Here is a 57,287-nt window from a genome sequence, read left to right on the forward strand (position 1 = left end):
GCACGTCGGGCGCGTCTGATCCGGAGCCCTCCCGCGACACGCTCTCGACGCCGATCCTCCGGTAGTCGCCCAATTATTGTTGGGTTTCAAAATAAAATCATGTATTCGCCGGTGAACGACCGCGGGGACCTCCCCGACGCGCGGCGGTCAGGGGACGGTTCTTTCACCGACCACAACCCTTGTAATCGCTGCCGAAGAATCCCCTCGCGTGCAACTACCGACGGTCGAACGGATCCGGACCTACCCGATCAAGTCGCTGGATGGCGGGGAGCGAGAGCGGGCGGAACTGGTGTCGGGCGGCTGTCTCGCCGGCGACCGCGAGTTCGCTATCGTCGACAACGAGGGGGAGTACGTCAACGGCGTGCGGACGCCCGACGTCCACGGCCTCTCCGTCTCAGTCGACCGCGAGAGCGAGACGGTGGCCATCGGCCGTAGAGGCGAGAACGAGCGCCGCGAGTTCGACCTGAACGACCGTGCGGACCTGAACGCCTGGCTCTCCGACTACTTCGGCTTCGACGTCACCGTGGTGCGCGACGAGACCGGCATGCCGGACCGACCCGACCGGGGACCGACGGTGATCAGCGCGGCGACGCTCCGAGAGGTGGCGTCCTGGTTCGACGGCGTCACCGTCGACGGCACGCGTCGCCGCTTCCGCGCCAACGTCGAGATCGGCGGCGTCCCGCCGTTCTGGGAGGACAGGCTCTACGGTGCGGACGGAACGCGGTCCTTCGAGATCGGAGACGTTCGGTTCGAAGGCGACGGTCCCTGCGGCCGCTGTGCCGTTCCGACCCGCGATCCGGATACGGGTGAACGAACGGAGGGGTTTCAGGAGCGGTTCGTCGAAAAGCGCGAGGAGACGCTTCCCGAGTGGACGCCGTCGGAGCGGTTCGACCACTATTACAAGCTGATGACGAACACGCGCGTTCCCGGACCCGGCCGGGGAGAAACGATCAGCGTTGGCGACTCGGTACGGATGCTGTCGGACTGACGCCGAGGCGGTCCGCCGCCGGGCCGAACTCTCCGTCGAGCAGCGCCGGCACCTCGTCAGGGGTCACGTCGGAGTACCACTCGTTTCGCGGCTGGATCGCTATCGCGGTTCCGTCCTCGCTACAGAGGCCGAGACAGGAGGTCTCGGCGACGTAGACGTGCGACCAGAACACGTCGCGCTCGCGGAGCCACGACTTCACCGCGTCCAGCACTTCGCGGCCGCCGACGTCCGCACAGCAGGCGTACTCGGCGTCGCGGTCGTTCGTGCAGACGAGGACGTGATCGGTAAATCCCTCCTCGCGGACCTCGTCAGTGCGGCGTCTCACGGGGGATCGTCAGTTCCGAGGCGGCGGTGCGGTCGAGAAGCCAGGTGTGTGCGGTCGCCAGCGTCATCCAGAGGAGGACCTGCCCGACGACGACCAGGCCGCGGTACGCCGTCGCCAGCCCGTCCGGGATCGGGCCGGACGAGGAGGCCGTCGACGCGAAAAACGCCGCGGCGACGACGAGGCCGAACGGAAGGAGGGCGGCCGCCGCGCGAGCGACGGTCGCGGTGCCCTCGGCCCGCCGCCAGGCGAGCGCCGACAGCGCACAGGCCAGCGCTCCGAGCGCCATCATCCCCGCGTAGATGACGAGTCTGGCGTCGCTCCCGAGCGCGTACTCCGCGCCGGGTGCCTGCGGCGGTAGCGCCAGCCACGGCGCGCCGGAGACGGTGACGAACCCGGCGGCCGCGAGCAGGTAGTTCCGCGTGTCGGTAGCGCCCGGTAGCGCGGGTTCGAACAGGTAGTACACCACCCCGAAGGCCGCCCCGAGCAACAGGCCGAACAGGCCGCCGCCGACGACGCTCGGTGCGGCCGCGACGAGGTCGATGCCGGACTCGTGGCCGTGGCCCGCCTCGAACGTCTCGGCGAACGCGATCGCCGGCGTCGCCACGAGCGCGACGAACAGGCCGTACGCGACGCCTGCGACCGCTCCCGCGCCGACGCCGCGTTTCAGGGCGTCGTACATCAGTGGCAGGTGACGCCGGCGGCGTGCCGGAAGTTGTGCATCGCGTCGTGGGCCATCGGGTCCTGCAGGAACATGAGTGTGAAGCCGAGCGCGGCCGCGAGGCCGATCGCCAGCGCCGCTCGCGTCGGCGTCAGTTCGGTGCCCGCGCGTTCGATGCGGTCGTGAACGGTGTCTGCGGTCTCCATTGAAACTCTACTTTCAATAGAACAAATGTGATTGTAAAACTTCCGCCTCTCGTCGCGTCCGTCTCGGCCGTCGGTCCCTTCGACCGTCGATCACTCCCGGGTCCGGCGGACACCCGGCTACTCTCGCGCCCGGCCGACCGCCCGCTCGACGCGCTCGGGGGTGAGCGCGGAGAGCGGCACCCGTTCGCCGCCGGTAGCCTCGACAACGTCCCCGGTTAGGCCGGTACGGTCGTCCCCGCCGGCGTCCACGGCGACGACGTGTGCGCCCCGGTCGGCGAGCGCCTCGGCGGCCGCTCGCGTCTCCGCAGTGGGGTTCTCGCTCGCGTTTGCCCGCCCGTCGGTGACGAGCACGACGACGCTCGTCCCGGGGTCGGCCCGCGTCACGACTTCGCTCGTCGTCCGCAGGCCCGCCGGGAGCGGCGTCCGGTCGCCGACGGGCAGTTCCTTCAGGTGCCGCGCCGCCAGCGTCACGCTGTCCGTCGGCGGCAGGAGCACTTCGGCGTCGTCGCCCGCGAACGCCACGACGGCGACGTCGTCGCGCTGCTCGTAGGCGTCCTGCAACAGTTCCAGCGCGACACCCTTCGCCGTCCGCATCGGCCCGCGCATCGACGCGCTCGCGTCCAGCGCGAACACGACTAAGGCGTTGCTCTCGCCCGAGCGCACCGACTGCCGGAGGTCCCGCGACTCGACGCTGTCCGACCCGCGCGCCGCGGCCGCCCTGACGGACGCGGCGGCGTCGACGCTCCCCGATTCAGCTCGTTCGGTGCGGACTCGTGCTCCCTCGTTGTCCGCGCTGGGGGTCAGGTCGGCGCGGGAGCCGGTGCCGCCGGCGCCCGTCGCCGCTGTCGCCGCCTCCGTCTCCACGCCCGGCGCGACGGCGTCGCCGACCTCAGCCCGGGTCTGACCGGGGATCAGCGGCGTGCCGTCCACCCCGTCGTCACCGTCAGGGCGGTTCTCGTCGTTCCCGTTCTCCGGGTCGCCCGCTTCGCCATCGTCAGTATCGCCGCGGCACCCGTCGCGCTCGTCCGGACTGTCGCCGTCGCTCCCGCCGGCTGGTCGCGGTTGGGGCGCGTCGCCTGCGCCGCCGTCCTGGCCACCGGTATCGTCGCTCTCGCCGGGTTCGCCCGATCCGCCGTCCGACCCGTCTCCGTCCTCAGCCGGTTCGTCTCTCTCTCCGTCGGCGTCGCCGGAACCGCCGCCCTCGTCGCCGTCCGCGCCGCTCTCGCCGTCGCCATCGTCACTGTCTCTACCGTCTGCCGTGTCGTCGCCCGCACTCTCCCCTTCGTCGAAGTGGTCGTCCACCACGTCCTCCGGGTCGGGCGCGTCCTCGAACGGTTTCGACTGAAGCCGGTGGGGTAGGGTCAGCTCCGCGGCGCGGCGCACGTCGCCCTCGATGACGCTCGCGCGGCCGGAAAGCGCCGCGATGGTCCGGGCGGCCCGCGCGGTGGCGATGTCGCCGCGGTGGCCGTCGACGCCGGCATCCCGGCAGAGCTCTGCGATCTCCGCCGCGAACTCGCGGGGGAGCGTCACGTCGTCTATCAGGTCGCGGGCGGAAAGCAGCGACTCGCGGTGGTCGGCGGTGGCGTCGTCAGCGGCCGCCCACGAGTCGTTCAGCGCGCGGTCGATGATCTCCACGCGGTCGTCGACGTCCTCGCAGCCGGTCACCGTCGCCTGGAGCGCGAAGCGGTCGCGTAGCTGGGGTCGCAGATCACCCTCCTCCGGGTTCATCGTCCCGACGAGGGTGAACTCCGCGGGGTGGGCGACACTGACGCCGTCACGTTCGACGCGGTTGACGCCGCTCGCCGCGGCGTCGAGCAGAACGTCCACGAGATGGTCGTCGAGTAGATTCACCTCGTCGACGTAGAGGATGCCGCGGTTCGCCCGGGCGAGCAGGCCGGGGTCGAACTCGGGGTCGCCGTCCAGCGCGTCCGCGACCGACAGGGTCCCGACGACGCGCTCTCGCGTCGCGCCCAGTGGAAGGGTAACGAGCGGGACCGACCGACTCTCGACCGGCGGGTCCGCGCGCTCGCGACAGTCCGCGCACTGCCGTTCCGCATCGGCCGGGGGACAGCCGTACGGGCAGTCGGCGACGGCGCGCTGTTCCGGGAGGAGGTCGGCCAGCGCCCGCACCGCGGTGGACTTGGCGGTCCCCTTCTCGCCGCGAACGAGCAGGCCGTCTATCGCGTCGTTCGCGCCGACGACGAGCAGCGCCTCCTTCAGCGCCGCCTGCCCGACGACCGCCCCGAACGGCACGGCCGTCGACAGCTTTTTGCCGCTCGCTAAATCAACCATACTTGTATTAGTCACAATAGAGGTTTAACAACGTTATGCCTACCATCGCCATCTACACCGCGACCGAGAACGAGCTCGGGGCCGTCCAGCGCGCCGCCGAGCGGATAGACGCGGACCTGGTCGTGCGCTCGGAGAGCGACCTGGACGACGAACCCGACGTGAACGAGTTCGTCGAGGCCGCCGCCGACGCCACGGCCGCCGTGTTCTGGCTCCACGGCGCAGAGGACAGCATGCCCGGCTACGACCGCGCCGTTTCCCGTCTGGCGGAGGCCGGTACGCCGCTGGTCGTGAAAGCCACCGGCGACGCGTTCGCGTTCGAAGACACCTCCGCCGCCGCCGAGCAGCGTGAGACGGTCTATGAATACCTCGACCGCGGCGGCGCGGTCAACGTCGAGAACTGCGTGCGCTACCTCGTCGACGAGTTCGCCGACGCGGAGCGGGAGTACGACGACCCCGTCGCGCTTCCGACCGAGGGCGTCTACCACCCGGACCACCCCGGGGCCGAGTACGAAGAACTGCGCGCCTCGCTCGACCCCGACAGTCCCACGGTCGCCGTCTGGTTCTACGAGTCGCACTGGACCCACGAGAACACGCGGTACGTCGACGCGCTGGTCCGCCACGTCGAGGCGCAGGGCGCGGACGCGCTCCCTGTGTTTTGTAACCCGGCGACCGACACGGAAGAGCAGGAAGACGCCGAGTGGGTCACCGACGAGTGGCTCACGGACGACGAGGGCGACCCGGTCGTCGACGCCGTCCTCTCCTCCTTTATGTTCTCGCTGTCGATGGACGAGCGGGGCCGCAGCGCCGGCGACGAGGGCGATTCCGCCGAGGACGTGTTCCTCGACCGCCTCGGCGTCCCCGTCCTGCAGACGGTCACGACGATGCGGTCGCGCTCGCGCTACCAGTCCTCGGACACGGGCGTGATGGGCTTCGAACTCGCGCTGTCGGTCGCGCTGCCGGAGTTCGACGGCAACGTCATCACCCACCCGATCAGCGGGAAGGAGCGCACCGACGACGACGCCGGTATCGGCTCCGCACCGAAACAGCACTTCCCAATCGAGGACCGGGTCGACCACGCCGCCCGCCTCGCCGTGAACTGGGCGCGCCTGCGCCACGTACCCAACGACGAGAAACGGGTCGCCGTCGTCCTGCACAACTACCCGCCGAGCGACGACGGCATCGGCACCGCGTTCGGCCTCGACAGCCCCGAGAGCACGGTGAACCTGCTCGATGAACTGGGCGCGCGAGGGTACGACCTCGGAGGCCGTCGGCCAGAGTCCGGCCAGTCGCTCGTCGAGACGCTCACCTCGCAACTGACGCTGGACGACCGCTGGGTCGCGCCGGAGGACGTCCGCGCGAGCGAAGCGAGTGCGGGCTCGACGGACTCGTCCGTCGGCGTGCGCGAGCGCTCGGTCGACGTGGTGTCGCCGGAGCAGTACGCCGACTGGTTCGCCGAAACCGACGAGCGATTCAGAGAGAACGTGGTCGAGGAGTGGGGCGAAGCCCCCGACCGCCCGTTTGCCATCCCGGGCGTGGAGTTCGGCAACGTCCTCGTGACGGTTCAGCCCCCGCGCGGGTTCGGCATGGACCCGTCGAAGGTGTACCACGACTCGGACCTCCAACCGCCCCACGACTACGTCGCGTTCTACTCGTGGCTCCGGAACGAGTTCGACGCCGACGGCGTCGTCCACCTCGGCACGCACGGCAGTCTGGAGTGGCTCCCGGGCAAGACCGTCGGCCTGAACGGCGAGAGTGCACCCGACCAGCTTATCGACGACCTACCGAACGTCTACCCGTACATCGTCAACAACCCCGGCGAGGGGACGCAGGCCAAGCGCCGCTCCTACGCCGCCGTCGTCGACTACCTGACGCCGGTGATGTCGAACGCTGGGACGTACGACGAGATAGCCGAACTGGAGGAACTCGCCGACCGCTACCGAGAGGCCGGGATGGAGGACGCTCGCACCGACGACGGCGAGCATCTCGAACAGCTGATCCGCGAGACGGTGGACGAACTCGACCTCGCGGTCGAGTTGGGTATCGCCGGTGAGATAGACGAGAAGGCCGACGTGCGCGGGCCGGACGAGGCGGGAACGACGCTGGCGGAGGGCGACGTGGACGGGGACGAGGCGGACATCGACGAACTCGTCGAGCGCGTCCACGAGTACGTAACCGACGTGAAGACGACGCAGATCCGCCTCGGCCTGCACACGATGAGCGAACCGCCCGCTGACGACCGTCTCGTGGAGTATCTCGTCGCGCTCACCCGGCTCGAAAACCCGGGCGCGCCGAGCCTCCGCGAGAGCGTCGCCGGCGTCCTCGGCGTCGACTACCAGACGATGCTCGACGAGCCCGGCGCGTACGACGAGGCCCTCGGGATGACCTACGCCGAGGCCGCCGACGAGGTGTACGAGACGAGCGTCGACCTCGTGGAGACGCTCGCGGAGTACGAGTTCGACCTGCCGGCGAACGAGCAGGAGGCGGGACCGGATGACGAGGTGAACGCCAACCTGCTCGTCGTCGACATCGAACCGCTCGGTGACGGTCGCGCCAAGCGCGGCGCACACGACGACCTACGGGAGGCGCTCACGTACATCTGCGAGGAGGCGCAACCGCGTGTCCAGGGGTCCGAGGACGAGATCCCCCGCACCGCGGACGCGCTGGCCGGCGAGTACGTCCCGCCGGGCGGCAGCGGCGCGCCGACCCGCGGCGGCGTCGACCTCCTGCCGACGGCGCGGAACTTCTACACGCTCGACCCGCGGAAGGTGCCAGCGAAGAGCGCGTGGCAGGTCGGCAGCGAGGTCGCCGACGGCGTCGCCGAGCGCCATCACGCCGAGGAGGGCGAGTACCCCGAGGAGATCGGCGTCGTCGCGTGGGGCACGCCGACCGTCCGCACCCGCGGCGAGACCATCGCGCAGGTGCTCGCGCTGATGGGCGTCGAACCGGTGTGGACAGACGCCGGCCGGGTCGACGACGTGGAACCGATCCCCCTCGACGACCTCGGTCGCCCGCGCATCGACGTGACGACGCGCGTCTCCGGGCTGTTCCGTGACGCCTTCCCCGCCGCGGCGGGCGTCATCCACGACGCGGTGGAGGCGGTGGTCGACCTCGACGAACCGAACGAGATGAACTACGTCAAAAAGCACGTCGAGGAGGAGGCCGAGCGCCTCGAAGCCGAGCGCGGTCTGGACGAGAGCGACGCCCGGGCGGCCGCCACGCACCGCGTGTTCACGACCCGTCCCGGCGGCTACGGCGCGGGGACGAACAAGGCGGTCGACGAGGGCAACTGGGACGACCGCTCCGATCTGGCAGAGGTGTACGTCCAGTGGGGCGGCTACGCCATGGGCTCTCGCGGCAAGGTGTCGGAGGCCCACGACGCCTTCGAGCGTCGCCTCGGCAGCGTCGAGGCGACCGTGAAGATCGAAGACACCGCCGAACAGGACGAGTTCGACTCCTCGGACTGGTACGCCTTTCACGGCGGGTTCATCTCCGCCGTCGCGGAGACGGCGGGCGAGGAACCTGCCTCCTACGTCGGGGACTCCTCGGACCCGGACAACGTCGACGTGTACACCAACGAGGAGAAGGTCCGCAAGGCGATGCGCGCCCGCGTCCTCAACCCGCAGTGGCTCGATTCGATGGAGGAACACGACTACAAGGGTGCGGGCGACCTTTCGACCACCGTCGACGTCGTCCTCGGCTGGGACGCGACGACCGGGGTCGTCAGCGATACGCTGTGGGAGGACGTGGCCGAGAAGTACGCCTTCGACGCCGACCGGCAGGACTGGCTCCGCGACGTGAACCCGTGGGCACTGGAGAGCATCACCGACACCCTGCTGGAGGCGATCGACCGCGACCTGTGGGACGCCGACGACGAGACGGAGGAGCGCCTGCGCGACCTGAACCTGCGGGTCGACGGCGACCTGGAAGCGCGTGCCAGTGGGACGGACTCCACGGAGGTGGCAAGCGATGACGACTGAGGGGGCCGCAGACGCCGGATCCGAGTCCGACGACGGCGACTTCGAGGAGTACGCCGACCTCGGTGCGACGACATCGAACGCGATGGAGATAGCGGAGACGAGCATGGACCGCGTTCGGCGGATCGTGCCGGACGAGACGCTCGCGGACCGGATCCGCCAGAAGTCGGTCCACGCGACCGGCGACCCCGAGTTCCAGCACCTCGTGCGCTTTACCGGGACCGACGACAGCGAACCGGTCCGGGTCGGCGCGCGGGCGGTGCTGGACGAACAGCCGATCGTCACGGACATCACGATGGTCATGGAGGGGATCACAGGTCGCGGCCACGATTGTCCCGTTCGGAAGGCCATCGGAAACGGTACGGAACTCGCCGCCGAGACGGGGATGACCCGAACCGCGGCGTCGGTCCTGGAACTCGACAAGGAGGGCGTCTACGACGGTGCGATCGCCGCCATCGGCAACGCCCCGACCGCGGCGCTGGCGCTCGCGGACTGCATCGAGGACGGCACCCGCCCGGCCGTCGTCGTCGCGACGCCGGTCGGATTCGTGAAGGCCGCCGAGAGTCGGGAACGCCTGCGCGAGGTCTGCGAGGAACACGGCGTCCCCGCCGTCACGAACGTCGGCCGGCGCGGCGGCAGCGGCCTCGCCGCGGGCCTGACGAACGAACTGGTACACGTGGCGAGCGACGCGAGAGACGGCGAGGTCACCCTCGCGGAGCGCGACCCGTGAGCGACTACGACCTCGACGCCGGCCCTGACCCGGCGACGTTCGCGGCGGCCGAACCGGAGGATCCGGCCCCGGAAACTCCCGTCTACGCCGTCGGTATCGGCCCCGGAAACCCCGAGTTCCTGACGCCGCGGGGCGAGCGAGCGATCCGCGATGCGGACGTGCTCGTGGGTTTCGAGACCGTCGTCGAGTTCGTCGCTGACCTGACCGACGCCGACCTGCTGACCTGCGGGTACAAGGACGAGGCGGCGGCGCTGGAAACGTTCGCGGAGCGCGTCGCCGCCGGCGAGCGCGGCACCGCGGTGCTGATGGGTGACCCGAACCACTCCGGTTACCAGTTCCTCGGCAAGGTAGACGACGCGGCGGACCGCCCCGTCCGCGTCGTTCCCGGCATCTCCTCGCTCCAGGTCGCCGCCAGCAGGGCGCGGACGCCGATGGAGGACAGCGAGTTCGTCACGCTCCACAAGAGCGGCGACCTGACCGACGACCTCGACCGACTCCGCGCGGCCGTCGGCGACCGCCACCTGCTCGTCCTGCCGCGGCCGTTCGACCTGATGCCCGGCGACGTGGCGGCCGAGTTGCTCGACGCCGGCGCGGACCCGTCGCTTTCGGCGCTCGTGCTGGAACGGCTGACTCACGACGACGAGTCGATCACGCGGACGACGCTCGGCAGCCTGACGGAACACGCCGGCGGGAGCGGCCCCGAGTCGACGCCGTTTTCCGACCTGTCGGTGCTGGCCGTGCGGCGGTAGGTACGACCCGCCCCCGCGACGGGCCCGCGACTCGCGTCGCCTTTAGCGGTCCCCGACATGACTCCTCGCCCACAGTTGCCTAGGACTACCCGTGTCCGCGGGCTATCATCGCACATGGTACAAGAGGACATCGGACAGGCGACTATCGTGTACGAGGGACCGGACGGCGACGCCGTCGAGCGGACGGTCGACAACGAACACGTGGCGTACTTCCAGGACCACTGGATCATCAAGATAGACGACGAGGAGACGGAAGAGGAAGAGCGGATGGAGGGGAGAGACACGGTGCGGCGGATCCCCGCACAGCGCGTCTACTACGTCGAGCGGTCCGTCGAGGAGTTCGAAGAGGAGGTCAAGACGATCAGGGACCAGGTGCAGTCGATCACGGAAGACCTCCGCTCGAAACTGATCGGCGGGGGGCAGTCCAGTCAGCAGAGCGACCGGGAACCCGAGCGCATCGAAGTCGAGCGCGGCGATACCGAGTCGGGACGGAAGTAGGTGACGCCGACGGACGACCAGACCCGGCGCTATCGACGCCCGTAGACGACGAGCGACGAGCGCTCAGCGACCAACGCGGACCGAACAGTCGGGTCGGCTACTCGTACGGATGGCTCTCGTCCCCGTCCGGGACGGTGTACGCCTCGATCCACGGCGGGCAGTCGCGGCCAGTCCACTCGAACAGGTCGCGTTTCTCGTTGGCGTAGTAGAGGCGGTATGCGTCCACGTAGTCGGTGGCCTGCCACTCGCCGGTGACCTGCGGCGGGTCGGACGCCTCCTCGCTCGGCCAGTCGAGTCCGGCGACAGTCTCCTCGTCCAGCGACTCGACCGTCGCCCACGACCCGTGTTCTTTCTCGGGCGGGTGGCCGTACCGATGCCGCCACTCCTCGTGAGCGAGGCGGACGTACTCGCGGAGGCGATTCCAGTTCGCGAGCGAGTCCGCAGTCCAGACCGTGAGTGGGTGGTCCGGGTGCGTGAAATAGAGGTCGTCGGACCTTGGGTAACCGTTGAGTTGGACTGCCGTCGTCAGCACCATCGAACACTCGAAGACGCTGCTCAGCACGTGTTTGTCCACGAGGTACTCGACGGCGCGAGCGGTGTCGCGGTCCAGCCAGAACGCGTTGACCACACGGGCGGTAGGCGACAGCGACGATTATGTCCGTCGCCACCTCTCGCCGTTCCGAGCGATTCCGGGGCCTCGCGTCCGTCGCCGTACGCTCGGGACGCTTCCGGTGGACTGGACGGTCGCGACGACGATCCGGCTATGTTGACGGACCCTCCCGCGCGGAAGACCTGCGCCGCGGCATGACTGTCGAGATCGTTCCGGATGAGTGAGGCGTGCTTCCGGCCGTCGAGGGGCGCTCCGGTCCCTCGGCGGGGCCGCGGCGACGTAGCGTCCGCTCCTCATACTGACGGACGGAAGTCAGTGAAGAATTTCGCAGGGACGTTCCCGCGAAATATCTGTAACAGTTACGTCCGACAGTATCAGTCGCCGCGGCCGTCGGTCGCCATCGGCCGGGCGTTCATCGCCAGCGTCGCCTCGAACGACGACGGGTGCGAGCCGCCGGCCATGACGCGTTGCGTGTCGACCGCCGCGCGCATCGCGTCGGTCACGCCATCGTGCGTCCCGAGCACGTCGGCGTAGGCGATGCCGCCGCGGTCGAGTTCCAGTTTCCGCGGGATCTCCTCCTCGGTCGCCCGCCCGCCGGTGAGAAACAGCGGCACTGCAACCGCGTCGTCGCCAGTGACGTTGTACCGGACACACTCCACGGCGGGATTTTGCAGCAGATAGCAGGTCTCCACCTCGTCGTAGGTGCCCCGATCCCTGAGACGCGAGGCGTGATGTTCGACGGTCTGTCGCCCGTACGGGAGCGCGCTGTTACCCAACCCGACCAGAACGAGCGAGTCCGCGCGGGGGGAACGCGTGGCGGCGCGGTCGCAGATCGCTCCGGTGACGCCCGGACTGCGTCCGATCGGCTCGCAGTAGTGGACCTCTCCGGGGCAGTACGACAGCGCCGCCGGGATGTCGTCCGTCGTCTCGTAGGTGTGTGCGATCGTTACCGGCAACGCGTACACCGTCTCGGCCTCGATGTCGGTGAACTCGTCGGCCAGTTCGTGAACGGGGTCGTGTTCGTAGTAGGCGGTCCGGACCGAGTCGGCGATGTCGGACTCTCGGAGTCGCCGAGCGTGGGTCCCGACCACGTCGCGGGCTTGGGTCGTGTCTCGGGCGATGAGAAGGAGCGCGTCTGTCATTGTACTTTGTTCAATTGAGTTTGCTTTAGCGCAACTCAGGTTGACTAACGGATCGATGGAATCGGTTAAATAACTTGCGTCTCGGGAGGTTTCGGCGATCGCACCCCCTTCACGTCGTGCGATCCGGCGCTCGTCACTCCTCGACGCGGTCGCTCGCCTCACGAAAGAGGCCGTCGAGTATCTCCGGCGTCGTGGGGTGGTAGGCCCGGTCCGGCAGGTCGCGCACGTCCAGTTCCATCTCGACTGCGACCTGCATCGTCTTCGCCATGACGTCCGCGTGGTAGTGCAGTCCCTGATAGCCGAGTACCGTCCCGTCGTCGGGGTCGACGACGAGCGTCGCACGTCCCTCTGGAACGTCCTTCGACTTGAACACCCCGTCGTCGCTCGCCTCGCGCGTCACGGCGACGTGGTCGACCCCCTTCGCTTCGGCCGACTCGACCGAGTGGCCCACGCGGGCGAAGGGGTAGACGCCGAGGCCCGAGAAGATGACGTGGTGGTGGACGTTCTCGTACGAGGAAAGCGTCTGTTCGCGGCAGTGCGACAGGATATTCTCGGCCGCTTTGAACCCCTGTTCCTTCGCGACGTGGAGGATCGGTTCGTGCCCGTTCACGTCGCCGACGACGAACACGCGCTCGTCATCGCGGGCCTGCATCGTGTCCTGCACCCACCCCGCCCCCGGATCAAGCGCGGTCTCTTCGAGGCCGAGGCCGTCGATGTTCGGCCGGCGGCCGGTAAAGAGAAACAGTTCGTCGGCCTCGACCGCCTCGTCGTCCCCGTCGCGGTCGAGATGCAGACGCACGCCGCCGTCGTCGGTCGGTTCGAGCCGTTCCTCGTCCGTCTCCGTCAGCACGTCTACGTCCCACTCCTCCTCGTAGAGGTCGAGGAGTTCGTCGCCGTACTCGGGGTCCGCCTCGTCCAGCGGGCGTTCGTCGTGTTCGATCACGGTGAGCGAGGTGCCCGCTTCGGCGAGATAGGGCACTAACTCCAGCCCGACGTAGCCGAACCCCATCACGACGCCCGACTCCGGGAGCTCCGTGGCGTCCAGCACGTCCGCGCTCGTCGCGTAGTCCACGTCGTCGATCCCGTCGATATCGGGTGCGTTCACGGCCGACCCCGTCGCGATCACCACGTAGTCGGGCTCTATCGTCCGGTCGCCGACCGCGAGAGTCCGGTCGTCGACGAACCGCGCCGCCTCGTGCAGGAACTCCACGTCGTCGCGCTCGGCCATCTCGTGGACAGCCTCGCGGCGGTGCTCCGCGAACCCGAGTACGTGGTCGTCTTTCGTCTCGACGACGCGCTCTAAGTCGACCTCGGGGAGGTCCCCGGTCAGGCGGTGGTCGTGACGGGCCTGAAAGCGGTGTGCGCCCGCCGAGATGACCTCCTTCGACGGCATACAGCCTCGAAGAATGCAGAGGCCGCCACCGGGTTCCCCGTCGTCGATCAGCGTCAGTTCCACGTCCGACTCGTCTACGAGTTCGCCCGCGGCGGCGACGCCGGCGCTCCCGTACGCGCCGATAATGGCGACGTGTGGCATAGGAGAGCGTGCGGCCCCCTGCCGCTTATCCGTTCGGGGAACTGTGCGTCAGGGGCGCACGACTCGAACTCCCGAATGTGTCGGAACGAAAGCGGCGATACCGGCCGGACTGAGGCTGACAGGGTCGGCGGTCGTAACGCCGACTACCGCGAGATCTGATTGAGTTTGTCGCCGATGACGGACTCGACTTCCCGTTTAGTCACTGTCGCGACGTCGCCGGGGATAGTGCGCTTGAGCGACGCGGTGGCGGCGGCGTACTGGAGCGCACGCGGTACGTCGTCGCCGGTCAGGCGGCGGCCGAGGAACGCGCCGACGAAGGCGTCGCCCGTGCCGATGGCGTCGACGGTGTCGGTCTCGTACACCTCTTGGTCGTGGACGACGTTGTCGTGCCAGGCGAGCGAGCCGTGTTCGCCCTGCGTGACGACGACCGTCTGGAAGTCGTACTTCGAGGCGAGGTGGTGTGCGAGTTCCGGTGCGTCACCCTCGTATCCGAGCACCGTCTCCGCGTCGCGGAAGGGGATGGCGAGTATGTCTATCAGTTGAAAGAGCTTCGTCACCGTCTTGCGCGCCTCGCCGGGGGACCAGAGCTTCGAGCGGTAGTTCAGGTCGAATGCGGTCGTCGTGCCGGCCTTCTTGGCGACCTGAAGGAGGTTCGCCGTCGTGTCCCGGAGCGTGTCGGACAGCGCCGGCGTGATCCCGCTCGTGAAGAAGGCGCGGGCGTCTCGGATGGCTTCGAGGTCGAACTCCTCGGCGCTCGCCGTCGTCACCGCGGCGTTCGCTCGGTCGTACACGACGTTCGTCCCGCGGGGCGCTCCGGCTGATTCGAGGTAGTACGTCCCCTGGCGGCCCTCGTCCGACCAGACGACATCGGTGTCGATTCCGTACCCACGCAGGCCGTTGTTGACGCGACGACCGAGCGGGGAGTCGGGAAGCTTCGACATCCACGTCGAGACCGCTCCGAGACGCTCGGCGGCAACCGCGGCGTTGCTCTCCGCCCCCGCCGCTCGGAACTCCAGTTCCGACGCCGTCTCCAGGCGTTCGTCTCCGGGCGGTGAGAGGCGGAGCATAGTCTCGCCGAACGTTACGAGGTCGCTCATGTGTTCTTTCCGGGCGCTGGAGGGCGCTCGGCCGATTCACGTCGGTCGATCGTCCGGTTCATACCCCCGCAAACGGACGGGACTGGTATAAGTCCCCCCGATCGCTCGTGTTTCGTAGCGGTTCCGGGGCGCTGGACGCGTTTGCGTTCCCCGGGCGGCCTCGGTCAGGCCTCGCGGCGGCCGCCGTGACCGGGGTAATCCCGCTCGAACCGCTCCGCGAGGTCGTCCTCGTCGAGTTCGATCACGACGGGGCGGCCGTGCGGGCAGGCGTAGGGGTTCTCGCAGCCGTCGAGCGCCGTCAGCAGTTCCGTCACCGCGCCTTCCGTGAGCGATGTGTTGCCGGTGACGGAGGGATAGCAGGCCAGGTCCGCGATGAACTCGTCCGCCAGCGACTCGACCGTCTCCCGCCCCGACGCCTCGTCCGCCGTCGAGACGAACGTCGCGAGCACGTCTCGGACGCGCGCCGGGTCGAGCGTCTCGTCGAAGACGGCGGGCACGGTCGTCACCTCGACGGTGCGGTCGCCCGCGCGGTTCGTGTAGAAGCCAAGACTCGCCAGCGCGTCGGTGTACTCCTCGAACAGCGCCGCCTCGCCCGCCGTCAGTTCGAGTTCGACCGGTTCGGCAAGCGACTGAGCCGTGGTGTCGTCCGCGAACGCTTCGCGGAGGCGCTCGTAGTTCACCCGCTCGTCCGCCGCGTGCTGGTCGACGAGCGCCAGACCGGTCTCCGTCTCCGCGACGACGTAGGTGTCGCTGAACTGTCCTAGCACCCGCATCGCCGGGAGGCTCTCGTACTCGCGGGTCCGGTCGACGGACTCGCCGGCGAGCGTTCGCTGGTTCGTGCCGCCGCCGAACTTCGACGACGCGTCCCGCCCAGCGCCGGCGGAGTCGCGTTCGGTTCCGTCGGCGTTCGTCCCGTCGGTCGCCACGTCGTCCGCCGAGTCGACCCCCGGACCCTCCGGGACCGCTCCGTCCGCCGCGGCACCGTCGGCTTCGGCCGTCGGTTCCTGCGTCTCCGCGGATTTCGGGGCGTGCGCGGCTCCCGATACCTCCGCCGTCCCCGAGGTCGACCGCTCCGGGTCAGGGTCCGCAGTCCGTGCTGGTGACGCGGCTCCCCTCTCGGTACAACCGTCACCGGGCGAACGTCCGTCGAGTTCTACGGCGTCCGTAGAGCTTTCGTCCGTTTCCGCCGTCACGCTTCCACCCTCCACCGCTGTCGCGTCACCGCCGTCGTCCGCCGCCGATACGTCGCCAGAGCCGCGCTCGCCCCCGTACGACGTAACGTCGGCCGCCGTCTCGCCGGCGTTCGGGCTCGTGACGCCGTCCGCGCTGGTTCCGCCGTTCGCGTCGGCACCGCCGTCCGACCCCCCGTCGACGCCCGCCTCGGACCGCGCTCGGCCGTCCGACGGCGAATCCGGGCTGACGGTCGCCTCGTCCGGTGCGGACCGGCCGCGCGGCGCGTTCGAGCGGACGAGACCGTTGTCGAGCAGCGCCCCCTCGACGGCCGCCTCGACCTGTCGACGGAGGCCGGCCTCGTCGCCGAATCTGGCCTCCATCTTCCGCGGGTGGACGTTGACGTCCACGTCGGCGGCGGGAACGTCCAGAAAGAGGACGACGAACGGGTAGCGGTCCGACGCGAGCTGACCGCCGTAGGCGTCGATCACGGCCTCGCGGACCGCGCTCGCGGTGACGTACCGCCCGTTGACGAACGACGAGACGTACTCCCTGCTGGAGCGGTTGGTTTCGGGGTGGCTGACGTACCCCGACACCTCGTCGAGCGGCCCCGCCGGCAGGTCCTCGGCCGAGGCGTCGACCGAGATCATCGACTCCGCCACTTCGCGGCCGTACACCGAAAGCAGCGCGGCCCGGAGGTCGCCCCGGCCGGTCGTCGAGAACGTCTCGCGGCCGTCGTGGGAAAGCGACACCGCCACGTCCGGGTTCGCCAGCGCGTATCGGGTGACGACGCGGTTGACGTGTGCGAACTCCGTCGCCTCCGTCTTCAGGTACTTCTTCCGCGCGGGGGTGTTGTAGAAGAGGTCTGTCACCTCGACCGTCGTCCCGGCGGGTCGGCCGGCGGGCGAGACCGCTGTCACCTCGCCGCCCTCGAACCGGAGTTCCGTCGCCGCGCCGTCGTCGTCGCGAGCCTTCGTCGTGATCGTCGCCCGCGAGACGGCTCCGATGGTGTGTAACGCCTCGCCGCGGAACCCGAGCGTCGACAGGTCGGATTCCAGGTCCTCCACGTCCCGTATCTTGCTCGTCGTGTGTTCGCGGACGGCGGTCCGAACGTCGGTTTCGGTCATCCCCGTGCCGTCGTCGCTGACCGCGATCCGCTCGGTGCCGCCGCTCTCGACGGTGACGTCGATGCGGGAGGCGTCCGCGTCCAGGCTGTTCTCGACCAGTTCCTTTACGACGCTCGCCGGTCGCTCGACCACCTCGCCGGCGGCGATGCGCTGGACCGTCGACTCGTCTAGCTTCCGGATGTCGGAGTCCTCGGTCGCGTCGCTCACGGAGGAGACACCTCCGCAGTCGCGGGTCGGGGAGTCATTGCCGGCGGTTCCGTCCGAGACTACTTGAACGTGCGGGAGCGGCCGGCGGTCACTGCGGGACGCGCGTCGGGAGCGTCCCACCGATATCGCGCCGCATGGCGAGGACACGCGAGTAGTCTTCCTGCGACAGCACGCCGACGACATCGCCGTTTTCCTCGACGAGCGCGCGCCCGCCGTCGGCCCGGTTGAACGTCGCGAGCGCCTCGAACGCGTCGGTCGACGATTCGACGCGGGGGACCTCACGCGCGACCGACCGTACGCTGGTCGTCTCGCGGTCGCCCTCGGAGACGGAGCGGAGGTCGGAGAGCGTCACGACGCTCGTGACCGACCCGTCGACGCGCACCGGGTAGCTGGTCCGCCGGTCTCGAAGCATACGGTTGACTAGCTCCGCGACGGACGAGTCGGCCGGGACGGCCTCGGCGTCGCGTGTCGCGACGTCGCCGACGGTCAGCCCTTCGAGGAGTTCGTCGATGAGGACGGTTCTGGACTCGGTCGTGGCGGCACCGTAGATGAAGAAGGCGAGCAACAGGAGGATCACGTCGAACGCCATGACGCCGACGACGGCGAAAAGCACCGCGAAGACGACGCCGATTCGGCCCGCGATCCGCGTCGCGCCGGCGTAGGACCGGTTCCGTGCCAACAGCGCCCGGAGGATCCGGCCGCCGTCCATCGGGAAGGCGGGAAGCATGTTGAACACCGCGAGCGCGACGTTCGTGATCGCCAGCCATCCGAAGACGAACCTGACGACCGGTATCGACGACGGCGTCGCGAGCAGGGCGACGTAGCTCACCCCAGCGACGAGGACGCTCGTGATCGGGCCGGCGATGGCGATCCAGAACTCACGGTCCCACTCGCGCGGGATGGCGCTCAGCGCGGCGAGGCCCCCGAGGATCCACAGCGTGATCGACTCGATCGACAGCCCGTACCGCATCGCCACCCACGAGTGACCGAGTTCGTGCAGGAGAACGCTCGCGAACAGGCCAACGCCCGCCGCGACGCCGATGATCCACGGTGTCGTTCCCGCTTCCAGCGTTCCGGGGTCGAACTCGACGCCGGTTAGCCCCTCGATGACTCCTTCGTAGGCGGATATCTGCCCGCCGCTCCCGATGAGCCACGCCAGTACGGGAAGAAAAACGAGCAGCGACACGTTGATCCGGATCGGGATCCCCCAGATCCGGGCGACGGTGAAGTTGCGCATACGTATCGAAAGGTCGAGACGCGGATAAGTCGTCCGCCCAGTACGCGTTACTCGCCCCAGAGTCCGCCGGCGCGGTCGAGACGTCGTCGCCGACGGTTCCGTTTGGGCACACTTGACCGCGCGGTGCGGGGAGTGGGGACAGTGACAGGAACGGCGGATGGAGGGAATGACCGGCCGTTTACTGAAACCGGCGTTTGTGTCTTCCGAAAGGATTTACATCCAAATTCGGTACGGAAACTATGGACAGACGTGCTTTCCTCACAGCGCTTGCGGCCGGAACGTCCGGACTGGCCGGCTGTTCGCTCTCCACGGGCAACGGCGACAGCGTGCCGACGAACGACGGGACTCGGACGTCAGGTCGACCGACGGATAATGGCGAGACAGACACCCGGCCCGACGACCACTCCCAGCCCGAGGGGTGGGCGAGCGTCGTCGAACTGGAGACCGGGCCGCGAACGTACGCGTTCGGCCCGACGTCGATGCACACCGACGACAGAGCGCGCATCGCGCTGTGGTTCGATAGGACAGCAACCGCCGACCACCCGGCAAGGCTTCGCGGTTGGTTCGAGAACGGAAACGACTTCGCGAACACGTTCCGAATCGAATGGATCCCCGTCGTCGGCGGGACGCACGGGCGGCAGCCCGCGGGGTACGACCACGAGGCGCGCCTCCACTTCGCGCCGACTGAGAACAACGACCTCGCGGAGACGGTGCCGGAAGTCATTCGTACCGACGACGGCTACTGGCGAGTCGAGGATATCGGTCCCTGGATGACCGAAACCTACCGTATGGACCCCGGTGAGCGCGTCGAACTGGAGTACGTTCTCGTCGGCGAGCGAGGGATGTCGGGCCGGCCCACGGGCACCTACGAGTACCGAGGCGACGACCAGTCCGCCAGCGTGACCGTCTGGAACACCGACGCCCCCGGCCCGGAGGCCAAATCGCGGTTCGCCGGGCGGTCCGTCCCCGCGTTCGACAACGACCGAACTGTTCAGTGGTTCCACGAGGCAGACAGCACGACGCCCGCGTTCGTCCGCCCCTCGGCCGAGCGGATCGAACTCGACGGACGGATCGATTTCGAGATGGTCAACAACAGCCACGAAGAGCTAGGGTGTGGCCACTGGAACCTCTACAAACTCGTCGACGGCAGGTGGTTCCACGTCGGGCCTGCCTTCCACACCGCGGACTGTCGAAGCCTCCCGCCGGGCGGGCGCGAGCAGTGGTCGCTCCGAGCGTTCAACGGCAAGTCCGTCCCCTGCGGTCACGAGAACTGCGAATGTCGCGGGCTCACCCGGGGCTACCTCGGCGGCGGCGAGTACGCAGTGGTCGCCGGCTACGGGCACCCGGGCGACGAGAGCGCCGCGCTGGTCGAACTGACGGGTGATCCGGTGACGCTGGTGCCGACCGACGACGCCACCGCCGAGCAAAACGGCGACGTCGCTACGGTTACGACCGACCGATACGGCGACGGCGAACATCCACCGGACGCGACGTTCGCGGTAACGCGGACTGTCTCGGCCACGGAACGGGTGATCGCCGAACAGGTGATGGGTTCCAGTGGCGGCCTGTCCCGCGGTAGAGGCCTTCGGAATGCGCTCTCTGCCATGACGGCAGACGTCGACCGCGTCGTCGTTCGTACTGACGAACATGTCGCTAACGCCGTTTTTGGATCCGACGAGTCGACGCGGCGGTTCCGGTTCCGGGGCGAAGACTACGAAGTCAGCCGAGACGCGGCCGCCGAGTGACAGCAATGCCGTCCCGTCCGCCGAGTGACAGCGATACCGAACTGTCCGCGGAGTAACGCGGACGCGCCACTCTCAGCGCCTTATACCGCGGTGTCTCTACTCGCTCAGGCGTTCCTGCCACTTCTGGACTTTCGCCATCAGTTCGACCGGCGGCGTCTCGTCCACGTCGATATCGGTCAGGTTCTCCAGAACCGCTTCCGTCTCCGGGTCGAGCGCGTCGGTGTCCGCCGTACCACCGGCGTCAGTGGCATCGGTTGTGTCCGCGCCGTCCGCGCTCGCCCCGGTCGCCGCCCCGCCGTCCGCAGTCGCCGGTTTCATCTCGCCGCTGCCGACGTCGAAGACGACCTGTTTCGGTTCGCCGCCGCCCACGTCGCCTTTCGCCTCGACGGCTTTCTCCTCGCGGAGGCGTTCGAGTACGTCCCGCGAGCGGTCGACGACGGGGGCGGGAACGCCGGCGAGGTCCGCCACGTGGATGCCGTACGACCGGTCCGTCGGGCCGTCGCGGATGGTTCGCAGGAAGGTGACGTCGCCGTCGGTTTCGTCGGCCGCGACGTGGACGTTTGCGACGCGGTCTAAGTGGTCGGCGAGCGCCGTTAGCTCGTGGTAGTGCGTCGCGAAGAGGGTCTTCGCTCTGACCTGGTTGTGTAGATACTCGGTCGCGGCCCACGCGATGGAGATGCCGTCGTACGTCGCCGTCCCCCGGCCCACCTCGTCCAGAATGACCAGCGAGTCCTCGCTGGCGGAGTGGAGGATGTTGCTCAACTCCTGCATCTCCACCATGAACGTCGAACGCCCCTGCGCGAGTTCGTCAAGCGCGCCGACGCGGGTGTAGATCCCGTCGACGAGTCCGATCTCGGCCTCGCGGGCGGGGACGAAGCTCCCGACCTGCGCCAGCAGCGTGATCAGCGCGACCTGGCGCATGTACGTCGACTTCCCGCTCATGTTCGGTCCCGTCACGACGAGGAACCGCCGGTCACCGTCGAGAGCGGCGTCGTTCGGGACGAACTCGGTCGTCTGCTCGACGACGGGGTGGCGACCCTGTTCGATCCGGAGGTCGCCGTCGCGGCGGAGCGCCGGCCGCGTCCAGTCGTTCTCGACGGCGTGGGTTGCGAGACTCGAAAGCGTGTCGAGCGTCGCCACGGTGCGGCCGACGTCTTGGAGCAACTCGGCGAGGTCGGCGACGTCGCGGCGGAGTCGCTGGAACAGTTCGTACTCCAGTTCGCCGCGTCGCTCCTCCAGACGAAGGATCTCCCGCTCTTTCTCCTCCAGTTCGGCCGTGACGAACCGCTCGGAGTTTTTCAGCGTCTTGACGTTCTCGTAGTGGTCGGGCGCCCGGTCGGCCTCGCTCTTGCCGACCTGAATGTAGTAGCCGTCCGTCTTGTTCCGGTCGACCGTGACGTGCGCGAGGCCGTGTTTCGATTTCACGCGCCCTTCGAGCGTATCGAACCACTCCTGGAGTTGCTCGTGGCGCTCGATCACCTCGTCCAGTTCCTCGTCGTACCCCGTGGTCAGCAGACCGCCCTGCCTGACGGTCGACGGCGGGTCCTCGGCGAGCGCCTCGTCCAGCGTGTTCCGGAGGTCGGCCGCCGTGGCGCGGTCCGGGCGAGTGACGATATCGGAGAGCGGCGACTCCGAGAGTTCGGGGTCGTTCTGGACGACGTCGACCAGGTCCGGCAGGAGGCCGAGCGTGTCGCGCACCCGCAGGAGGTCGGTCGCATCGGCGCTCTCGGAACTGGCTTTCGACGCCAGCCGTTCGAGGTCGTAGGCCGTGCCGAGCGTCTCCCGCAACCCCTCGCGGGCCATCACGCCGCGGGTCAGCGCGGCGACGCTGGCCTGTCGCCGTTCGAGCGTCTCCAGGGAGCGACGCGGCCGCTGGAGCCACTCCTTCAGCAGGCGGCCGCCGGGGCTTGTGACGGTGTGGTCGATCGTGGCGAACAGCGACCCCGAGCGGTCGCCCTGCATCGTCTCCGTGAGTTCGAGGTTGCGCTGGGTGGTCGCGTCGAGTTCCACGTGGTCGTCGCCGTGGTACTGCTGGAGGCGGGTCATCGACGCTAGCACGCCCGTGCCGGTCTCCTCGACGTACGAGAGGACGGCGCCCGCCGCCTGCACCGCCGGTCCGTCGTCGTCGACGCCGACGCTGTCTAACGTCTCGTCGCCGAACTGCTCGCGGGTGGCGTGGCGGGCCCGTCCCGGTTCGAACACGGCGGCGTCGTGCAGCGTCACCGCGGCGTCGACGCGCTCCCGGACGGCGGAGACGAACTCGTCGTCGTTGCGAACGTCGGGTCCGGGCAGCACTTCGGCGGGGTCGAAGCGGTACAGTTCAGTCAGCGCGCGGCCGGTGGCGTCCTCGCCGCCGACGTCCGTCACGAGGAATCGGCCGGTCGTCACGTCGGCGAACGCGAGGCCGTAGCCGTCGTCCGCGGCGACGACAGCCGCGAGATACTGCGCGTCGGCGGACGTCGTCTCCAGCAGGGTGCCGGGCGTGACCACGCGCTCTATCTCGCGGGCGTGGCCGGACTCTGTCTCGTACTGGTCGGCGACGGCGACGCGGTAGCCGCGTTCGACGAGCGCCTTGAGATACGGCGTCAGGTCGTCGACCGGGACGCCAGCCATCGGATACGACGACCCGTGCGAGGATTTCTGCGAGACCTTCAGGTCGAGTTCGTCGCTGACCGTCTCCGCGTCGTCGGCGAAAAACTCGTAGAAGTCCCCGCACTGCATCGTCAGGATGTCCGCGTCGGTCTCCGCTTTCAGTCCGAGGAATTCCCCGACTATCCCCGTCGCCTCTGTCATATCCACCCTTCGGAGCGTCGGCGGCTAAAACCCTCCGGGTTCCGCAGAGTATATTTCCCTCCCGTCGTGGTAGTACCATCACAGTGGTATCCAGACGGGAACTCCTCCGGGCGGGGTTCGCCGCCGTCGTGTTCGTCGCTTTGCTTTCGGTCGGGCTTAGCTACGCTGTCAGGTCGACGGACCGGGGCGACGAGGTCGGGGTCGTCGAGTGGTGGGTCGACCTGCTCGGCGCGTGGGAGGCGTTCGTCCCCGACACTTTCACCTCGACGCTGTTTTCCCTGCTCCCCGTCCGGGTGGGATTCGCCGAACTCGCCGGTATCGCCGTTCTCTCTCTCACGCTGGTCGTCTGGACCGGGGCCGAGGCCCGCTGGGCCGGATGGACCGTCGAGTCCGCGTTGGCACAGGTTCGGTCGGTCCGCGGCGGCGGGTCAGCGGACGAGTCGCCGTCGGTGGAGGCCGAAGACCCGTCTCGTCGCACGGACGACCGGGAAAACGAGTAACTGCCGGACTGCAGTCACCGACTGACGGCCTGGTTTAGCGAACGCACTCGCTCGACTATCGTCTCGATGTCGGGCGCGACCAGTTTCGCTATCTCCTCCTTGCCGACCTCGCCGCGGTCGAGGACGACCGCGGGGCTTCCGTCGGCGGCCCGGAACGCCTGCCGCGCACCCCAACCCATCGTACTCCCTTCCGTCTCCTTCACGTCCTCGGGTTCGGCGTCGCGGTCGTACTCCGCGACGGTCCAGCCGAGGTCGTCGAGCGCCGCTTCCACGTCGCCGTCGAACCGGCAGTTCACCGCAAAGCGCAGGTCGGGGTCGAACTCCCGCGCCGAGAGCAGGAAGCGCGCGACGTGACTCGACGCGCCGAAGCGCACGCCGCGGTTCGGCTGAACGCCGCTCATCGTGCGAGTGATCCGCCCCTCGACCGCGGCGGTCTCCGCCGTCTCCTCGGCGTACGGTGTCGCGCCGACGACGTTCATCCCGACCTCCGGAACGACGGCGCTCACGTCGGCATCGACGAACTCCCGGACGACGCTGTGGACGGCCTCGGCGGTCGGCTGTCGGTCGGCGCGCTCGCGGAGCGCGGCGAGGTGATGCACCGCTCCCGGGCCCTCGCCCATGTCGTGGTGGTAACGGATCGCCCGCTCCATGAACGCCACGCCCTGCTCGACGACGTCGACGAGCGATCCGCCGTCCGCGAGATCGGCCGCGATCGCTGACGACAGCGTGCAACCGGACCCGTGCGTGGCTGCGCCCTCGACTCGCGGGTGTTCGAACGTCTCGACGCCGTCGGCGGTGACGAGAACGTCCCGAACCACGTCGGCGTCAGCCTCGACGTGGCCGCCCTTCACGAGCGCCGCCTCCGCACCCATCGAGACGAGCGCCTCGCCGGCCTCGCGGGCGCTCGGTTCGTCGACGACCTCGATACCTGTCAGCACAGCCGCCTCGTCGGCGTTTGGCGTCACGAGCGCCGCTTCAGCGACAAGATCCTCGTACGCGCTCTCGGCCTCGCGTTCGAGCAGGCGGTCGCCCGACGTTGCGACCATCACCGGATCGACGACCGCCGGCGCGTCGTCCGCGGCCACGCGCTCGGTCACCGTCTCGATCACCGCTGCGGTGGCGAGCATCCCGGTCTTGACCGCCCGCACGTCCATGTCGTCGCGGACGGCGTCGAACTGCGACGCCACCTCCTCGACGGGCAGGACGTGCGTGCTTTCAACACCGGTCGTGTTCTGTGCGGTGACGCTCGTCACAACGCTCGTCCCGAACGCGCCGCGGGCCTCCATCGTCTTCAGGTCCGCCTGTATCCCCGCGCCGCCGCCCGAGTCGCTCCCCGCGACCGTCAGGACGACGGGACGGTCGACTGGTGCTGGCTGTCTCATATCCGGTGGTATTACCTTGTGATACAAAGCAGTGATGGAGTCGGGAAGTAGTCGCCTTCTGTCCGTAGTAGCTCTCACTCCCCCGCCAATCGCTCGTACACCGGCCACGACGAGTCGCCCTCCGGCTTCGGCACCGCCTCGCCGTCGGCGGCGACGCCCTCCCCGTCCAGAACTTCGCCGACCTCGGCGGCCGCGAGGCCTTCGCCCCGCAGCGCCTCCAGTACCCGGTCGACTGCTTCCGGCGGCGCGGTCACCAGCAGCGTCCCCGAACTCGTCGCACACCACGGGTCGAAGTCGAGAGCGTCGGCGACCTGCCGCACGTCGTCCGGCAGTGGAACCGCGTCGCGGTCGAACTCGATCCGGACGCCGGCACCGCTTGCGAGTTCGTGGAGCGCGCCGTGAAGGCCACCCTCCGTCGCGTCGTGCATCGCAGACACAGGGCCGGCAGCGGCAGCGGCGACCGCGCCGCGGACGTGGTTCGCTCCCGGAAGCCGGGCGGCGGCGGCGTCGACAGTCACGTCGTCCGCGGGGATCTGTCCGGAGTACAGCGATGCGAACAGCGCCGTCGCCTCGACCCCCGCGCCCGTGGTCACGAGCAGGCGGTCGCCCGGGTTCGCGCCGTCCGGCCGGACGATGTCGTCCGGGTCGCCGACCGCCATCGCGGTCGCGCCGCCGATCCAGGGGAACGAACACCCGGCGTACCGGGCGGTATGGCCGGTGACGACCGCGGTCCCCAGTTCAGTCAGCGTTTCGTCTATCGCAGTCCAGACCGCGGCGAACGAGTCGTCGTCCATCTCCGGCGGCAGGTGGAATGCTGGGGCGAAATGCGACGGCGGAAGGCCGGAGACGGCGACGTCCGCGAGGACGATGCCGAGGGCGAACCGCGCCGCGCGCCCCCAGCCGAGTCCGGGCAGGATCGAGATGGGGTCCGTCGCCGTCACCAGCGCCGTCCCGTCCACGTCGACGACGCCGAAGTCGACGCCGGGGCGGGGTCCGAGCGCTACGTCACCGCGGTCGCTCCCGAGGTGCGGGTAGATGAACTCGTCGAAGAACTCTCGGTCGACTTTCCCGGTATCGCTCATACCGTGGGTCCGGTCGGCGGCGGCAAAGTCGTGCTGATTTCCGGGACCGGTCGAGCGGTTCGCCGGCGCCCGACACTGTGGAGACGGCTGAGGTTTTTGTAGGATACCGCGGCCACCTCGTCTCCCGTGGCCCACAGAGCGCTCGTCGCATACGAACGTCCGAACGGCAACTACGACCTGCACCGATCGCGCTGGGGCGGGTCCGACCTGTCGCTCGCCCGCCGGATCGCCGAAGATACGCCGTTCGGCGGAGCGCAGACCGGTGCCGCGCGGGTCAGACGCGGCCCGTCACTGGGATCCAGTCCGCGTCCCGTCGACCGTCGCCCCGTCGCAACCGACCTCGACTTCGACGGCGTGGTCGACGCTGTCGACTTCCGCCAACACGAAGCGTTGTTCGTCGTCGCGACGGACTACGACACCACCGCGTACCTGTCGCTGTGGTTCGGCCTGCCGAGCGTCAGCGAGCCCTCGTTCGCTGACGGTCGCGAGGACGCCGATGAGCGAAGCAGATCGAACCCTCGTTCGACTTCGTCTCACGAGGACGCCGCCGGAACGAGTTCCGGCGAGCCCTCGCTCGCTGACGCTCGCGAGGACGCGGGCGCGCTCGTCGCTGCCGACCCCGACGGGGGGCCGTACGGCGGCCCGCGCCTGCGCCGGTGGTTTCGAGCGACGAAGGCCGTGGTCGCAGACGTGGTTGCCGAGGGGACGGTTTCCTGCGACGAGGCGGCGGCGTATCTCGCCGACAGGGCCCGGGAACACGTCGGCGAACGACGGGAGGTGATCGTGCGAGAGTAGGACGATACTCGCCTCGTTCCCCACGCGGTTTCTGTTCGCGATTCCCCGGCCGGGTCCAGTCCGGCTCCCGATGCAGTTCCGTTCCCTCACTCGCACCGCAACGCGGTCCGCTTTTGTCCGCCCGGCCCGTACCCCGATCCAGTGACTGCGAGCGGAGGACGAACGACGGACGTGACGCTGCGAGCCCCGACGGCCGAGGAGGCGCTGGCGACGGTCGAGGACGGCGTCGAACGGGGGTCACTCGTCACCCTGTTCGGCCGCTGTACCGTCGACTACGACGGTCGGGCGTCGAGCGAACTCGGCCCCGGCGACCGCCACGTGATGCTCAAGCCCGACGGGACGATACTCGTCCACACCGACGAGGGACAAAAGCCCGTCAACTGGCAGCCGCCGGGTTGCACGCACGCTCCCGGCCTGACCGACGACGGCCGACTCCGGGTCCGTAGCCGCCGCTCCACGCCCGACGAGGAACTCGTCGTCGAGTTCGAGCGCGTCGACCAGGTGTCAGCGTTCGACGTGACGGACGCAAACGACCTCTCGCTCGAAGGGACGGAGGAGGACCTCCGCCAGCGCATCCTCGACGACCCGTCTCTGGTCGAACCCGGCTTTACGCCGCTCGCGACCGAGCGCGAGACGCCGGCCGGTGCGGTCGACATCTACGCGGAGGACGCGGACGGCCGCACCGCCGTCGTCGAACTCAAGCGCCGCCGCGTCGGCCCGGACGCCGTCGGCCAACTCGACCGCTACGTGGACGCGCTCGAACGCTCGCTCCACACGGAAGCGAGCGTCCGCGGCGTCCTCGTTGCGCCCTCCGTCACGGACCGTGCGCGCCGTCTACTGAACGAGAAAGGACTGGAGTTCGTTTCGCTGTCGCCGCCGTGAGTCAGGTGCGTCGGAGAGTGTTCCCGAACACGTAGCCGACGCTCCCGAAGACGATACCGTACAGCAGTGCCATCTCTACCGGGTAGGTGGCCGCGTACTGCGGCGTGATCGGCGCACCCGTGTGGGTGACCGCCCACCCGAACGCCGGGGCACCAGCCAGCAGGGCCGCCGGAACCAGTCCGGCCCCGAGAACTGTGGCGACCGCTGCCAGGACGACGAGCGCTGCGCCGGCGAGGAGGAAAACGCCAGTCACCTCTCCAGCGTACGTCGGAAGCGAATGTTCGATCCACAGATAAGCGTCTCTGGCGGCGACCTGCTGCGCGGAGACGACTGCCAGCGTGAGGGCGGCGACAGTCACGGCGACGGCAGTTCGGGGCCGACCGATCAGATTCGACCGCAGGGCTGCCGCGAACTGATTGACCGCTCTGTACGTCTGCGCCGCAGTTCCTTTCGTGTACACGCTTTCCCTCTCGGTTCCCTTCTCACTGTCGTGCAAAAACTCTACTCATCGACCGATGAAACCACTGATACTGTCGGCTGTGATCTCTTGGAGAATATCGAACCAGCAGGGGTCCGAGTATCGTTCCGAAGGTACAGCCGACAGTGTGAGGTGATATCTACCGTCATCTCCGACGCCGAACGACTGTCGACAGCCCATCGCCTTTGTGTTCCCGTCGCGTACTGTGTCCGATGACCGGCGACGCCGCGGAGGAGGCGGGAGACGGAGCCCGTCGACTCATCCTGAACCCCACGAGCGGCACGGCCGACCACGTCGAACGGACCCGCAAACTCGCCGCGGAGCGGGGATTCGACGTGGTCGAAACCGAGCGCACCGGACACGCCGTCACACTCGCTGCGAGAGCCGCCGCCGACGGAGTCGACCTGCTCGCAGTCTGCGGCGGCGACGGCACCGTCCACGAGGCCGTTCAGGGGCTGGTCGAGGCGGACGCGCTGGGCGACGTGACGCTCTCTGTCGTTCCCACGGGGACGGCCAACATCATCGCGTCTGCTCTCGGCGTCCGGGACGTGGAACACGGGTTCGCGGTCACCGACACCGGCGAAATCAGGCGGATCGACCTGGGGACGGCCGGCGACGAACCGTTCGTGATGTCGGCCATCGCGGGGTTGCCCGCGGACGTGAGCGCCGCGGCGACTCACGGTTTGAAACAGCGCTTCGGCCCGTTCGCGTTCGTCGTCGGCGCTGCACAGGAGGCGCTGGAGTTCGACGGTCTGCGGGTGGACGTGGAGGCCGACACGACCGAGGGCAGCGTCGAGTGGCGCGGCGAGGCGCTGGCGGTGCTCGTCGGCAACGTCCGGCAGTTCGCGAAGACGGGCGGGCAGGCGAACGCCGAGGACGGACTGCTGCGGGTGACCATCGTCGAGGAGATGCCGCCGGACGACGCCCTCGTCGAGGCGATCGAGCAGCGACTGCTCCACGAGGAGACGTCCCACGTGACCGACCTGCGGGCATCCGAAATAGATATCTCCAGCCTCGACGGCGGCGAGGTACGGTTCAGTCTCGACGGCGAGATCCGGCCGTTCGAAGACGTGCGGATCACCGTTCGCCCCCGTGCGCTCCGAGTGAAAGTAGCCGGGGAGTACAGCGTGGCCGCGGATGACGCGTCGTAATGCGGTCCGCCGTTCGCCGGTCCCGTCGCGGCGCTGTCGACGTGACGTATCCGATGCGTCGACGACGGGGAGCGGTTCTGGTCCACGGCCCGGTGGACGGGACGCCCACCGGACCCGCCCGAAAGGACGATTAGTCCAGTTCGCGCTTTAACTCGTCGAGCAACTGGAGCGCCTCCAGCGGCGTCGTGTCGGCGAGACTCGCCGAGCGCAGGCGTTCGGCCACGGAGAGCGGCACGTCCGGGTCGCCGTCGGCGGCGACGGGCGGGTCGCGGTCCGCCGTCGCGGACGCATCGTCGGGCACGTCGGCGGTCGACGGGTCGCCGACATCCGCGGGTGACTCGCTCTCGGCCACGTCGGACGCAGTTGCCGTGGCGGACCCGCCCTCGTCAGCGCCGGCCAGAAGCGCCCGCGAGCGCTCCACGACGGGGTCGGGGACGCCCGCCATGCTGGCCACTTCGACGCCGTAGGAGGCGGTCGCCGAACCCGGCCGGAGTTCGTGGCTGAACGTCACGGACTCCCCCTCACGCTCTGCGGCGAAGTGGCGGTTGAACGCGCCGGACAGGTCCCTCGCCACGTCGGTGAGGTCGTGGTGGTGCGTGGCGAAAAGCGTCGTCGACCCGACCTCGTCGTGGAGGTACTCGGTGACTGCCCGCGCGATGGCGAACCCGTCCGTCGTGCTGGTGCCGCGGCCGACTTCGTCCAGTAGGACGAGCGAGTCGTCGGTGGCGGCCCGCAGAATTTCGGACAGTTCGGTCATCTCGACCATGAACGTCGACTGGCCGCCGGCGATGTCGTCGCTCGCGCCGACTCGGGTGAACACGCGGTCGACGATCCGGAGTTCGGCGGCGTCGGCGGGGACGAAACTCCCGACCTGCGCGAGGACGCAGATCAGCGCCACTTGACGCATGTACGTCGACTTCCCGCTCATGTTCGGGCCGGTGATGACCCCGACGAAGGCGTCGCCGTCGAAGGAGGCGTCGTTGGGGACGAACGACTCCTGAGTACGCTCGACGACGGGGTGACGTCCGTCCTCGATCCGGATGCGGTCGTCGACCATCTCGGGCCGCGAGTAGTCGTGCTTGGCGGCCACCTCCGCGAGCGCCACGAGAGCGTCGAGTTCCGCGACCGTGTCGGCCAGGCGCTGGACGCGCTCGGACTCCGCGGCGACCGTCGAGCGCACGTCGCGGAACAGTTCGTACTCCAGGTCGTCGGCGCGCTGTTCGGCCCGGATTATCTCGTCCTCTCGATCCTTCAGTTCCGGGGTGTAGAACCGCTCGGAGTTCTTGAGCGTCTGCCGGCGCGTGTAGTCGTCCGGCACGCGGTCCAGATTCGGGTTCGTCACCTCGATGTAATAGCCGTGGACGGAGTTGTGCCCGACTTTCAGCGAGTCGACGCCGGTGCGCTCGCGCTCCTGCGCTTCGAGGCTGTCTATCCACTCCTTGCCTGACTGCTCCGTCTCGCGCAGTTCGTCGAGTTCGTCGTCGTAACCGCGCGCTATCAGGCCGCCCTCGGTTATCTCGGCGGGCGGGTTCTCCCGGATCGCCTCGCCGATCAAGTCACGGACGTCCGCCAGTTCGTCGAGGTTCCCGCGGATCGCTCGAAGCCGCTCCGTCTCGGCGTCCGCGAGGGACTCTTTTAGCTCCGGCACCACGTCTAGCGTCTCCTTCAAGGAGCGGAGGTCCCGCGCGTTCGCCCGGCCGCGGGAGACGCGAGCGATGAGCCGTTCGATGTCGTACACGTCCCGCAGGCGGTCGTGGACCGACTCGCGGGTCCGGACGCGTTCGGTCCACTCAGCGACGGCCGCGTGTCGGGCCTCGATGCGGTCGCGGTCGACCAGCGGTCGCCGGAGCCAGTCTTTCAGCTTCCGACTCCCGATGGCGCTCGCCGTCTCGTCCAGCACGTCGACGAGGGTCGCGCCGTCCGCACCGTGGACGCCCCGGCGCTCGAACAGTTCGAGGCTTCGGAGCGCCACCGCGTCCATCAGCATGTACTCCCGCGGGTCGTACCGGGTCAGGTGATTGAGATAGTCGAGGTGGCCGTCCCGTCCGTCCGGGGACGACTCCGAATCCCGCTGCGCCCGCAGGTCGTCGGCCGACTTGCCGCCGCCGCGCGTGTACTCGGCGTAGGCGAGCAGCGCCCCGCAGGCCCGTATCTCCGCGTCCGATGCGAGCAGGCGGTCCGGCGACCCGAAGTAGGCGGCGACTTTCTCGCGGGCCGCGTCGCTCTCGAACGCCGCCTCGTCGTACGGCGTCACCATGCAGTCTGCGGAGAAGACTTCTTTCGCCCCGACGCACACGTCCGGACCAGTGATAGCCTCCGGCGGCGCGAACCGGCCGACCTCGTCGGCGACGGTCGACACCGAATCGGTGCCGGTCACGTAGAAGTCGCCGGTCGAGACGTCGAGCAACGCGAGGCCGTACTCGGCGTCGTGGCTCGGGCCGTCCCGTTTCGACTCCGCTCGACCGCCGTCGACGGGCGACTCGGTGAGACAGGCGACGAAGTTGTTGTCGTCTGTCTCCAGCAGTTCGTCTTCGGTGAGCGTTCCCGGCGTGACGATGCGCGTCACCGCGCGGTCCACGACGCCGCTTGCCTCCTCTGGCTCTTGCACTTGGTCGGCGACGGCGACGCGGTAGCCCGCGTCCAGCAGCGTCTCGACGTACGACTCCGCGTTGTCTATCGGGATGCCGGCCATCGGATACGTTCCCGTGCTGTCCTCGCGTTTCGTCAGCGTTATCTCCAGCAACCGAGACACCGTCTCCGCGGCCTCGCAGAACGTCTCGTAGAAATCGCCGACCTGGAAGAGGACGAGCGAGTCGTCGTACCGCTCGCAGAGGTCGTGATACTGACTCATCATCGGCGTCAGGTCCTCGCTCTGCTCCGCCATCTTCTCGGGCGATCCCAGCGCCGGGTCCATGGCTGTCCACCGTGTCCCCGGGGAAATATACTTCTCGGAAACCGATCCGGGTCGCCCGCTGCCGGTCGTCGTCAGGACCGCTCCGCCGTCTCGGTCATTCGTCGTCGTCGTCAGCGCCGCCGTCCTCCCGTCATTCGCTGTTGGCGGCTGTCGGGGGCGGCTCCGATCACTCGCCGTTGGCGGCGTCCGGACTCCGGAACACGGTGCCGTACTCGCCCGGCAACTGGCTCACGGCGTTCTCGAACTCCGCACCGCTCGCCGCCTCCCCCACGGCGTCGGTCACCGCCCGCGTGTACTCAGCGGCGGCGTCATCGTCGACACCGGCCCGGTCCGCGACGCGGGCGACGAACTCGTCGACGCCGAACCCCGGCGGGTCGCCCTCGGCGTCCTTCAGCGGCACGTCCAGGTCACCGGGAACGTACGTCGCGAGGTCCCGGGCCTCCCCGCCGGCCAGTCGTTCAGCGAGCGTCTCCAGCACCGCCGCCGTCGCGGTCCTCGCCTCGTCGCGGGACTCAGGACCGCCTCGTTCCGCGATGATGTCGTAGAACACGCCGGCGGCAATCCCGACGCCCGGTTCGAGTACCGTCTCGAACTCGCCAGGCAGTTGTTCGCGTGCGTTCGCCAGTTCCGCGTCGCTCGCGTGTTCACCGAGTGCGGCCGCTACCGCCCGCGCGGCCGCCAGCGGGTCGTCCACGTCCGCGCGCTCCTCGACCCTGTTTAGGAACTCTTCGCGCGAGAACTCCTCGGCTTCGTCCGGGTCGACGTTCGTGAGCGCGTCCCCCACTTCGTCGGGGAGTTCGGCGGCTAGATCTTCGGCCTCGACGCCGGTGATCCGCTCCGCGAGCGTCGTCAGAACCGCTCGCGTCGTCTCTGCGGCCGTTTCGTTCGACGCCGGTTCCCCTTCCAGTTGGACGGTGCCGTAGAAGTCGTCAGCCCCCATACTCGGACCCACGGACGCCTGCGGTTTCAGCGTTGACAGCCCTCAGCCGGGTGACACGCCGCCGCGATAGTGTGCCTGCATCGCCCACCCCCGAAAGGAGAAAACGCGTAGAACAGCTACGAACGGTGATGACCGATACGACAACTCCGGGACCCGACGCCGATGTCGACACGCCCGTCCACGTCGACACCGGGGCCGAACTGGACGCCCTCGTCGAAGAACACGACGTCGTCCTCGTCGATTTCTACACGAAGGGCTGTACGCTCTGTCAGGCGGTCGAGCCAGTCGTCGGTACCGTTGCCCGCGCGACCGACGCGGTCGTCGCGATGTGCAACCCGCGGACCGACCTCGACCTCGTCGACGAGTACGACGTGCGAAGCGTTCCGACGCTGCTTCTCTTTGCCGACGGCGAAGCGGTCGACCGCCGCGCCGACGGGTTCGTCGAAGCCGACGAACTCGTCGACATGGTCGAACAGTTCACCTGACGGACTCACGCACCGTCCGCGGCCGCCTGAGGTCGTTACCGGCGACGACGTAGGGCGACCAGCGCCGCAGCCGCGAGCGCGACCGCGGCCACGACCGGGCCGAACCCCGGCTGGCCTTCAGTCGAGGCCGCCTCGACTTCCGATCCCTCGCTCGTCGCAGCGGTCGTCTCGTCGGACGTCTCGGTCGCCGCTTCGCTGACGGATACCGTCGCCGTGGCGTTCCCCACCGCGACGTCGTACGTGCCCGCCTCGTCGAACGTCGGTTCGAACGCGACGGTGACCGACCCGTCTTCGGGGACGGTCGCGTTGCGGGTGGCCCGCTCCTCGCCGTCGACCTGCAGGGTCACCGTCGTCGACCCGTCGGTCGCGCCGTCGTTCGTCACGGTCGCCTCGACGGTGGCGGCGTCGCCGACCGTCGCGTCGTCGCTCGCGGTGACGTCCGCCACGTCGACTGCCGGGCGGTCGACGCCGACAGCGAAGACGGTGTCGTTGCCGACGCCGCCGGCGTCGACGTCGTAGGCTCGGCCGCCGATGGCGATCTTGCTCTCCGTCTCGACGCGTTCCCAGCCGTCGTCGGAGTGAACCATCGCCGTCACGTCCGACGGGTCAGCGTCGAGGGCGGCGAACTGTTCCTCGCTCATCGTCACCCGGAACGACTCGTTTTCGAGCGGCAGGTCGTGTGCGACCGAGAGGTACGACACGGGTTCGAAGCTCTCCGCCGACGCGTCCTCGCTCACCGGCGACGTCTCGCTCGCCGCGACCGACAGGGTTCCGTCGGCGTCCGCGGTGAGCGCCGTCGACAGGTCCTCGAACGCGACCGCGGTCGTGCCGACATCGTGCTCTGCGAGGGCGATGTCGACCGGTTCGCCGGCGTTCCCGTTCAGCACGGTTGCGGTGATGCCGTCGTCGTCGCTCTCCACGTCGACGGTCATTATCGGTTCGCTGTTGGAGACGGGCACGCCGCCACCGGCGCTGCTGCCACCGTTGTCGTCGCTGTCGTCTTCGTCGTCGCCATCGTTTCCGTCATCACCGTCGTTTCCGTCGTCACCGTCGCTACCGTCACCATCGTTTCCGTCGTCGCCATCGTTTCCGTCGTCACCATCGCTTCCGTCATCGCCATCGCTTCCGTCGTCACCATTGCCGTCATCACCGTCGCTTCCGTCGTCACCATCGCCGTCATCACCGTCACTACCGTCGTCGCCGTCACTACCGTCATTCCCATCGCCGCCGTCGCTACCGTCATCACTATCGTCTCCGTCACCTCCGTCGCCGCCATCGTCACCGTCGTGAGTGACACCGACCGGTGCAACGATGACGGGGTCGTTCGACAGATGTCCGCCGCGGATCCCGAGGGCGGTGACGGCGTTCGAGTCGCGGTCGACCCCGTTCGGTTCGTCGAACTCCGACCACGATCCGGCGCCCTCGTCGTACTGCCAGAGCGTCAGCGAGGACTCGTCGACGCCCGACGCGTCCTGGTAGTGGACGGTGAGCGTACCGAGCGTCATGTCGCCGCCGCTCATGCCGACCTCGACGTACGCGCCCACGTCGGATCGGTTACCGGGAACGTCCGGGGTGGACGGAGCCGGCCGCAACGCGACGCTACGCCCGCCGTCGAATCCGACGGACACTCTCCGTTCGCCCCCGCCGATCGTGAAGTTCTCGACGCGGTAGTTCGCCTGCTCGCCTATATCATTCGTGTAGAACGCGTTCAGGCTGTTGTTGGCCGCGTAGTTGTCGACGAGCACGTGGCCCGTGCTCTCCTGCTCGAAATGGAACCCCCACTTGTTGTCGGTCGCGACGTTCTCGCGGTATTCGAGGTCCTCGGACCGGAGGTCAGTGAATCCGAGCGAGTTGCCTCGGGCGACGCTGTCCTCGACAGTGACGTTGTCTGAGAGCTCCGTTCGAACCCCGTAGAGGTTGCCGAGCGTCGTCACGTTCCGGACGGTACCGTCGGACGTCCGGTCGTAGTAGACGGCGAGACGCCAGTTCTCGACGGTCATGTCCTGCACCGTGACGTTCGTCACCGACCGGCCTGCTCCGTTGACGTACACGCCGTCCGTCTGGTCACCGGACGGTCCGGTCTGGCTGAGGTAGTGCCCGTTCCCGTCGAGCGTCACGTCGCTAGACCGGATCTCGATGCACGGTCCCGACTCGCTCGTGGTGATATCCCGCGTGAGTTCGTACGTGCCCGGTTCGTCGATGACGGTACAGCCGTCGACGTTCGCGGCGGGAGCGGGTGCCGCGGCCGCTCCGCTTGCGAGCGCCGTCCCGACTCCCGCGGTCGCGGCGGAGAGGACCATGAGCGCTGCCGCGAACGTGACACAGAGTTTCCGAGCGGCCGTCATGCGTCGTCACCATTGTCGATCTGTCGGTTCGCGCCGTCGACGGCGGTCGTCAGGGATCGCCTCATCCGTCGCGGCGGTTCAGTTCGCCGTTCTTGCGTACGATGCAGTGTCATGCTACCGTCCGAGTATCGGACAAGTACGGCCTTTGTTACGTTCGGCATTCGACCAATTAAACAGTGCCTACGTCCGCGAAAACGGCGACTACGGCGGCCGTTCGTTTCGGCCGGCTGACTCGTCGCCAGGTTCTTTGCAGATCTCGCCGAACCACCGGCACGACTATGACTGCGTTTCCCACGGACCCTGCCGGGAAGCTTCGACGCCTGTTCCAGCGACACCTCGACGTGGGACTCCACCACGGCGCACAGCTCGCAGTGTACCGACAGGGAGAGCTCGTTCTCGACCTCGCGGGCGGGACGACCGGACCCGACGGGGACGAAACCGCGGCCGACCAGCAGCACCTCCTGTTTTCGTGTACGAAGCCGTTCGTCGCCGTCTGCGTCCACCAGTTAGCCGAGAGCGGCGACCTCTCGTACGACGACCCGATCGTCGACCACTGGCCCGAGTTCGCCGACGACGGGACGGCGAAAGCCGCGGTCACCGTCCGGCAGGTGCTCAGCCACCACTCCGGGCTCACCGAGAGCGCGTTCGACGACCGCCCCGGCCTGTGGCACGACTGGGACGCCGCCGTCGCGGCGATGGAGGACGCCGAACTGACCCTCGAACCGGGAACGGCCGCCTACCAGACGCTCACGTACGGCTGGATCGTCGGCGAACTCGTCCGGCGCGTCACCGGGACGCCGGTCGAGGAGTACGTCCAGGCCAACGTGTTCGACCCCCTCGGCATGGACGACACGACGCTCGGTGCCGACGACGCCGACGACGTCGCAACGCTCGTCGGGTTCGAGGAGTTCGACCGCTGTCGCGACCCAGGGGAGGGGCTGGAGACGCTTGCGCCGCGGGAGGCCGCGGCCGCGTTCAACGACCCGTCGGTTCTCGAGTCCGTCGTTCCGGCGTCGACGGGCGTCGGAACGGCCCGCGACATTGCGCGATTCTACGGCTGTCTGGCCGACGGCGGCGCGATAGACGGATGCCGGCTCCTCGACCGCGAGACGGTCGACGCGATGACATCTCTCCACGGAGACACCCGCGACGACGGGACGCTCTCCCGACCGATGCGGTACGCGCTCGGCGTCTGGAACGGCGGCGCCGTCAACGACGGGTTCGGCACGCTGAGCGGTCCGGAGACGTTCGGCCATCTCGGCCTCGGGAGCGTCGCCGGATGGGGCGATAGCGCCGTCGACCTCGGGTTCGCCTACGTCACGAACGGGATCCGCGAGGGGTCGTTCGAGCACTGGGCGCGGGCGAACACCGTCGCGGACGCGGTGCGACAGACGTACGGGTAGGCGTCTCGCGCTACGGGCCGTCGCCGTCCGCCGCGCCGCCGTACGCCGTGACCGCCGCGTCCTCGCGGTCCGCGAGATACGCCTCGATATCGCCCCGCCGCCACCCCAGCGGCGAGAGGACGCTCTCGGCCGCCCGGAGCGCCCGGTCGCGGTAGTAGTCGGCGTCGTAGCCCTCCGATTCCTCCGCCGCCAGCGCGACCCGTTCTCTGGTGTCTCTCTCGTCGTCCACAACGACGTAGTCGACGGACTGGCCGGGTTCGACGTCGAGTCCGGCGTCGTCCGCGCGCTCTACCGCCGCCGTCGAGTGGGTGTAATGAGCGTACTCCCCCGGTTCCTTCGAGACGCGGTTCGAGACGGCAAGGTCCGCGGGGTCGACCCGTTCCGCGTCGAGTCGCTGGAGGTACTGCGCGAGGACGCCACAAACCGGCTCCGGCTCGCGATACCGGTCCAGTGCCGCGATCAGGTCGCGCTGAACGTCGGCGACCCACTCCGGCGTCGACCGCTGGCGACACTCGACCCCGCGGTACTTGAACGCATCCTCGCCGCCGTTTCCCCCGTCATCCCTCGCCTCCGCACCGCCTTCCGTGCCGCCCTCGCTCGCCCGCTTCCCGAAGTACTTCGTGAGCGCTCCAGCGTTCGAGTCCCGGCGCGGGACGAACGCGACCCAGTCGTACGCGGCCTCGTACTCCAGGCGGACGCCGACGTCGTCGGTTATCTCAGCGGCCAGCGCGTCCAGCGGCCGCCGTTCTACGCCCTCGCGCGGCGTCACCCAGACGCTGTCGACGATACCGTGAACTACCTCCCAGCCGCCGGCTTCGAGCGCCGCCTTCGCGTCGAGCAGTATCTCCCGGGCGAACGCGTTGATCGCCTCGTGGCACTCGATCCGACCGAACTTCGCGTTGCTGAAGCCCTGATAGCCGAAGCAGGCGACGAGGATCCACTTCAGTGCGGCCGACCGACCCGCTAACGTCTCCCGGCGCTCCGGGTCGTCCGTCGACCGGCGCTCCCGCTTGATCCCGTCGCGGGCATCGACGAGCGACGACAGCACCTCTGGCAGATACCCCTGCTCGTCGCAGACGGCGTAGCCGAGCCCCGGTACGTCCTCGCGGTCGGGGTGGCAGTCACAGCGGACCGTCTCCGGGCTGACGTTGCGCGTGACGATGATGTTGGGGTACAGCGAGGCGAAGTCGAGTTCGTGGACGTCCTCGTGGACCCCGACGCGCGGCGAGAAGGTGTAGCCGCCGCGGTCCGCGTCCTGTAACTGCCCCATCGTCTTGAAGAACTCCGCGCGCCAGGACCGCCAGGGGACGAGGACGTTCCGGTCGAGCGCCTCGCGGACCTGGATCGCCGTGAGGACGTTCCCGATGGACGCCCACGCGAGTTCCTGGAGCGGCTTGCCGGACCGCGAGACCAGGTCGAGACAGCCCGCCAGGTTCGTCTCGCGATAGAAGAACGTGTTCTCGCGGTCGATAACCGCTCGCCCGGGGATGCCGTACCGCGCCGGCGAGTGGCCGACCCGCCCGTAGCTCTCGTACGTCGACGCCCCCGCGCGCTTCCGGTAGCCCGGACGCCGCCCTAACTGGAAATCGACTCCCCGCTCGCGGGCCGTCTCGAACAGGACCGGTATCAGCCGCGCGGTGCTCAGAACGAGCACGTCCGGGTCGGCGCTCTCGACTCGTTCGCCCACCCGTTCGACGACGGTTTCGGGGTTGCCCGCGACCGTCTCCGCGCCGCGCGACCCGTCCCCGTTCGCCCCGTCCCCGCTCCGCACCGTACACTCCGTTATCTCCGGGTCGTCGCCGGCGAATTCCGTCGCCGGGACGTCGATGGCGAGTGTCCGGAGCGACCCGTTCGGCGTCGGGTCCGCGTCGGTTTCGAGGCAGTACCGAAACGCCGGCGTGAAGTCGACGTTGAACAGGCGGAACGTCCCGGATCGCTCCCAGCTTCGCAGTTGGCGCGCGACCGTCCGCACGGCGTCGACGCCGGTCACGTCGACCCGGAGCACGTCCGTCGGGTCCTCCCGGAACCCCGGCCGCCACTCCTCGCGGGCGGTCGCGGCGACGTTCGGATGGGCGTCGACGTGTTCGCGGTTCTCGGCGACCGTCGCCCAGTCGTTCGCTTCGAGGTAGACCGTCGGCGTGTAGTCCGGGTCGTGCTCGCACTCGACGCCGTTGCCCGTCCGCGACCACGCGTAGACGGCGTCGTCACGGAAATCGACCGTGAACATTTCTACCGCGTCGCGCCGGCGTTCTCGCCGTTCCCGTTTGCGTTTTCCGTCTTCCCGTTTGCGGTCTCACCGGTCCCAATCGTGCCCTCACCGGTCCCGTTTGCGCCCTCGGCGCTCCCGTCGCCGTCCGCGAGGTCGTCCAGGCGCTCGGCCAGTTCGTCCAGTCTGCGCTCGTGTTCCAGCGCGACGGAAAACAGCGCCGGGACGATGGGATCGGGGTGGTTCAACAGACCGCTTGCGTCGGCGTGGCGGTCGGCGTGTGCCCACAGCCGATCGAAACGGCGCTGTTCGTCGTGGCGGAGGCCGCGGCGGTACGTCTCCCACCGCTCGGCGGTGCGCCGGAGCAGGTCCCGATAGGTCGGATTGGTTCGGCCCATCTACCACACCCCCTCCGCGCCGGCGGACGAGACGCTCGGTTCGCGGTCCTCGTCCGGAGTCGCCGTCGCGCCGTGTATCGGGTCTCGGGCCTCGAGGATCCGCGTCCAGTACGCGAGCGTCGTCTGGACGGTTCCGTCCGGTTCGCCCGGGTAGACGAGCGTCTCGAACCCCTCGGTCCGGAACCGCGGGCCGAACTCGGTCCGCTCGCAGGCCACGGTCGCGTCGGTGGCGGCCGCGGCGGGCGCGCCGAACTCGTCGTCCCGCCGTCGGGTGACGAGAACCGGCAGGTCGCGCTCGCGGGCGAGGCGGCCGACGGTCGCGAGACTCCGCAGGAACAGTTCCCTGCCGTCCTCACGGGGCAGTTCATCGCCGCGGTACTGACCGTCTATCGCCGGCAGGACGACCAGCGACGTGTTCGGCGTCACCCGCTCCGGCAGTCGCTCGACCAGCGTCGCGTGCTGGGTCGGCGTGAACCCCCTTGCGACCCGGACGCGGTCGAGGACGCGCCGACTCGGCGCGAGGCGACCGAGCAGTTGCGACTGCGCGTGGCCGTGGCTGTCGACCCACAGCGCCTCGCCGCCCTGCAGGAGCAGGTGGTCGAGGACCAGCGCCTGCAGGGGACCGGTCGCCCGCTCCTCGGTCGAGAGAAGCGTGATCCCCGGGTCGAGCGTCGGCAGTTCCGGCACGTCGAGGCGACCGCCCCGCGCCGCCGTGAGTGTGCTACCGTCTGGTGGTGGCGTTCGAACCATACCGATACGTTCCGCGGCTCGCCGCATAAGCCGAGGCGTGGCGTTTCCAGAAGTTCCAGAAGTCGTCGGAGAGTTCCCGTAACCACCGTACGTGGACGGGATCGAACGTCGAAATCGGCCGTTTCCAGAAGTTCCAGAAGCCGCCGTCACGGTCGATTCGGTCTCGCCGCGAACAGTGCGATTCGCCCCGCGTCAGTTCAGGCTCCGATACACGCGGGCGCGGCTCGTTCCCTCGATCTCGATCAGGTCGTAGCGTGCCATCTTCTGCAGGTAGTTCCGCACCGTCCGGTCGCTCTTCGGGTCCGCGACTCGTTCGCGGTAGCGTTCGTACACCGCGTTCGGTTCGATCTCCCCGGCATCCTCGACGATGTCGTACAGTATCTTCTGGTGCCGGGTGAGGTTCTCCAGGTTCCGCTGGTGGACTTCCTCCCTGGCGTCGGGGATCGCCGCCTCGACGGTCGCGGCGGTGATCCGCTCGTCGCCGTCGCGGTCGGCTTTCCGGGCGGCGCTCCGGAGGACGCTGATCCCGACGCGGGCGTCGCCCGCCGCCGCGTCGGCGATCCGTTCGAGCTCCGCCGTGCCGACGGCGTCCGCCGCCAGTCCGCGACGGGCGCGAGCGTCGAGGATAGCGACTAACTGATCGAGCCCGTACTTCTCGAAGCGGATCCGCTCGCTCCCGCGGAGGCGACTCGTCAGCCTGTCATCGATCTGGCCGAACAGTTCGGCCTCGCGGTTGGCGATGAGCACGGGCGCGAACTGCGGCAGTTCGTGGAGGTCGTACAGCAGGCTCGGGTCCTCTAGCTGGTCGACCTCGTCGAGGACGAGCATTCGCGGCGGCCCGTCGTACGCCTCCAGCCGAGCGAGGAGTTCGTCACCCGGCGTCGACTGACGGTGGACGTCCACCGTCTCGTTCATCCCGTCGAGAACGGCGTAGGCGCAGCGGAAGAACGTGTAGTGCCGCCAGCAGTTGACGTACTGGAACTCGACGTCTAACGTCTCCTCTCGCAGGCGGTCCCCGACGAACTGCGTCACGCAGGTCTTGCCCGTCCCCGTCGGCCCCGTCACCAGCACCGTGTCGGCCGGGTCGCCGTCGGTCAGCGGCCGGAGCACGTCCGAGAGGTAGTTCACCTCGTGGTCGCGGTGCTCGACCTCCTGTGGAACGAAATCCGTCCGGAGGACCCGAGCGTCGCGGATCATCGTCGGACAGTGCTTCCTCGACCGACATAAAGTCGCCGGGCGTCCGCTCGCGGCGTGCGGCAGACCGAGACCCGCCTCACGCCAGGTCAGGGAGGGAATACGCGACGCCCGTCTCCGCCTCGGAGACCGCCCACAGGCGGCGGCCGACCGACCCGTCGTACGACCGGTCGTTGGAGCGCTGCTTCTCAGGGAGTCCGCGCATGTTCAGCAGGCCGCCCGGGCCGACGTAGTCGCCGCCATCGACGGCCGGCGCGGTGGCGGCGTACAGCAACGGGAGCGCGCCGTCGGCCGCCGACTGGGCGAAGACCCGGTTGGCGACCTCCATCAGCCACAGGCGGAGCCGCGACCCTGCCATCTCCGGGCCGCGCTGCTGGAGGTTCGTGGCGGCCCACCCCGGGTGGCAGGCGACGCTGCGGACGTCCGCCCCCGTCGCGTCGAGCCGGCGATCGAGTTCGTAGGCGAACAGCACGTTCGCGAGCTTGCTCTGTGCGTAGGCGTCCCACTCGTCGTACGACGACTCGCCGTGGAGGTCGTCGAAGTCGATCCGGCCGCGCTCGTGGACGCCGCTGCTCTGGGTGACGACCCGCGTCTCCCCGGGCGTCTCGCGAAGGGCGGGGAGGAGCAGGCCCGTCAGCGCGAAGTGTCCGAGGTGGTTGACGCCGAACTGTCGCTCGAAGCCGTCTGCCGTCTCCCGGCGGGGGATCGCCATCACGCCGGCGTTGTTACAGAGCACGTGCAGCGCCCGCTCCTCGTCCGCGACCGCCTCGGCGAACGTCCGCACCGAGTCGAGGTCCGCGAGATCGAGTTCACGCACCGTCAGCGACGCGGCCGGGGCGTCCTCGCGGACGGTCGCCTTCGCCGACTCGCCGCGGCCGACGTCGCGACACGCCATCACGACGTGTGCCCCCTTCCGCGCGAACGCCCGCGTCGCTTCCAGTCCGATCCCGCTGTTCGCGCCGGTGACGACGACCGTTTTCCCGGACAGGTCCGGCATCGACGAGGCGTCCCATTCACTCATACGCTCGCTAGGGACCGGCGCGAAATCTATCTGGCGTCACCCGCGGAAGTCGCCGGGACCGTCGCCCGCGGCTACTCCTCCGTTTTCCCGTCCCGCCGGTCGCGCTCCCGCGCGTCCGAGTCCCGGTCGGCGGGGTCGCCGTGGCCGCCGCCGCCGGGCGTCCGGACGGTGACGGTCGTCCCCGCGGGCACGTCGACGGTCGCCTTCGCGGGCACGCGCTCGCCGCCGACGAGGTTCTCGCCGGTCGCGCCGTCACCGCCGCCGGCGACGCCGCGGGGGCGGGTTCGCCGGCGCTCGGTGAGCAGCGACACCGTCGCGTCGCGCTCGACGGTGAGCGACCGTTCGAGGCCGAGACCGCCGCGGTGCTCGCCGTCGCCGCCGGTGCTCGGGCGGAGGGCGTAGCGCTCGACGCGCAGCGGGTACTCCGCCTCCAGCACCTCGACGGGGGTGTTTAGCGTGTTCGTCATGCCGACCTGCACGCCGTCGGTCCCGTCGCCGGCGCTGGTCGCGCCCGCGCCGCCGCCGATGGTCTCGTAGTACGCGAAGTCGCCCTCGCGGGAGCCGACGATCAGGTTGTTCATCGTCCCCTGGCCCTGCGCCGGGGCGCGCTCCGGGACGGCCTGCGCGAGGGCTGCGAACACCACGTCTGTGACCCGCTGGCTCGTCTCGACGTTGCCCCCGACGACGGCGGCCGGCGGTCGGGGGTTCAGGAGCGACCCCTCGGGCGCATCGACCGTCACGGGGTCGTAACACCCATGATTCGGGGGAATATCGGGGTCGGTGAGACAGCGCACGACGAAGTAGACGGCGCTTTTCGCGACCGCGAGGGGGGCGTTGATGTTGCCGGTCACCTGCTCGGCCGTCCCCGTGAAGTCGACCCGCAAGCGGGAGCCGTCGACGGTGACGGCAACCTCGATCGGCACGTCGTCGTCGGTGACGCCGTCGCCCTCCATCGCGTCGCGGGCCTCGTAGGTGCCGTCGGGGATCTCCGCGAGTTCCGCCTCGACCCGGTCGCGGGAGTAGTCGATCACGGCGTCGAACGCGTCGAACAGCGTCTCGCCGTGCTCGTTGAGCAGGTCGCCCAGACGCTCCTCGGCCCGGTCGTGGGCGGCCAGTTGCGCCCGGAGGTCGGCCCGGCGCTCGTCCGGCGTCCGGACGTTCGCGAGGAACAGATCCATCACGTCGTCGTCTATCTCCCCGTCGCGGACGAGGCGGACGCCCGGCAGGCGGACCCCCTCCTCGTAGATCTCCCGCGCGCCGGCGGGCATGCTGCCGGGCGTCGACCCGCCCACGTCGGCGTGGTGGGCGCGCGAGACGGCGTAGCCGACCACCTCGCCACCCTCGCTGTCTCCGCCATCGTTCACTCCGTTCCCCTCGCCGCCGGGCGCGAGCGGCGAGACGAGCGTCACGTCGGGCAGGTGGGTTCCGCCCGCGAACGGGTCATTCAGGGCGTACACCTCGCCGGGTCGCGGGTTCTTCTCGTCGACGGCGTCGACGGCCTCGGGCATCGCGCCGAGGTGGACCGGGATGTGTTCGGCCTGCGCGATCATCCGACCGTCCGCGTCGAACAGCGCGGTCGAGCAGTCCTGGCGCTCCTTGATGTTCGGCGAGTACGCGCCACGGATCAGCACCTGGCCCATCTCCTCGGCGACGCCCTCCAGTTGGTTGCGAAGGATCTCCAGCGTGACGGGGTCGACCCGCTCCGTCCCATCGTCCTCCGTCGCGCTGCTATCGCCGTTATCTCCCGTCATGCGTCTCCCTCCGTGAGAACGAGCGAGCCGTCCGCGCGCACCTCCGCGTCCCACGCCGGCGGCACGACCACGGTGCTCTCGGTCTGTTCGATCACCGCGGGGCCGCCGACGGTCCGGCCGGTCGACAGCGCGGCGTGGTCGTACACCGGCGTCTCGTACGCCGACCCGTCGCCGAAGCGCGCCTCGCGGCGCTCGGTCAGGGCCTCGCCCGCCGCCTCGCGTTCGGCGGCGGGACCGCTCCGGGCGGCCGTCGCCGTCGCGCGCAGGTTCACGAGGTCGACTGGCTCGTCCATCCGGTAGCCGTACGTCGACTCGTGGACGTCGTGGAAGCGCTCCGCGGCGCGGCCCGGGTCGAACGACCCCTCCACGTCCACGGTGAGTTCGAAGCTCTGGCCGGCGTAGCGCAGGTCGGCGTGCCGCCGGACGACGCTCGACGCCGGGTCTCGGGCGTCGGCGAGCACCTCGTGTTCGAGGTCGCCGTACAGGTCGTCGACCCGGTCGGGGTCGGTCTCGTCGAGCGCGACGCGGTGGGTCCGGACCGCGTCGTGCTTCTCGTCGGCTGCGAGGAGGCCGTAGGCCGAGAGAACGCCCCCTGCCGGCGGGACGACGACCGTCCCGACGCCGAGGTCGGCGGCGAGCGCGCCGGCGTGCATCGGCCCCGCGCCGCCGAACGCGACGAGGCCGAACCGCCGCGGGTCGTGGCCGCGCTCGACCGTCGCCGAGCGGATGGCCCGCGCCATGTTCGCGTTGGCGACGCGGTAGACGCCCCGCGCGGCCTCGACCGGGCCGTCGAGGCCCGCCTCGTCCGCGAGGGCGGCGAGCGCGTCGTGTGCGGCCTCTGCGTCGAGCGAGAGATCGCCGCCGAGTTCCGTGCTCTCGCCGACGTAGCCGAGGACGAGGTCGGCGTCGGTGACGGTCGGCTCCGTTCCGCCCTTGCCGTAGCAGGCCGGTCCCGGCTCAGCGCCTGCCGAGCGGGGGCCGACCCGGAGCGCGCCGCCCTCGTCGACCCACGCGACGGAGCCGCCGCCCGCACCGACGGTCGTCACGTCGACCATCGGCGTGCGGACGGGTCGGCCGTTGATCTCGGCGTCAGTTGTTCGCTCGGCCTCGCCGTCGCGGACGAGGCTCACGTCGCTGGACGTGCCGCCCATATCGAAGGTGACGAGGCCCCGGAGGCCGCGCTTCTCGACTAGTTCGCCCGCGGCGGCGTTCGCGCCGACGACGCCCGCCGCGGGGCCGGACACCGTCGTCGTCACGGCGTTTGCCCTGACCGTCGCCGCGTCGGCGATCCCGCCGTTGGCCTGCATGACGAGCGGTTCGGGCAGCCCCGCGTCGACGGCCTCGCTCGTGAGCCGGCCGAGGTAGCTGTCGATCGTCGGCGTGACGTAGGCGTCGACGACCGTCGTCGACGCCCGCTCGTACTCGCGGAACTCCGCGAGGACCTCGTGAGAGGCCGAGACGGGCACGTCGAGTTCCCCGTCGAGGACCTCCGCGACGCGCCGCTCGTTCTCGGCGTCGGCGTACGCGTGGAGCAGACACACCGCGACGCTCTCGGCGTCCACGTCGCGGATCCGCGCCGCGACCTCGCGGAGCGCCGCCTCGTCGACCGGGTCCTCGACGCCGTCCGGGGTCGCCCGCTCCGGCAGTTCGAAGCGGCGGCGGCGCGGCACCAGCGGCTCTGGCCGCCCGGAATCGAGGTCGTACAGGGCCGGCCGGTCCTGCCGACCGATCTCTAACACGTCCCGGAACCCCTCGGTCGTGACGAGCGCCGTCTTCGCGCCCGTCTCCTCCAGCAGGGCGTTGACCGAGACGGTCATCGCGTGGGTGAACTCGCCGATCGTCGCGGGATCGACCCCCGCCTCGTCGCAGGCCGTCCGGACGCCATTCATGACGCCGACGCTCTGGTCGGCGGTGCTTGGAACCTTCGCCGTGACGAGGTCGTCCCCGGTTGCGAGGACGACATCGGTGAACGTCCCGCCCACATCCGCTCCGAGTCTGGGTCGGTCCGTCATCGGCCCTCCCGGCGCTCCGTCGCGTTCGCGCGTCGCCGCGGACCGCACCGCTGTCGTGTGGACCTTGTGTCCTCCGGCCCACGGCACCTACCGCCACGGGCGTGCCACCTGCACTCGATGAACATGGTTCGCTCGTCGGCGACTGGCCAGGTATAACCTACGGCTCGTGGCTGTGCGCTGGCGACGCACCCGAACGTCTTCCTTTTGTGTCCGAATCGCCTATCGGGGTGTATGAGCAAACAGCAGGAAGCGGCAGCCATCACGGTGTTCGCCGACTACGTGTGCCCGTTCTGTTATCTCGGGCGCGAATCGCTGCGACAGTATCAGGACTCTCGCGACGAGGAACTGACGGTCGACTGGCACCCGTTCGACCTGCGTGCGCAAAAGCGCGACGAGAACGGCGAGATCGACCACGAGGTCGACGACGGCAAGGACGACGACTACTACTCGCAGGCCCGCGAGAACGTCGAGCGCCTGCAGGAGGAGTACGACGTGGAGATGGTGCAGGAACTCGTCACAGACGTCGACTCGCTGGACGCGCAGGTCGCCTCCTACTACGTGAAAGGGCACTACCCGTACGAGACGTGGGCCGAGTTCGACGAGGCGGTGTACGACGCCCTCTGGAAGGACGGCCGGGATATCGGTGACGAGGACGTACTCACCGACCTCGCCAGCGAGGCCGGCGTCGACCCCGACGAAGTCCGGTCGGCGCTCGACGACGACACGCTCCGGAGCGAGGTCGGGGAGGCGTTCGACGCCGCCCACGAGCAGGGCGTCACCGGCGTCCCGACGTTCGTCTTCGAGGGTCACGCCGCTCGCGGTGCCGTGCCGCCGGAGCAGTTGCGCCGCCTCGTCGAGGGCGCGTAATCGGACCAAGGCTCTTTCGACTCTTACTTCCTCAACCGCTTGGTAAGCGCTCTCTTTTTTTTTGCCCTGCCCCGCGGATCTCCGCGAAGACCATCGTCGTTTCTGGACGTCGCGGGCGTGCGGAGTCCGTTCCACTTTGCACCGCGTCGTAACGGTCTTTGACGTGGAGCGGAAAGCGACTGATATGAAGCGCGAAACGCTCTCAGTCACCGGAATGTCCTGTACCGGGTGCGAGCAGAACGTCGAAAGCGCCCTCGACAACATAGACGGTGTGACGCGTGTCGAGGCCGACCACGACGGGAACACCGTCGAGATCGTCGCCGAAGAGGACGTCGAAGACGACGACCTCTACGCTGCCGTTGAGCAGGCGGGCTATGACGTCGCTGTCTGATCGGCTGCTGTCTCTGTGTTTTCTCCTCCGACCTCGCTGACCGTCGCTCGCCGGGCAGTATCTGCCCCGTGTGGAACGGAGTACGACACGAGGTACCGCTTCTGTCGGCAGTGCGTCGGCGAACTTCCCGGCGCGTCGCTGTACTGAACGAGAACCGACGCACCGCGGGGCCGAGAGACGTTCTAAGCGGCTATTCGTTGCCGGACGACTCGGTGCGGTACTCGACCCGATCGACGGTCCGTCCGACGCGGTTTCCGCCGAACAGGCGGTCGAACACCCACAACACGGCGAGGAACGGCAACAGGGGGAGCAACAGGATCGCCGTCATCGCGGCCAGCAGATACCCGATCACGCTCATCTCCGCGCTCGGTTCGTAGTCGGAGGGTTCGGTCACGCTTCTGGGCATACGTGTAAACGTACGAACTACCCGCTATTAACTGTTGATCTGCCCGAACGCCGCCGCTCGGGCCGTTCGGTAAAACGACCGTCACGTGTGGCCCGTCGCCGGAACGGAGCGGTCCGCTGGGAGTCGGTCCGACATCGAACGTGCTCCGCGACGCGGAGGCTACGAGGACGGGACCGTCCTGCAGTCGCGTCACGGGCAACTCCGTCGCCGACCTCGTCCCAAGGTTTTTGCGGAAATAGACGCGTCGTTCCGTACGGTTAGTCCGATACAGACGATGAAAGACAACCAGAACCGCGACCGCGGCGTACTCACTCCGGCCGACAGGGCGTTTCTCCGCGGCGAGACGACGCTCCGAAGCGAGCAGTCCGCCTACGACGCCCGGTACCGCATCCGCCGGCGCTTGCGAAACGCTATCTACGACCTCGCGCTCCTGTTCGAACACGCGGAACCGCGCGACCGCGAGGGGGTGTTTGCGGACGACGCGCTCGACGAGGCGCTGGTCGACGCGCTCGCTTTCTTCTATCTCGGCCTCGGCGACGGCGACCGCTCGCGGAAGGCGACGTTTCTGGAGTCGATTTACCGCGCCGAACGCAAGCAGGCGGACGGTCAGTGTACCGTCAGCGCGACGTTCGACGTGGAACGAACCGACGCTCCGGTCGACGAAGTGATCGAGAAAATAGAGCGCGGCGCGTACAACGAACTCTCCGAGGACGAGTTACGTGCGTTCGCCCACTACTGCGGAGAACGCGAGAACGTCGACCCGAGCGACCTCGAATAGGCCGCTGCGGGGTACAGGTGCCGAACGTCGTCAGATGACGTCGTCGAAGTCCTTGTGACCGCGGATGTCGACGCCGTCGGTGGTGATCTCGGCGAGGAAGACGCCGTTGCCGGAGCCGGTGTCGCGCTCGACGGCGCTTTTGACGCTGCGAGCGGCGATAGTTTTGCCTTCCTCGTTGGAGAGGCCCTCTTCGTACTCCTGTTCGAGGACGCCGTAGGCGATCTGCATGCCGGATCCGGTGACGGTGTAGTCGTCGGCGACGACGCCGCCGGCGGGGTCGATTGAGTAGACGTGGTGGCCTTCCTCGTCGACGCCGCCGAGGATCGGGTGGATGGCGAAAAACGGGCCGCCGCGGGCGAAGTTCCCCGCGAGCGTCGCCAGCGCGTTGATACTCATGGGCTCGCCGCGGCGAGCCTCGTAGAGGTTCGCCTCGGCGCGGAGGCTACTGATGAACGACTGTGCGCCGCCGACGGAGCCGACCAGCGTCAGCGCCGCCGTGTCGTGGATCTGCTCGACCTTCTGAACGTTCTTGTTCGAGACGAATCGACCGCCGAGGCTCGCGCGCATGTCCGTCGCGATGATGACGCCCTCCGCCGTCGCCAGCCCCACCGTCGTCGTCCCCGTCTTGTTCACGTTCTCCAGGTCGTCCAGGCTGTGGTCGTTCGTCGGCATCTCCCCCACTTCGGGTTCGGCCGGGTTCGCAAGTCCGCTGTCGATAGTGTTGTTGAAGTTGTCGTGCATGATTTACTCCTCCTCGTCCTCCTCGTCGAGCAGGTCGAGTTCGTCGAGGTGCGCCTGCACGCGCTCGTCGTCGAGTTCGCTGTACTGTTCGGTTTCGACGTCGACCGTGGCGACGCCGACGCCGCTGGCCTCGAAGTCGTCGTCCGAGACGGACGCGAGCGCTTCGAGCGCGAGGTCGATACCGGCGTCGAGGTCGGCGCTCTCTTCGTAGTTCTCCTCGAGGTACTCCTGAATCTCGCCCCGGTCGCGGCCGACAGCGAGCGCTTTCCACTCGTTCGGCGTCCCGCTCGGGTCCGTTTCGAACAGGCGCGGTTCGCCGTTCTGGATCCCGCCGATGAGCAGTGCCACGCCGAACGGGCGGGCCCCGCCCGTCTGGGTGTACTGCTGGATGTGGTCGGTGACGTTTTTCGTCAGCGTCTCGACGCCGATCGGTTCGCCGTATCGCAACTGATTGACTTGGGCCTGCTGGCGTGCGAAGTCGATCAGCTGTCGGGCGTCGGCGACGTGGCCGGCGCTCGCGATGCCGACGTGGTCGTCTGCCTTGTGTAGCTTCTCGATGCTGTTCGGCTCCATCAGCCGCGAACGGAGCTTCTTGTTGACGACGAGGACGACGCCCTCTGCCGTTCGAATGCCGATACTCGCCGTGCCGCGCTTGACCGCTTCGCGGGCGTACTCGACCTGATAGAGACGACCATCCGGGGAGAAGATGGTGATCCCACGGTCGTACGCCTGCTGTTGAGATTGTCCTTGCATGGTAGAAGTCCGATGTATCTTTCACCTCGGGTTAAGGCGGGGCCATTCAAGTACCTTTTGTGTGTGATGGCTATCTCCGCCCGGAAGTTAGCCGGCTTCGGACTAACTCTTCCGTCGGTGCGTCGACGTGAGTCACTTGGATCTGCAAGGACAAAAGACCGTCACTGCCTGCAAGGGTCACCGATACGTTCGGGTGCTGGATCCGTTCCCACGGGGTGACGAGTGATCCCCGCTGATACGTCCGTCTCTGGGACGAACCTGTCGTACGGCGGTGACGTTGCAGAAGGCTTTTTAGTGTAGTATGATAACGAATAACACGCCGGGTGCAGGCTGACCGGACGACCTATATCCGGCCGTGTTGGGCGGGTAGAGGAAAGGGCGAAACCCACCATACCAGACCGAGGGGATAGCCCGCCGGAGGACCGAAGCAGCCCGTCGCTCCGCTGTGAGCGCGGAGTGTGAAGACCGAGTATCGGACCGCGCGCGAGGGCGGCCCGTGAATCGGCGGCGGTCGTACGGGCTGTGGAACGCGCCTCCCGTCCGGCTTCTCCGGCACTTACCGCGGCGTTCGTACCGACGCTTTTGGTTCGTCGCGTCGTCTACTCCGTCGTGCTCGAACTGTACCAGGCAGAAGGCTGTCCGCACAGCGAAGACGTCCGGGAGAAACTCACCGATCTTGGCCTGTCCTACGTCGCGCACAACCCGCGCCGGCCCGGCGAGGACCCGGAGGTTCTCAACGACCAGACGTACGAGCAACTGCAAGCCGTCGGCGGCAAAGACCAGATACCGCTACTGGTCGACCACCGATACGGTGAAGTCATCGCCGAGAGCGACGACATTCGGGACTACCTCGCGGAGCGATACAGCGACGCGCGGTGACGATCGAACGTCAGCCGGTGTCGATAACGATATAACGGCGTCCGGAGACGGTTCTCGGCGAGCGAGCGGAAAGTGACTCTTTTATTGCATCCCGCAAAGCGTCAGTCCATCCCCGGTGCCATAAGTTATGAGTATGCAACAAAGTAAATAGGAGAATTCACGGAACTGATCACAGACAGCTTCAAAATGTGTTGTCTGAACTTCACTGGGATAAGATTTTAGTGGGGATCCGTTGTAGTGATCACTGAGGGTGGTGACAGTATGACGGATAGTGTCAACGATGGCCGCTCTACGGCCACAGGTCGGTCACTCGGAGTATCGCGCTACGACCTCGTTCTGGCCGTCATCCCGGCGGCGTTCATATTCGCACTGCTGATAGGCTATCTCTTCTCGCTTCCGTCACGTACCGCGCTGATCGCCGCCTCGGTAGTCGGCGTCGGTGCGATGTTCGACGGACTCTTCCGGAACCCGCCCGAAAACACCGGTTCCGCCTGATTTCGTCCGTCGGCACTGCCGAACGCCGGTCGTACGGTCCGGAGTGTGCCCCCACAGATAAGCCGGTCTCTGCCGTAGTTCGTGTACCAGCAACCCGGAGCCGTAACCGGGGTGTGGGGGATACCAATGGACAGTGTCAATCCGGCGACCGAGGAGGCTCTGGAATCGTACGAGACACACGGCGAGGGAGACATCGACGACCTACTCGACCGCGCCGACGAGACGTTCGAGGAGTGGCGCGAGCACACGATAACCGAACGCGAAGCGTTGCTCGAACGCGCCGGCGAGGTGTTGCGCGACAACAGCGAGGAGTACGCCGAACTGATGACCCGCGAGATGGGGAAACCCATCGAGCAGGGCCGGTCGGAGGTCGAGAAGTGCGCGTGGGTCTGTGACTACTACGCCGAGCGCGCGGGGGAGTTCCTGCAGGACGAGCGCGTGGGTGGTGAGACGGGTGCGGACACGTTCGTCGCCCGCCAACCGATCGGCCCCGTCCTCGCCATCATGCCGTGGAACTTCCCCTTCTGGCAGGTGTTTCGCTTCGCCGCGCCGACGCTAACCGCGGGCAACGTCGGCCTGCTCAAGCACGCCTCGAACGTGCCCGGCTGTGCGAAAGCCATCGAGGGCGTGTTCGAGGAGGCCGGCTATCCCGAGGGCGTCTTTACGACGCTCATGGTCGGCTCGGACGCTATCGGCGACGTGATCAGCGACGACCGGGTGCGCGCAGTCACGCTCACGGGGAGTGAAGGTGCCGGCCGGAACGTCGGCGAGACCGCCGGAAAGAACCTCAAGCACCACGTGCTCGAACTCGGCGGGAGCGACCCGTTCGTCGTCCTCGACGACGCGCCGATAGAGCGGGCCTGCGAGGTCGGTGCGAGGGCCCGGATCATCAACTCCGGGCAGTCCTGTATCGCCGCGAAGCGCTTCATCGTCCACGAGGACGTGTACGACGAGTTCCTCGACGGGTTCCTGAACGAGATGGAGAGCCTGCGGACGGGCGACCCGACCGACGACGACACTGACGTCGGCCCACAGGCCCGCGAAGGTCTCATGGAGGACCTGCACGAGCAGGTCGAAACGACCGTCGAACAGGGCGCGGAGGTCCGGATGGGGGGCGAGCCGATGGACCGCGACGGCTACTTCTACCCGCCGACGGTGCTCACCGACGTGCCCGAGGGGTCCCCAGCCGAAAGCGAGGAACTGTTCGGGCCCGTCGCGCCCGTGTTCTCCGTCCCGGACGAGGAGACGGCCATCGAGAAGGCGAACGACAGCAACTACGGGCTGGGCGCGAGCGTCTGGACCGAGGACTTAGAGCGCGGCGAGCACGTCGCCCGGCAGTTCGAGTCCGGCCTCGCGTTCGTCAATGAACTCGTTCAGTCCGACCCGCGCCTGCCGTTCGGCGGCGTCAAGGACTCGGGGTACGGCCGAGAACTGGCGAAACAGGGGATCCGCGAGTTCGTCAACGAGAAGACGGTGTGGGTCTCACATGGCCCGAGCAAGGAGAGTGATCTCGTCGAATGATACAAGCCGCCGACCTCCTCGTGGAGTGTCTGGAGGAGGAGGGCGTCGACTACGTCTTCGGCATTCCCGGCGAGGAACTAGAGGACATACTCTTCGCTTTGCGGGACTCCAACGTCGACTTCTTCCCGGTCCGTCACGAGCAGGGGGCGGCGTTCATGGCTGACGTTCACGGGCGCGTCACCGGCGATGCCGGCGTCTGCCTGGCGACGCTCGGACCGGGCGCGACGAACCTGCTCACCGGCGTCGCGGACGCCCACCTCGACAAGAGCCCGCTCGTCGCCATCACCGGTCAGGGCGGGTTAGAGCGTCTGCACAAGGAAAGCCATCAGGCGTTAGACATCGTCGATACGTTCGAACCGGTCGTCAAGTGGAACACGCAGGTCAGCGCCCCCGAAACCGTCCCGGAGTCGGTCCGCAAGGCGTTCAAACTCGCCGAGTTCGAGAAACCCGGCGCGACACACCTCGAAGTACCGGAGGACGTGGCCGCGGAGGCGGTCGAATCGACGCCGCTCGCGTCGCGCGAACGGGTCCGTCGTCCCGACCCCGACCGGTCATCGCTGGACGAGGCCGCGGACCTGATATCGTCGTCGGCGCATCCGCTCGTCCTCGCGGGCAACGGCGCGGTGCGGACCCGCGCCGCAGAGCAACTGCGGGCGTTCGTCGAGGCGACTAACGTCCCTGTCGTCTCGACGTTCATGGGGAAAGGGGCCGTTTCCGACGCGGACGAACACTCGTTGCTGACGCTCGACTCCGGGCCGTCGGCCGAGGCGACGACGGCCATCGAACGTGCGGACTGCGTCGTCGCCGTCGGCTACGACATCGCCGAACACGACCCTGCGAAGTGGAACCCCGTCCCCGACAAGACGGTGGTCCACGTCGACCACGAACCTGCCGAGGTGTACCGCCATTACAACCCGGACGTGGAAGTCGTCGCTGACGTGTCCCGGACGCTGGAGGAACTGACCGACCGTCTCTCCACGGAGTGTTCGACCTGGTGGCACGACCTTCGCGAGCGCATCGCCGGCGACGTTAGCGAGTGGCCCGACGCCGGCGACCCCGTCTCGGTGCGCCGCGTCCTGCCCGTCCTCCGCGACGCGATGAACGACGAGGACGTGCTGATATCGGACGTGGGCAGCCACAAGATGGCCATCGCGAAGCACTTCCCGGTGTACGAACCCAACACCTGCATCATCTCGAACGGCCTGGCCAGCATGGGGATCGCCGTCCCCGGCGGGATCGCGGCCGACCTGGCGCTCGACGATGATGTCGTCGTCGCGACCGGCGACGGCGGGTTCCTGATGAACGCCGCCGAGATAGAGACCGCGAACCGCCTCGATTGCTCGTACACCATCGTCGTCTTCCGCGACGACGACTACGGCATGATATCCGAGCATCAGGAGGAACACCGGGACGAACACTTCGGCACGAGGATTTCAAACCCCGACCTCGTGGACTTCGCCGAGAGCTTCGGGATCGAGGCGTACCGCGCCGACGACTGGGGGGAGATCGAGGCGACCCTGAACGACGTTATCGGGGCCGACGAACTGTCGCTCGTGGAAGTGCCGCTTGGATAATCGAGTTGGTCTCGCCCCGTTTACATCCCGAGGGCGGCCATGACGAACCCGACGACGATTAGCGCGAAGATCAGCAGCGTTACCACCAGAAAGAACCTGTCAGCGCCAGACATACGTTGGACTACGGTGACATGGGGGATAAACGTGGTCCCGAAACGGGACGACATCCACCGACAGTTAAGCCGATCCAGTAGTAAAATTATATAAAAAATGTCTGTACTCTTCCGAACCGAACGCACGTTCGACGCTCCGCCCTTCTGCGGTTGGACCCCGATGTAGTCGCCCTCGAATCCCGAAGAGCAACCGACGCTCCGGAGCTTCGGAGCACTGATCTATCATGGGTAGGTTCGCACGCGTTCGGCGTCTTGTCGACCGCTGGAACGACCTGCTCGCGGTGCATCCGTTTGTCAGGATCGCTCTCCTGGTTCTCGTCCCGCTCGTCGCCGTGACCGTGACAGCGTACGCGCTGGGAGACGATCTCATCAGTGCGACGCTGCAGGGGATCGCGTTCGGCGTCACGTACGCAACCGTGACGGTCGTCTTTCGTGGCTTCTCCTCGTCCGACTGACTTCTGATGGTCCGCTCTCGCGTCCCGCCCACAGGCCGGTCACCCCTGTCTCTCGCTCGGATCGCCCGACGAAGGGAACCGACGACGCGTTCCGACGGGAGATCGGATTTCGGCGCATAGTCGTCGGTGGCTGATCTCTGTATCGGCGAGTCCCTGTAGCTGGCCTCCGGTCGCCGCTTTGTTTTCCGGGACCGGGCCGGTTCGTCGAGCGACGGGAGACGGAGGACCTGCCGTAAGAACATTCACTAAAGCGGACGCTCGTCGCCGCGAAAAACGGGAGAAATCAGCCGGTTGCGTTTACTTCCCGCGTCCCTGGTCGCTGCTGTTGCTCGGGCGAGTGTGCTCCGAGCCCTTGCCCTTCTCCGAGAGCCCGCGGTTTTTGGTGCCGGCGCTCGTGAGGCCGCGGAACGCGCGGTTCTTGTGCGTGTCGTCGCAGATCCAGTTGAGATCGTCGTCGTTCTGGATGGCCGGATGCTCGGGGTCGAGCATGATCACTTCGAACCACTTCTGACTGCCGTCCTCTCCGACCCAGTAGGAGTTGAGGACGCGCAGGTTGCGGTATTTCCGGCTGGAACGCTCCTCGGCGATCCGCTGGAGGTTCTTCCGTCGGGTGATCGCGTTGACACCCTGGCGCTTCGAGCGTCGACCGGCGCGGAACCGCTCCTTGCGGGCCGAACCCTTACGGACGCTCACGCGAGCGACCACGACGCCCTGTTTCGCCTTGTAGCCCAGTTCGCGGGCCTTGTCGAGGCGGGTTGGACGGTCGACGCGTTCGATCGCGCCCTGGTCGCGCCATTCCTGCTTTCGTTGCCACTGTAGTTCGGCGAGGTCACCGTCGCCGGGGTCTTTCCACGCTTCCTTGATGTGGGAGTAGAAGCTTCGTGCCATCTATATCACCACGGGCGTTTGTGGTTCAGCCGGTTGACCGGCCACATTCCGTCCTGAGTGTACAGGTGCCCGCTGGCGCCCGTCGTCCAGCGAGTTACTGCTTCTTCTCGACTTCCGAGTTTAAGGGCTTCGAAACGCTCGGCCGCCCGGTGGGGCGACGCTCTGCTATCAGAGGCGCTCTGTCGCCGTTATCTCACGAAAGCGACTGCACCGGGTCGTTCGACTTGACCGATCGAATTATTGTTCCGATGCTGTCGTGTCCCGCGGATCCACGGTGACGGAACCGTCGCTCGACACGACGACTTCGTACTCCGCGTACTCGAATTCGACTCGACCTTCCGGGCGCGGAACCCCGCTCGTCGGCGAAAACAGCGCATCGAGTGCGTCGAGGTCGATAGCGGTGTGTAGCGGTGGGTCGAGATCGATCGGGTCGACACCTTCGGCCGCCGCGATGGATTCGATCACTTGCGTGCTCGGTTCCCAAGTGGTCGATAACTCGACCTCGCTGTTACTCATTACCCTACCTGCACCGCACCATTGCTTAAAGTCAGTGGCCGATTTATCTGACCATGACGCGATTTCATTCAGACAAAGAAAGCGTTTTTTGTACTACGAGATTCATGTCCACCCACGAGAATGAGCGACGGTAACAGGG

50 protein-coding genes and 1 pseudogene (2 of these 51 running past the window's edge) are annotated in these 57,287 nt (G+C 68.3%); 22 read left to right on the forward strand and 29 right to left on the reverse strand.

The window, feature by feature from the left end; all coding sequences use genetic code 11:
* Positions 1–19, forward strand: partial view of a PQQ-binding-like beta-propeller repeat protein gene (locus tag SM753_RS11325; protein ID WP_323191681.1) — the 3' end only. Its footprint begins 1,250 nt before the window's first position; only the last 19 of its 1,269 coding nucleotides appear in the window; the start codon falls outside the window, past its left edge; its stop codon occupies positions 17–19.
* Positions 20–208: 189 nt separating this feature from the next.
* Positions 209–988: an MOSC N-terminal beta barrel domain-containing protein gene (locus tag SM753_RS11330; RefSeq protein WP_323191682.1), complete on the forward strand. Its 780-nt coding sequence runs from the start codon at positions 209–211 to the stop codon at positions 986–988.
* Here SM753_RS11330 and SM753_RS11335 read toward each other — a convergent pair.
* From SM753_RS11335 to SM753_RS11350, 4 genes are all read right to left on the reverse strand, one after another.
* Positions 951–1,313, reverse strand: a complete 363-nt coding sequence (locus SM753_RS11335; protein ID WP_135533748.1) for a ferredoxin — start codon at positions 1,311–1,313, stop codon at positions 951–953. The genes SM753_RS11330 and SM753_RS11335 overlap by 38 nt on opposite strands.
* Positions 1,297–1,992 carry a CbtA family protein gene (locus SM753_RS11340; RefSeq protein ID WP_323191683.1) on the reverse strand — a complete coding sequence of 232 codons (696 nt, stop codon included), beginning with the start codon at positions 1,990–1,992 and terminating at the stop codon, positions 1,297–1,299. Before SM753_RS11340 ends, SM753_RS11335 begins: the two co-directional genes overlap by 17 nt.
* Entirely contained in the window at positions 1,992–2,177 is a 186-nt protein-coding gene (locus tag SM753_RS11345; RefSeq protein ID WP_121818061.1) for a CbtB domain-containing protein, read from the reverse strand. Before SM753_RS11345 ends, SM753_RS11340 begins: the two co-directional genes overlap by 1 nt.
* A 117-nt stretch (positions 2,178–2,294) precedes the next feature.
* Entirely contained in the window at positions 2,295–4,469 is a 2,175-nt protein-coding gene (locus SM753_RS11350) for a VWA domain-containing protein (protein ID WP_323191684.1), read from the reverse strand.
* Positions 4,470–4,504: 35 nt separating this feature from the next.
* On the opposite strand from SM753_RS11350, the gene cobN reads away from it, so the two are divergent.
* The 4 genes from cobN to SM753_RS11370 all read left to right on the forward strand — a co-directional run bounded on the left by cobN (position 4,505) and on the right by SM753_RS11370 (position 10,420).
* Positions 4,505–8,446 carry a cobaltochelatase subunit CobN gene (cobN, locus tag SM753_RS11355; protein ID WP_323191685.1) on the forward strand — a complete coding sequence of 1,314 codons (3,942 nt, stop codon included), beginning with the start codon at positions 4,505–4,507 and terminating at the stop codon, positions 8,444–8,446.
* Positions 8,436–9,173, forward strand: coding sequence for a precorrin-8X methylmutase (locus SM753_RS11360; protein ID WP_323191686.1), 738 nt, complete (start codon positions 8,436–8,438; stop codon positions 9,171–9,173). Before cobN ends, SM753_RS11360 begins: the two co-directional genes overlap by 11 nt.
* Positions 9,170–9,922, forward strand: coding sequence for a cobalt-precorrin-7 (C(5))-methyltransferase (locus tag SM753_RS11365; RefSeq protein WP_138796725.1), 753 nt, complete (start codon positions 9,170–9,172; stop codon positions 9,920–9,922). The genes SM753_RS11360 and SM753_RS11365 overlap by 4 nt, the downstream gene beginning before the upstream one ends.
* Before the next feature lie 114 nt (positions 9,923–10,036).
* The gene (locus SM753_RS11370; protein ID WP_135533741.1) at positions 10,037–10,420 is read left to right on the forward strand and encodes a hypothetical protein; all 384 of its coding nucleotides are present in this window, start codon (positions 10,037–10,039) and stop codon (positions 10,418–10,420) included.
* A gap of 97 nt (positions 10,421–10,517) precedes the next feature.
* Here the strand turns inward: SM753_RS11370 and SM753_RS11375 are convergent, their stop codons facing one another.
* The 6 genes from SM753_RS11375 to SM753_RS11400 form a co-directional block, all read right to left on the reverse strand.
* Entirely contained in the window at positions 10,518–11,048 is a 531-nt protein-coding gene (locus SM753_RS11375; RefSeq protein ID WP_323191687.1) for a hypothetical protein, read from the reverse strand.
* Positions 11,049–11,404: 356 nt separating this feature from the next.
* The gene (locus SM753_RS11380) at positions 11,405–12,172 is read right to left on the reverse strand and encodes a CbiX/SirB N-terminal domain-containing protein (protein WP_323191688.1); all 768 of its coding nucleotides are present in this window, start codon (positions 12,170–12,172) and stop codon (positions 11,405–11,407) included.
* A 133-nt stretch (positions 12,173–12,305) separates the two neighbouring features.
* Positions 12,306–13,706: an NAD(P)/FAD-dependent oxidoreductase gene (locus tag SM753_RS11385; RefSeq protein ID WP_323191689.1), complete on the reverse strand. Its 1,401-nt coding sequence runs from the start codon at positions 13,704–13,706 to the stop codon at positions 12,306–12,308.
* A 143-nt stretch (positions 13,707–13,849) separates the two neighbouring features.
* Complete coding sequence (kdgK1, locus tag SM753_RS11390) at positions 13,850–14,803, reverse strand: bifunctional 2-dehydro-3-deoxygluconokinase/2-dehydro-3-deoxygalactonokinase (protein WP_323191690.1); 954 nt, start codon at positions 14,801–14,803, stop codon at positions 13,850–13,852.
* Positions 14,804–14,967: 164 nt separating this feature from the next.
* A complete protein-coding gene (mutL, locus tag SM753_RS11395; RefSeq protein WP_323191691.1) occupies positions 14,968–17,307 on the reverse strand; it encodes a DNA mismatch repair endonuclease MutL in 2,340 nt (779 codons plus the stop codon).
* Between the two features lie 88 nt (positions 17,308–17,395).
* Positions 17,396–18,544, reverse strand: coding sequence for a site-2 protease family protein (locus tag SM753_RS11400; RefSeq protein ID WP_323191692.1), 1,149 nt, complete (start codon positions 18,542–18,544; stop codon positions 17,396–17,398).
* 239 nt (positions 18,545–18,783) lie between these two features.
* On the opposite strand from SM753_RS11400, the gene SM753_RS11405 reads away from it, so the two are divergent.
* Positions 18,784–20,289, forward strand: a complete 1,506-nt coding sequence (locus SM753_RS11405) for a hypothetical protein (protein ID WP_323191693.1) — start codon at positions 18,784–18,786, stop codon at positions 20,287–20,289.
* A gap of 96 nt (positions 20,290–20,385) precedes the next feature.
* Here the strand turns inward: SM753_RS11405 and mutS (SM753_RS11410) are convergent, their stop codons facing one another.
* Positions 20,386–23,082 (reverse strand): DNA mismatch repair protein MutS, encoded by a 2,697-nt coding sequence (gene mutS, locus SM753_RS11410; RefSeq protein WP_323191694.1) that lies wholly within the window; start codon positions 23,080–23,082, stop codon positions 20,386–20,388.
* A gap of 83 nt (positions 23,083–23,165) precedes the next feature.
* Between mutS (SM753_RS11410) and SM753_RS11415 the strand changes: the two genes are divergently transcribed.
* Positions 23,166–23,582 carry a hypothetical protein gene (locus SM753_RS11415; RefSeq protein WP_323191695.1) on the forward strand — a complete coding sequence of 139 codons (417 nt, stop codon included), beginning with the start codon at positions 23,166–23,168 and terminating at the stop codon, positions 23,580–23,582.
* Positions 23,583–23,596: 14 nt separating this feature from the next.
* On the opposite strand, the gene thiD is transcribed toward SM753_RS11415, so the two are convergent.
* Positions 23,597–24,964 carry a bifunctional hydroxymethylpyrimidine kinase/phosphomethylpyrimidine kinase gene (gene thiD / locus SM753_RS11420; protein ID WP_323191696.1) on the reverse strand — a complete coding sequence of 456 codons (1,368 nt, stop codon included), beginning with the start codon at positions 24,962–24,964 and terminating at the stop codon, positions 23,597–23,599.
* Positions 24,965–25,038: 74 nt separating this feature from the next.
* Positions 25,039–26,046, reverse strand: a complete 1,008-nt coding sequence (locus SM753_RS11425) for an AIR synthase-related protein (protein ID WP_323191697.1) — start codon at positions 26,044–26,046, stop codon at positions 25,039–25,041.
* A gap of 126 nt (positions 26,047–26,172) precedes the next feature.
* Here SM753_RS11425 and SM753_RS11430 point away from each other — a divergent pair, with 126 nt between their 5' ends.
* Both SM753_RS11430 and nucS read left to right on the forward strand, forming a co-directional pair.
* Complete coding sequence (locus tag SM753_RS11430) at positions 26,173–26,841, forward strand: DUF6735 family protein (protein ID WP_323191698.1); 669 nt, start codon at positions 26,173–26,175, stop codon at positions 26,839–26,841.
* A gap of 177 nt (positions 26,842–27,018) precedes the next feature.
* A complete protein-coding gene (gene nucS, locus SM753_RS11435) occupies positions 27,019–27,723 on the forward strand; it encodes an endonuclease NucS (protein ID WP_318282377.1) in 705 nt (234 codons plus the stop codon).
* A gap of 1 nt (position 27,724) precedes the next feature.
* Here the strand turns inward: nucS and SM753_RS11440 are convergent, their stop codons facing one another.
* On the reverse strand, positions 27,725–28,183 hold the full coding sequence (locus tag SM753_RS11440) for a hypothetical protein (RefSeq protein WP_138796739.1): 459 nt from the start codon (positions 28,181–28,183) through the stop codon (positions 27,725–27,727).
* A gap of 230 nt (positions 28,184–28,413) precedes the next feature.
* On the opposite strand from SM753_RS11440, the gene SM753_RS11445 reads away from it, so the two are divergent.
* Positions 28,414–29,352: a diacylglycerol kinase family protein gene (locus SM753_RS11445; protein WP_323191699.1), complete on the forward strand. Its 939-nt coding sequence runs from the start codon at positions 28,414–28,416 to the stop codon at positions 29,350–29,352.
* A 130-nt stretch (positions 29,353–29,482) separates the two neighbouring features.
* On the opposite strand, the gene mutS (SM753_RS11450) is transcribed toward SM753_RS11445, so the two are convergent.
* Together mutS (SM753_RS11450) and SM753_RS11455 are read right to left on the reverse strand one after the other, a co-directional pair.
* Positions 29,483–32,266: a DNA mismatch repair protein MutS gene (gene mutS / locus SM753_RS11450; protein WP_323191700.1), complete on the reverse strand. Its 2,784-nt coding sequence runs from the start codon at positions 32,264–32,266 to the stop codon at positions 29,483–29,485.
* Between the two features lie 166 nt (positions 32,267–32,432).
* Complete coding sequence (locus SM753_RS11455; protein ID WP_323191701.1) at positions 32,433–33,206, reverse strand: DUF2267 domain-containing protein; 774 nt, start codon at positions 33,204–33,206, stop codon at positions 32,433–32,435.
* A 128-nt stretch (positions 33,207–33,334) separates the two neighbouring features.
* Here SM753_RS11455 and SM753_RS11460 point away from each other — a divergent pair, with 128 nt between their 5' ends.
* Positions 33,335–33,691 (forward strand): thioredoxin family protein, encoded by a 357-nt coding sequence (locus tag SM753_RS11460; protein ID WP_323191702.1) that lies wholly within the window; start codon positions 33,335–33,337, stop codon positions 33,689–33,691.
* A 35-nt stretch (positions 33,692–33,726) separates the two neighbouring features.
* Here the strand turns inward: SM753_RS11460 and SM753_RS11465 are convergent, their stop codons facing one another.
* Positions 33,727–36,036, reverse strand: coding sequence for a NosD domain-containing protein (locus tag SM753_RS11465; protein ID WP_323191703.1), 2,310 nt, complete (start codon positions 36,034–36,036; stop codon positions 33,727–33,729).
* 278 nt (positions 36,037–36,314) lie between these two features.
* Between SM753_RS11465 and SM753_RS11470 the strand changes: the two genes are divergently transcribed.
* Positions 36,315–37,439 (forward strand): serine hydrolase domain-containing protein, encoded by a 1,125-nt coding sequence (locus SM753_RS11470; protein ID WP_323191704.1) that lies wholly within the window; start codon positions 36,315–36,317, stop codon positions 37,437–37,439.
* Between the two features lie 10 nt (positions 37,440–37,449).
* Here SM753_RS11470 and SM753_RS11475 read toward each other — a convergent pair whose 3' ends face one another.
* The 7 genes and pseudogenes from SM753_RS11475 to SM753_RS11505 form a co-directional block, all read right to left on the reverse strand.
* Positions 37,450–39,666, reverse strand: a complete 2,217-nt coding sequence (locus SM753_RS11475) for a type B DNA-directed DNA polymerase (protein WP_323191705.1) — start codon at positions 39,664–39,666, stop codon at positions 37,450–37,452.
* Positions 39,667–39,797: 131 nt separating this feature from the next.
* A pseudogene (locus SM753_RS11480) lies at positions 39,798–40,043 on the reverse strand (hypothetical protein); the annotation flags it as partial.
* The gene (locus SM753_RS11485; RefSeq protein ID WP_323191707.1) at positions 40,044–40,793 is read right to left on the reverse strand and encodes a hypothetical protein; all 750 of its coding nucleotides are present in this window, start codon (positions 40,791–40,793) and stop codon (positions 40,044–40,046) included.
* A 192-nt stretch (positions 40,794–40,985) separates the two neighbouring features.
* Positions 40,986–41,990, reverse strand: coding sequence for a Cdc6/Cdc18 family protein (locus SM753_RS11490; protein WP_323191708.1), 1,005 nt, complete (start codon positions 41,988–41,990; stop codon positions 40,986–40,988).
* 76 nt (positions 41,991–42,066) lie between these two features.
* On the reverse strand, positions 42,067–43,008 hold the full coding sequence (locus SM753_RS11495) for an oxidoreductase (protein WP_323191709.1): 942 nt from the start codon (positions 43,006–43,008) through the stop codon (positions 42,067–42,069).
* A 71-nt stretch (positions 43,009–43,079) separates the two neighbouring features.
* A complete protein-coding gene (locus tag SM753_RS11500) occupies positions 43,080–44,759 on the reverse strand; it encodes a hydantoinase B/oxoprolinase family protein (protein WP_323191710.1) in 1,680 nt (559 codons plus the stop codon).
* On the reverse strand, positions 44,756–46,771 hold the full coding sequence (locus SM753_RS11505; RefSeq protein WP_323191711.1) for a hydantoinase/oxoprolinase family protein: 2,016 nt from the start codon (positions 46,769–46,771) through the stop codon (positions 44,756–44,758). Before SM753_RS11505 ends, SM753_RS11500 begins: the two co-directional genes overlap by 4 nt.
* A gap of 231 nt (positions 46,772–47,002) precedes the next feature.
* Between SM753_RS11505 and SM753_RS11510 the strand changes: the two genes are divergently transcribed.
* Together SM753_RS11510 and SM753_RS11515 are read left to right on the forward strand one after the other, a co-directional pair.
* Complete coding sequence (locus SM753_RS11510; protein ID WP_323191712.1) at positions 47,003–47,638, forward strand: DsbA family oxidoreductase; 636 nt, start codon at positions 47,003–47,005, stop codon at positions 47,636–47,638.
* 184 nt (positions 47,639–47,822) lie between these two features.
* Positions 47,823–48,029, forward strand: a complete 207-nt coding sequence (locus SM753_RS11515; RefSeq protein WP_135533714.1) for a heavy-metal-associated domain-containing protein — start codon at positions 47,823–47,825, stop codon at positions 48,027–48,029.
* A 190-nt stretch (positions 48,030–48,219) separates the two neighbouring features.
* Here the strand turns inward: SM753_RS11515 and SM753_RS11520 are convergent, their stop codons facing one another.
* Complete coding sequence (locus tag SM753_RS11520) at positions 48,220–48,435, reverse strand: hypothetical protein (RefSeq protein ID WP_323191713.1); 216 nt, start codon at positions 48,433–48,435, stop codon at positions 48,220–48,222.
* Positions 48,436–48,709: 274 nt separating this feature from the next.
* On the opposite strand from SM753_RS11520, the gene SM753_RS11525 reads away from it, so the two are divergent.
* Entirely contained in the window at positions 48,710–49,213 is a 504-nt protein-coding gene (locus SM753_RS11525) for a hypothetical protein (protein ID WP_138796757.1), read from the forward strand.
* A 30-nt stretch (positions 49,214–49,243) separates the two neighbouring features.
* Here the strand turns inward: SM753_RS11525 and psmB are convergent, their stop codons facing one another.
* On the reverse strand, positions 49,244–49,954 hold the full coding sequence (gene psmB, locus SM753_RS11530; RefSeq protein WP_138796758.1) for an archaeal proteasome endopeptidase complex subunit beta: 711 nt from the start codon (positions 49,952–49,954) through the stop codon (positions 49,244–49,246).
* Positions 49,955–49,957: 3 nt separating this feature from the next.
* Positions 49,958–50,707, reverse strand: a complete 750-nt coding sequence (gene psmA / locus SM753_RS11535) for an archaeal proteasome endopeptidase complex subunit alpha (RefSeq protein WP_135533710.1) — start codon at positions 50,705–50,707, stop codon at positions 49,958–49,960.
* Between the two features lie 609 nt (positions 50,708–51,316).
* On the opposite strand from psmA, the gene SM753_RS11540 reads away from it, so the two are divergent.
* From SM753_RS11540 to SM753_RS11560, 5 genes are all read left to right on the forward strand, one after another.
* Positions 51,317–51,586, forward strand: coding sequence for a glutathione S-transferase N-terminal domain-containing protein (locus tag SM753_RS11540; protein ID WP_135533709.1), 270 nt, complete (start codon positions 51,317–51,319; stop codon positions 51,584–51,586).
* 261 nt (positions 51,587–51,847) lie between these two features.
* On the forward strand, positions 51,848–52,081 hold the full coding sequence (locus tag SM753_RS11545; RefSeq protein ID WP_138796759.1) for a hypothetical protein: 234 nt from the start codon (positions 51,848–51,850) through the stop codon (positions 52,079–52,081).
* A gap of 120 nt (positions 52,082–52,201) precedes the next feature.
* Positions 52,202–53,602 carry an NAD-dependent succinate-semialdehyde dehydrogenase gene (locus tag SM753_RS11550; protein ID WP_138798599.1) on the forward strand — a complete coding sequence of 467 codons (1,401 nt, stop codon included), beginning with the start codon at positions 52,202–52,204 and terminating at the stop codon, positions 53,600–53,602.
* Positions 53,599–55,176, forward strand: coding sequence for an acetolactate synthase large subunit (locus SM753_RS11555; protein ID WP_323191714.1), 1,578 nt, complete (start codon positions 53,599–53,601; stop codon positions 55,174–55,176). Before SM753_RS11550 ends, SM753_RS11555 begins: the two co-directional genes overlap by 4 nt.
* A gap of 337 nt (positions 55,177–55,513) precedes the next feature.
* On the forward strand, positions 55,514–55,744 hold the full coding sequence (locus SM753_RS11560; protein ID WP_323191715.1) for a hypothetical protein: 231 nt from the start codon (positions 55,514–55,516) through the stop codon (positions 55,742–55,744).
* A gap of 297 nt (positions 55,745–56,041) precedes the next feature.
* Here SM753_RS11560 and SM753_RS11565 read toward each other — a convergent pair whose 3' ends face one another.
* Positions 56,042–56,632, reverse strand: coding sequence for a 50S ribosomal protein L15e (locus SM753_RS11565; RefSeq protein WP_135533706.1), 591 nt, complete (start codon positions 56,630–56,632; stop codon positions 56,042–56,044).
* A gap of 237 nt (positions 56,633–56,869) precedes the next feature.
* A complete protein-coding gene (locus SM753_RS11570) occupies positions 56,870–57,148 on the reverse strand; it encodes a HalOD1 output domain-containing protein (protein WP_135533705.1) in 279 nt (92 codons plus the stop codon).
* A gap of 120 nt (positions 57,149–57,268) precedes the next feature.
* Between SM753_RS11570 and SM753_RS11575 the strand changes: the two genes are divergently transcribed.
* Positions 57,269–57,287: the start of a hypothetical protein gene (locus SM753_RS11575; RefSeq protein ID WP_323191716.1), read on the forward strand. 383 nt of this gene lie beyond the right edge of the window; 19 of the gene's 402 nt are visible here — the first part of the coding sequence; the start codon lies at positions 57,269–57,271; its stop codon lies beyond the right edge, outside the window.

The sequence above is a fragment of the Halostella sp. PRR32 genome (assembly GCF_034808085.1).
GTDB classification, from domain to species: domain Archaea; phylum Halobacteriota; class Halobacteria; order Halobacteriales; family Natronoarchaeaceae; genus Halostella; species Halostella pelagica.

Excerpts from the sequence above, each read along its gene's own strand:
- SM753_RS11345 (WP_121818061.1), bottom strand. The coding sequence starts at position 2,177 with ATGGAGACCGCAGACACCGTTCACGACCGCATCGAACGCGCGGGCACC.
- SM753_RS11425 (WP_323191697.1), bottom strand. The coding sequence starts at position 26,046 with ATGAGCGATACCGGGAAAGTCGACCGAGAGTTCTTCGACGAGTTCATC.
- kdgK1 (WP_323191690.1), bottom strand. The coding sequence starts at position 14,803 with ATGAGCGACCTCGTAACGTTCGGCGAGACTATGCTCCGCCTCTCACCG.
- SM753_RS11455 (WP_323191701.1), bottom strand. The coding sequence starts at position 33,206 with ATGGGGGCTGACGACTTCTACGGCACCGTCCAACTGGAAGGGGAACCG.
- SM753_RS11545 (WP_138796759.1), top strand. The coding sequence starts at position 51,848 with ATGACGGATAGTGTCAACGATGGCCGCTCTACGGCCACAGGTCGGTCA.
- SM753_RS11515 (WP_135533714.1), top strand. The coding sequence starts at position 47,823 with ATGAAGCGCGAAACGCTCTCAGTCACCGGAATGTCCTGTACCGGGTGC.
- SM753_RS11490 (WP_323191708.1), bottom strand. The coding sequence starts at position 41,990 with ATGATCCGCGACGCTCGGGTCCTCCGGACGGATTTCGTTCCACAGGAG.
- thiD (WP_323191696.1), bottom strand. The coding sequence starts at position 24,964 with ATGAGACAGCCAGCACCAGTCGACCGTCCCGTCGTCCTGACGGTCGCG.
- SM753_RS11505 (WP_323191711.1), bottom strand. The coding sequence starts at position 46,771 with ATGACGGACCGACCCAGACTCGGAGCGGATGTGGGCGGGACGTTCACC.
- SM753_RS11475 (WP_323191705.1), bottom strand. The coding sequence starts at position 39,666 with ATGTTCACGGTCGATTTCCGTGACGACGCCGTCTACGCGTGGTCGCGG.
- SM753_RS11525 (WP_138796757.1), top strand. The coding sequence starts at position 48,710 with ATGAAAGACAACCAGAACCGCGACCGCGGCGTACTCACTCCGGCCGAC.
- SM753_RS11360 (WP_323191686.1), top strand. The coding sequence starts at position 8,436 with ATGACGACTGAGGGGGCCGCAGACGCCGGATCCGAGTCCGACGACGGC.
- SM753_RS11400 (WP_323191692.1), bottom strand. The coding sequence starts at position 18,544 with ATGCGCAACTTCACCGTCGCCCGGATCTGGGGGATCCCGATCCGGATC.
- SM753_RS11350 (WP_323191684.1), bottom strand. The coding sequence starts at position 4,469 with ATGGTTGATTTAGCGAGCGGCAAAAAGCTGTCGACGGCCGTGCCGTTC.
- SM753_RS11470 (WP_323191704.1), top strand. The coding sequence starts at position 36,315 with ATGACTGCGTTTCCCACGGACCCTGCCGGGAAGCTTCGACGCCTGTTC.
- SM753_RS11510 (WP_323191712.1), top strand. The coding sequence starts at position 47,003 with ATGAGCAAACAGCAGGAAGCGGCAGCCATCACGGTGTTCGCCGACTAC.
- SM753_RS11380 (WP_323191688.1), bottom strand. The coding sequence starts at position 12,172 with ATGACAGACGCGCTCCTTCTCATCGCCCGAGACACGACCCAAGCCCGC.
- mutS (WP_323191700.1), bottom strand. The coding sequence starts at position 32,266 with ATGGACCCGGCGCTGGGATCGCCCGAGAAGATGGCGGAGCAGAGCGAG.
- SM753_RS11460 (WP_323191702.1), top strand. The coding sequence starts at position 33,335 with ATGACCGATACGACAACTCCGGGACCCGACGCCGATGTCGACACGCCC.
- SM753_RS11370 (WP_135533741.1), top strand. The coding sequence starts at position 10,037 with ATGGTACAAGAGGACATCGGACAGGCGACTATCGTGTACGAGGGACCG.
- SM753_RS11500 (WP_323191710.1), bottom strand. The coding sequence starts at position 44,759 with ATGACGGGAGATAACGGCGATAGCAGCGCGACGGAGGACGATGGGACG.
- psmB (WP_138796758.1), bottom strand. The coding sequence starts at position 49,954 with ATGCACGACAACTTCAACAACACTATCGACAGCGGACTTGCGAACCCG.
- SM753_RS11570 (WP_135533705.1), bottom strand. The coding sequence starts at position 57,148 with ATGAGTAACAGCGAGGTCGAGTTATCGACCACTTGGGAACCGAGCACG.
- SM753_RS11445 (WP_323191699.1), top strand. The coding sequence starts at position 28,414 with ATGACCGGCGACGCCGCGGAGGAGGCGGGAGACGGAGCCCGTCGACTC.
- psmA (WP_135533710.1), bottom strand. The coding sequence starts at position 50,707 with ATGCAAGGACAATCTCAACAGCAGGCGTACGACCGTGGGATCACCATC.
- SM753_RS11340 (WP_323191683.1), bottom strand. The coding sequence starts at position 1,992 with ATGTACGACGCCCTGAAACGCGGCGTCGGCGCGGGAGCGGTCGCAGGC.
- mutS (WP_323191694.1), bottom strand. The coding sequence starts at position 23,082 with ATGACAGAGGCGACGGGGATAGTCGGGGAATTCCTCGGACTGAAAGCG.
- SM753_RS11385 (WP_323191689.1), bottom strand. The coding sequence starts at position 13,706 with ATGCCACACGTCGCCATTATCGGCGCGTACGGGAGCGCCGGCGTCGCC.
- SM753_RS11520 (WP_323191713.1), bottom strand. The coding sequence starts at position 48,435 with ATGCCCAGAAGCGTGACCGAACCCTCCGACTACGAACCGAGCGCGGAG.
- cobN (WP_323191685.1), top strand. The coding sequence starts at position 4,505 with ATGCCTACCATCGCCATCTACACCGCGACCGAGAACGAGCTCGGGGCC.
- SM753_RS11560 (WP_323191715.1), top strand. The coding sequence starts at position 55,514 with ATGGGTAGGTTCGCACGCGTTCGGCGTCTTGTCGACCGCTGGAACGAC.
- SM753_RS11485 (WP_323191707.1), bottom strand. The coding sequence starts at position 40,793 with ATGGTTCGAACGCCACCACCAGACGGTAGCACACTCACGGCGGCGCGG.
- SM753_RS11495 (WP_323191709.1), bottom strand. The coding sequence starts at position 43,008 with ATGAGTGAATGGGACGCCTCGTCGATGCCGGACCTGTCCGGGAAAACG.
- SM753_RS11555 (WP_323191714.1), top strand. The coding sequence starts at position 53,599 with ATGATACAAGCCGCCGACCTCCTCGTGGAGTGTCTGGAGGAGGAGGGC.
- SM753_RS11565 (WP_135533706.1), bottom strand. The coding sequence starts at position 56,632 with ATGGCACGAAGCTTCTACTCCCACATCAAGGAAGCGTGGAAAGACCCC.
- SM753_RS11465 (WP_323191703.1), bottom strand. The coding sequence starts at position 36,036 with ATGACGGCCGCTCGGAAACTCTGTGTCACGTTCGCGGCAGCGCTCATG.
- SM753_RS11405 (WP_323191693.1), top strand. The coding sequence starts at position 18,784 with ATGGACAGACGTGCTTTCCTCACAGCGCTTGCGGCCGGAACGTCCGGA.